This window comes from Promicromonospora sp. NPDC057138 (assembly GCF_042670845.1).
Taxonomy (GTDB): domain Bacteria; phylum Actinomycetota; class Actinomycetes; order Actinomycetales; family Cellulomonadaceae; genus Promicromonospora.
On record NZ_JBHUUX010000043.1, the window covers coordinates 1 to 48,279 of the forward strand.

Sequence of the window (48,279 nt, forward strand, 5' to 3'; positions counted from 1 at the left end):
TCCCCCGGCACGGGCCTCGTCGCCCTGGACGAACGGGTCCGCCTCGCAGCAAGCTCGGCCGCAGACCGCGCCGGGCCCGCACAACCCACACCGACAGACAGGGCGATCGTGCGCAGCATCTTCGACGCGAACTCACCGCTCCTGCGGTTCCTGACCAGGGTCGCGGACCTGATGATCCTCAACATGGTGTTCGTCGCCACGTCCGTCCCGGTCGTCACGCTGGGGGCGTCGCTGACCGCTCTCAACTACACCGCCATGAAGATCGTCACGGACGAGTGCGAGTCCGTGACGGGCGACTACCTCAGGTCGTTCCGGGCGAACTTCCGGCAGGCGACCCTCCTGGGGCTGGCCGTGGCGTTCCTCGCACTGGTCCTCGCGGCCTGGTACGTGGCCGTGGAGGTCCTCGACCTCTCCGCCGTCGCCCAGTTCCTCCTGCAGGCGATCTGCTACCTGGTGGCGTTCAGGGTCGTGCTGGTCGCCCTGTACGCGTTTCCCTACCTGGCGAAGTTCGACGACAGCGTGCGTGACGTGCTGAACAACTCGCGCCGGATGTCGGCCCGCCACCTGGGCACGTCGCTGACCGTCCTCGTGGTCACCGCGCTGCCGGTCGTCATCACCGTCTACTACCCGGCGGCCACGGTCTACGGCCTGCTCTGGTTCCTGATCGGTTTCGCGGGAACAGCCCTCGTGAACGGGTTCGCGTTCACGAACATCTTCGGCAAGTACATCGCGCCCCAGGCGACCGTTTCCGTGGAAAGCGCAGGAGTGAATTGACCGAGACGACCGCGACCGCCGTCGCCCTCAGCCCCTCAGGGCTCGTGCTCGACGGCGGCGAGCAGGTGCGCCTGTGTGCCTCCCTGTTCTACTTCCGTATCCCGCGCGAGTCGTGGGCCTCCCGCCTCGAGGCGGTGCGGGAGTCGGGCTACGACCTCATCGACGTCTACCTTCCGTGGAACTTCCACGAGGTGGCCCCCGGGCGGTGGGACTTCGAGGGGCGGCGCGACGTCGCGGCGTTCCTCGACCTCGCGCACGCCGCGGGTCTGCGGGTGATCGCCCGCCCGGGCCCCTACATCTGCTCGGAGTGGGACGGCGGCGCCCTGCCCGCGTGGCTCACCCTCGAGGAGGGGCTGCAGGTCCGGCAGGCCGAGCCGCGCTACCTCGCCCAGGTCGAGGCCTGGTTCGACCAGGTCCTGCCGCTGCTCGCCGCACGCGAGCACGGGCGCGGCGGCGCGGTGGTCGCGGTCCAGCTCGAGAACGAGCTGGACTTCTTCGACTGCGCGGACCGTGCCGGGTACGTCGGCCGGCTGCGCGACCTCGCCGTGCGGCACGGGATCGGTGTGCCGCTCATCGCCTGCGCGGGGCAGGGCGACCTGACCGGCGCCACGGGCGACGTCGACGGCGTCGCGCCCGCCTTCAACTTCTACCCGGACGACCGCTCGGCGTTCGTCGAGCCCGAGGTCCGGCGCTACGCGGACCTCGTCGCGGGCCGCGGCCTGCCGCTGCTCGTCACCGAGACGAACCGGCTGCACGTCACGCTGCGGCGGCTGGTCGTCAGCGGGGCCAAGGTCGTCGCGCCGTATCTCCAGGCGTCCGGGTTCGACTTCGGGTACACGCCCTCGGTAGGCAACTGGGGCGACCCGGGCGGGTTCATGTCGCACGACTACGACTTCGGCGGGTACCTCGACCCGGTCGGCGCACCCCGCCCCGAGATGGCCGACGCCCGGGTCCTCGCCCGGGTGGCGCGCACCCTCGGGCCCGCTCTCGCCCGGGCCACCACCGCGGCCGCCGACGACGCGTACCGCGCCGACGTCGCCACGAGCGCCTCGCCGTCGCGGCTCCTGCTCGACGGCGGCGGTGAGCTGGTCGGCGTCCCGAACCTGACCGACGACGCCGGGACGGCGACCCTCCCGGCGTGGCCCGGCGGCCCCGAGGTGGCGGTGCCGCTGCCCGCGGCGTCGTGCCTGCTCGTGCTGCGCGACCTGCCGCTGGACCGGTTCGGGCTGCCGGGGACCCTACGCCTGGCGAGCGCCGACCTCGTGGGCGCCGGGCCGGAAGGGCTCGAGCTGTCGGCGGCGGGCGCGAGCGTGATCGCGTTGGAGGCCCCGGACGGCGCGCCGGTGCTGGTCGAGCTCGGCGCCCCCGAGCCGGGCGCGCCGGTCCGGGCGCGGGTCGACGCCGGGGTCGCGGGCGTGGCGTGGGACGTCGTCGTCCGCCACCCGCAGGACGTGGGCGCGGCCTCGTATGCGCCGTCGGACGTGGGCACGGCGTCGGCCGCTCATCCGCCGGTCACCGCCCTGACCAGGCTCGATCTGACCACGCGCACCGGGCTCACCGCCCGGCACGACCTGCCGCCGACGTCGGAGGCGCTGGGCGTCTACCGCGGGCGCACGCACTACGCGGCAGACCTGGCCGGAGCCGACGAGCTGCTGGTCGAGGGCGCGTCCGACATCGTCGACCTGGCGTTGGACGGCGTGGCCCAGCCGACGGTCGCCCGCTTCGGGGCGACGTTCCTCCTGCCCGCGGCCGGGGCGGCGCACCTGGACGCGACGGTCGAGACCTGGGGGCACGCCAACTTCGACGACCTCCGCCTGCCCGCCCTGCGCCTGGGGTCGCTGCGGGGGCTCGGCAGGGTGTGGTCGGTCGTCGAGCGGTCGGACGTGTCCGCCCTGTGGCAGGTGAGCGGGCAGGTAAGCGGGCGCGCGGGCGCCGCGGGCGGCTGGCCCGGCGAACCGGCCCCACTGCGCACGCTCGGGGGATGGAGCAGCACCCGTGTCGGCGATCCGACCACCTACTCGCGCGGCCTTCCCGTGGACGGGACGCACCACCACGCGCTGCGCCTGGACGGGATCGCGGGCTCGGTCAGCGTGACCGTGGACGGGGTGGCGCGCACCGTGACCGACCAGGACCCGTGGCTGCACCTCGCACCCGGCGAGGGGCACGACATCGCCGTCACCGTGCCGCACCTGCCGGGATCCTCGCTGGCCGCCGAGCTGCTCCGGCTGGAACCGGTCCGCGGCTGGGACGTCGAACCGCAGCCCGACGAGGCGATCCTCGCCGTCGCGCACGCCGACGCCGCCGGTGAGACAGTGCACCTGCCGCTGGAGCTGAGTCCCGGCGAGGAACGCTGGTTCGACGCGGCAGTGCCGCCCGGCGGGCTCTCGCTCCGGTTCGCGGGGGCCCAGGTCCGGGTCAGTGCCTTCGCCGGCGGGGAGCTGCTGGGCCGGATATGGCTCGACGACCCCGCGCGGCCACGCTTCACGGGCGGCGACGCCGGCCGGCTGTGGCTCCCCGCCGCGTGGAACACGGGGTCGATCCGGTTCCTGGTCCGCGGCACCCAGGGGGAGGAGCCGCCGGTCCTGAGCGGCGTGCGCCTTACCGCGACCCAGGAGTGAGCACAACCTCGCGAACGCGACCTGAGTTTGGTTCTCAGGTCCGAGGGCAACACTCGGGTCGTGTTCGCGGGTCGAGGCGTCAGGCGGAGAGACAGTCCTCGATGGCCGACCCGAGCAGCGAGTCCAGCAGCGCGAAGTCGGCGTCCGTCAGGTAGTTGAGCGCGGGGACGTCCTTACCCTGGTTCGCCGCGCCGCCCCCGACGGTCGCCCGGGTGTGGATCATCGGCTCCTCGGTGAGCCCCTTGGCGGTCATGAAGTCGGCGATGACGCCGTCGACCACGTAGGTGCATTGGGGAAGCCCGATCTCCTCGGCGACCACGAACTCGCCGATATCGCTGAGCGGCTGCCATGGGGTGCCGCCCTGGCTGAGCTGCGCGTACGCGGCGTCGTTCCAGTCCTCCTTGTAACAGTGGTGTGCCGAGGCCGTGCCGGCAAGGGCGATGGTCAGTGCTGCCGTGCCGGCGAGCGTGGCGAAAAGGCGCCCCGTGGCGCGTGTGGTTCTGGACATCTTCGTCGCTTTCTGGGGGTGGCCGACCCTGTCGGCCAGAGGGGTGGGGCCCGCGGGGGGTGCGGCCGGTGAGGCCCCGGCCGCAGCGCGAGGCTGAGGTGTCAGGCGGCCGGGGACGACGTGGTCCGAGCCGTCCGGACCGCCGCGGGCTACGTCTGCGGCGAGTGGCGGAGCGCCGATGTCGGTGCCCCTCTTTGAACCGTGAGCGCGTCGCGCGCCGATGTCCACCCGGGGATCGGGTGACTTACCGCGACCGGGGAGTGACCTTGGCCTGCGCGAGGACTCCGTCGACCAGCACCCGCAGCTTCCAGGCTGCCCGCGACGCGGCGTCACCACTGGTCAGGAGGGGACCGAGCGCGCGAATCGTGGGGTAGTCCTCCCCGGAGAGCGTGCTGTGGAAGTCGTCGAGCCCTGCTGGGGCCGACGCCTCCAGGGCAGACGACGCGATGTGCTGGCCGAAGAGGTCGATGGCCCAGGCGCACGCCTCGTCCGCGAGGCCGCCGTCGCGCAGCAGCCGCAGGATCTCCTCCACGATGCGCAGGGAGCTCGGGCCCGTCGTCAGCTGAGCCCGGCCGACCGTGGCCAGGTCCCTGTGTGCGGCCAGAGCGTCCGTCGCGCGCAGCACGAGGAGCTCGAGCCTGGCCCGCCAGTCGCCGTCGGCGCTGGTCGGCAGGTCGACGTCGGCGACGGCCAGGTCGTGGGCGAGTGCCATGAGCTCCTGGCGGTCCGAGACGTAGACGTAGAGCGACGCCGGGGCGGTGTCCACGGCGTCGGCCACGCGGCGCATGGTCACGGCGTCCGACCCGAGCTGGTCGACCAGCTCGAGCGCTGCGGCGACTATCGAGTCCCGGCTCAGGGGCGGCTTCGCGGGACGAGTACGCGGGGTGGCGGTCATCCACGAAGCCTACGGTTGACGTACGTCGTTCGCCACGTACAGTGTTCGCTACGAACGGTGTTCGTTACCAGCGGTGTTCGTCAAGGACGGGAGAAATCGATGGGCCAGTTGTCGACCACCCAGCTGATCGTGTTCGGCGCGAACGGGGCCACCGGCCACGTCATCGTCGAGGAGGCGTTACGTGCCGGCCACGCCGTCACCGCCGCCGTGCGTGACCCGGCCGCGTTCCGGCCGGTTCCGCCCGAGATCCGCGGCGCGAACCTCAGCGTCGTCCGGGCCGACGTGCGCGACGTCGACAGCGTCCGCGCCGCCGTCACCGGCCAGGACGCCGTCATCTCGGCGATCGGGCCCGCGGGCGGGCGCGCGGACGGGCTCTACTCCGCCGGCGCCCGCGCGCTCGTCTCGGCCATGGTCGAGTGCGGCGTCGACCGTCTTGTCGCGCTCTCCTCGAGCGGCGTGCGCCGGGACGACCCGAACCATCCGCTGTGGTATCGCGTCGTGGCCCGCACCCTGCTCGCGGAGCTCTACGCGGACATGCGCCGGATGGAGGACATCGTCCGGAACAGCCCGCTCGACTGGACCTTCGTCCGGCCGGCGCGGATCGTGGACGAGCCGCCGACGGGAGCGTTCCGCGCCCTGGACGGCTCGAATCCCCGGGGAGGCACGAGCGTCAGCCGGGTCGACCTCGCCCGGTTCGTCGTGGCAGCGGTCGACGACGAGCGCTGGTCGCGCAGCCGGCCGACCCTCGCCCGCTGAAGCGCGCGGTCAGGCGTGCGATCAGGCGAACAGGCGCCGGAACACGTTCGTGTCGGCGAGGTCGACGAGCTCGTCGCCGCGCCCCGACAGGATCGTGCGGATCGCGTACAGCGTGAAGCCCTTGGCCTGCTGGGCGGTGATCGCCGGCGGGATCGACAGCTCCTGCCGGGCGGTGACGACGTCGACCAGCGCCGGGCCGTCGTGGGCGAACGCCGCCCGCAGTGCGTCCTCGAGGTCGTCCGGCTTCTCGACCCGCTGCCCGTGGATGCCCATCGCGTTCGCGACGTCGGCGAAGTTCGGGTTGTCGAGCTGCGTGCCGTAGTTCACGAAGCCGGCGGCCTTCATCTCCAGCTCGACGAAGTTCCCGGCCCGCAGCTGCCGGCGCAGACGGTGAGCTCGCCGGTCAGGGTGGCCTCGGCCGCCGCCGCGAACGCCGCCGCCTCCTCGTGACGCACGTGCTGCCAGGTGACCCCGTCGCTGGTGCGGATGGCGTCGGTGAACCCGTTCAGGGAGTCGCCCGGCAGACCGTAGACCCGCTCGACCCCCGCGTCCTCGATGATCTCCACGATGGTCTCGGCCACGTTCGTCATTGCCTGCGCTCCCTGGGGTTCGCCTCGGTCTCGGCACCTCTGTGCCGAGGACGTTCTCGAACGTAGACGGGGTCGGAAGTGGTCGCAACGCCGGAAACGGGCAAGGGCTGTGTGGCCTCGACCACACGGCTCACCGGGAACCGGTCACGAGACCAGGTTCACGATCGTGGCCTTCGGTTCCGTCATGGCCTCGACGGCGAACCGCACACCTTCTCGTCCGATGCCCGAGTTCTTGAAGCCGCCGAACGGCATGGAGTCCACGCGTAGGTCGCTCGTGCCGTTGACGACGACGGCCCCCGCGACCAGCCGGGCGGACACACCGAACGCCGTCTCGACCGATTGGGTGAAGACCCCGGCCTGCAGCGCGTACTCACTGTTGTTGGCCGCCGAGATCGCGGTGTCGAGGTCCTCGAAGGGGATGACCGTCACGACCGGGCCGAAGACCTCGTCGGTGAGCACCTGCGAGCCCTCGGCGACGCCGGTGAGGACCGTCGGCTCGTAGAACGCGCCGCGTCGGATCCCGCCGGCGTGGACCGTCGCGCCGTCTGCGACCGCCCCGCCGACCCACCTCTCGACGCGTTGTGCCTCGGCCTGGCTGACGAGCGGACCGACGTCCGTGGCCGAGTCATGCTTGCTGCCGACCCTGAGCCGCCTGGTCCGGGCGACCGTGTCGTGGAGGAACTCGTCGTAGACCGAGGCGTGGACATAGACGCGCTGGACCGACAGGCAGTTCTGTCCGGCGACGCCGAACGCGCCGTCGACGACCGCCTCGATGGCGTCGGACACAACCGCGTCCGCGCACACGATCGTCGGGTTGTTCCCGCCGAGCTCCATCAGCATCTTCCGCGGTCCCGCGGCGGCGGTGATCTTCGCCGCGGTCCTCGGCCCACCGGTGAACGACACGAGCGCGACCCGCTCGTCGGTGACCAGTGCCTGCCCGGCCCGGGCGCTCCCGCAGACCACGGCGACTCGTCCCGCCGGCACGCCGGCCGAGAGCAGGAGGTCGACGAACGCCAACGACGTGAGCGGCGTGTGGTCCGAGGGCTTGAGGACGACGCCGTTGCCGCCGATCAGCGCCGGCCCGAGCTTGTGCGCCACCAGGTTGAGCGGGTCGTTGAACGAGGTCAGCGCGGCAACCACGCCGACGGGCTCGCGGGTGAACCAGCCGACCCTGCCACGACCGCTCCGGCTCGCCGAGAACGGGATTGTCTCACCGGTGAGGACCGGCCCGGCTTCGGCCGAGAGCCGCAGGGTCTCCACGCAGCGGACTACCTCGCGCTCTGCTTCCGCGAGGGTCTTGACGCCTTCGGAGGCGATGAGGTGGGCGAACCGAGCCGAGTCCTGCGCCAGCAGCCGTGACGCCTGGTGGAGAGCCTCGCTGCGGGCCCACAGCGGCCAGTCCTGGTTCGCGAGCGACTCCTGGACGCCGGACACCGCGGCCGCGACGTCCGCCGGGGTGGAGTCAGCGACGTACCCCAGCAGCCGCCCGTCCTCCGGATCGGTGACCGGAAGTCTGAGGTCGTCGCGCTGCCAGGAGCCGCCGATGAAGGCCCCGCCGGGCACGGCCAGGTCGGGAACGGGATCGCCGGCGAGCCGAGGCTCGTCGGCGAGCTCCTCGGTCACCGCCGACTGGTTCGATGCGTTCATGTCCGGGCTCCTCAGCTGAACCGGTCGACGACCTTGGCGTAACCGCCGATGATCGGAAGGAACCAGGGCGGTCCGAAGTGGCCGGGCACGGCGGGGTGCGGCAGGTGCTCCCACAAGTTCCGGGACGGCTTTCCGAGCATCGACAGCGCCATCTGCTTGCCCATGTAGGTCGCCATCTGGACCCCGTGGCCGCTGTAGCCGAGCGAGTAGTGCACCCCGTTGCGCTCCCCGGCATGCACCATCTGGTCCATGGTGAGGTCGACGAGCCCGCCCCAGGTGTAGTCGATGCGCGCCGAGGAGAGAAAGGGGAACACGGCGCTCATCGCGCGCTTGAGGATCTCGGCACTCTTGAGGTCGGAGTCCGGGCTGGACAGTGCGAACCTGGCCCGGCCTCCGAAGAGCAGGCGGTTGTCCGGCGTGAGGCGGAAGTAGTAGGTGAGCATCTTGTTGTCGGCGGCCTGCCGGTTGCGGGGCAGGATCCGCTGGGCCGTCTCGATCGGCAGGGGCTCCGTCACGATGATGAAGCTGCCGACCGGGATGGTCCGCCGCTGCAGCCACGGCGTCAGCGATCCGGTGTAGCCGCTGGTCGCGACCAGGACCCGGTCGACGTCGATCACGCCGCGCGTCGTGCGGACCGAGTGGCCGCCTCCTGGACGAGCGGCCAGCTCGGTGACCTGGGCGTCCTCGCAGATCGTGACCCCTGCACGAGTGCCGGCCTCGGCGAGACCGTGCGCGAGCTTGCCGACATGGACCCCGGCTCCCAGCGGGTCCACCATGCCGCCGGCGTAGAAGTCGGTGCCGATCTCGCTGTGGAGGTCCGGCTTGTCGACGACGGTCACGGAGTAGTCCGCGAGCTTCGCCAGCGTCTCCTGCGTCTGGCGCATCTGGCCGACCTGCTTGGCGTTCATGGCCAGCGTCAGCTTGCCGGAGCGCTGGAAGTCGCAGTCGATCGAGTGCTCCTTCACCAGCTCCTCGATCGTGTCGATGGCCTGGTTGTACTCCGAGAACATCTCGAGGGCACGGGCCTGGCCGTACCGCTTGATGGCCTTGCCGAGCCCGATCGCGAGACCGGTGGTGGCCATACCGCCGTTGCGACCCGAGGCGCCCCAGCCGACCGTGTGCGAGTCGAGCACGACCACGGACGCGCCGTGCTGCGCGGCCTCGAGGGCGGCGGACAGGCCGGTGAAGCCTGCGCCGACGATGGCGATGTCGGCGCGCTCGGGCACGGGGGTCCGGCGGTAGTCACCGGACGGCGTCGCGGTGTCGAGCCAGTAGGGCGTAAGCTTCACTTTTCCTCCTGGGGTGCGCCGCGTCAGATGCCGAGGAGCGAGTTGAGCTCGTCCAGGGACTTCACGGTGGTGTAGTTGTAGGCCGGGCTCTGAACGTCGTAGCCACGGTCGAGGTAGACCTTGTTCGTGAACCCGAGGTCGTCGGCGGGCATCAGGTCGTAGCGCACGTGCGAGGAGACGTGGAGGAACTCCTCCGGCTTGGCGCCGAGCTGGTCGAGCATGTACTCGAACGCCTGGTAGCGCGGCTTGTAGAAGCCGGCCTGCTCCGCGGTGTAGACCGCGTGGAAGTTCGCCCCCAGCTTGGGGACGGAGACGTCGAGGTACTTGGTGTCGGCGTTGGACAGGATCACGAGGGCGAAGTTGTCGCCGAGCTTCTTCAGCGGCGCGGGGACGTCGTCGTGCGGCTCCCAGGTGAGCACGGCGGCGGCCAGCTGCTGGCCGGCGTCCTCGTTGACCTCGAGCCCCCACTTCTTGCAGGTCCGCGCATAGGCGTCGTGCAGGACCTGGTCGTAGGCGTAGAACTCGCCGCAGACCTGGTCGTAGCGGTACTTGCGGAAGTCGGTGAGGAAGACCTCGGTCTGGTCCTCGGTCAGCCGGTCGCCGAGCAGGCGCCGGGTGGTGCTGGCGATCTCGAAGTAGATCAGCGTGCCGTAGCAGTCGAAGGACACGTACTTCGGGCGGGGGATTGAGGTCGACATGGTTCGTTCCCATCGGTGTGCGGTGCGGTGGTGCGCGGTGCGGTGGTGCGCGGCGCCGACGTTGGCGCTCAGCGAACATAGCGCAGACGCCGACGATTGTCGACAGTCGGCAGCATGCCGTTGACAGTTGTCATCCGGTGACGGAGAATCTGGAGGCAATGCGGCGGCTGCCGACCTTCGGTGCCGGCGATGACCGAGGGGAGTCGATCGTGGCGGTGTCCGGTCTGAATGCGCTGAAGACGCTCGAACGAAAGTCGACCTCTGAGCGCATCAGCGAAGAGCTGCGGCAGATGATCATCGAGGGGCGGCTCAGGCCCGGCGAACAGCTTGCCGAGACTCGGATCGCCGAGCTGCTCGACGTGTCCAGAGCCCCAGTGCGTGAGGCGCTCCAGCAGCTCGTCCAGCAAAAGCTGCTGGTCTCCGCACGCAACCGGGGTGTCTCGGTGGCGCGCTTCACGGCCTCGGACATCTGGGAGATCTACGACGCACGAAGCGCGATCGAGAGCCATGCGGCCGGCCGGATCATCGACGGCGGGCCGGGCGCCCGGGCCCGTGCGACCGACGCCTTGCAGGCGGTGCGAGACAGGCTGCGCAGCGCGCTGAAGCAGGGCGATCACCGGAAGATATCGGCCGCTGACCTTGACTTTCATGCCACTCTGGTCGCCTCTGCGGGCAACTCGCGCCTCGTCGACGCGTACTCGATCCTCTCCGCCCAGGCCCTGGCGTGCATCAACCGGCTCGAGATCGCGATGCCGTCCGGTGACGAGCTCATCGACGAGCACGGCCTCCTCATCGACGCCCTCGCGGCGGGCGAGCGAGAGGCGTTGCTCAAGGCCATCAATGACCACCTGACCCTGGCCGCGAGCCACCTCACCGGGCCGCAGCCCTCGACCAACTGAGCTCCGACCGACCTCGCTGACCGGCGCTCGTCGCGCCCACCGATCCGCGTAGGCGCGACACTCGCGCGAGCCACTATGACGACGCCCGCCTCCAGGACCCGCAGCTGCCGGTCTCGGGGGCGGGCGTCCTGTCGTTCCGCCTGGAGTTGAGCGTGCTTCGAGTGCGGTGAGAAAAGTTGTCTACCGGCGAGTGTCGACAATCTGCGATCCGCGTGGTTGTATATGGGCCAGCCATTCCACCGCTGAAAGGGAACGACCATGAGAGTGCAAAGAAGCAGGCTCGCCGCGTCAGTCTTGGGCGCCGCGCTGCTGATGACGGCCAGCGGGTGCGGCGCCACGACCGCCACCCAGGAGGCCCCTGGCGCCGACGCCACCTCCGCCGAGGAGCTGCCGCAGGTGGAGGCCAGCCCGGAGGCGATCGAGCTGTTGCCGGCAGACCTGCAGGACGGCGGCACGATCACCATGGCCGCGGACCTGCACTACCCGCCCACCTCGTTCCTCGCCGAGGACAACAAGACGCCGGTCGGCTACAACGTCGACATCGCCCACCTGCTGGGTGAGGCGCTCGGGCTCGAGGTCGAGGTCAAGAACGTGACCTGGGACGGAGTGATCCCCGGTATCGCCGCGCACCGCTACGACTTCACCGCCACCAACATGACTCCGACCCCGGAACGGCTCGAGGTGCTGGACATGATCACCTACTGGTCGGCCGGGTCGTCGCTCCTTGCGGCCAAGGGCAACCCGCTGGGCCTGAGCCTGACCGACCAGTCCATGTGCGGGAAGAAGATCTCGGTGATGGCCGGTAGCTCGCAACAGGAGACGTACCTGCCCCAGATCTCCGAGGCGTGCGAGGCCGCCGGCGAGGACGCCGTCGAAGCCGTGGTCCTGGCGGACGTCCAGGGCGCGCTCACCCAGCTCGCCTCCAAGCGCATCGACGGTGTCTTCTCCGACACCTCGCAGCTTGCCTGGGCGGCGAAGCAGCAGCCGCAGGCGTTCGAGCTGCTCTCCCCGCAGTATCAGAAGAAGGAGGGTGACGACATCGTCGCCGTCGGTCTCCCCAACGACTCCCCGCTCACCCCGGCGTTGCATGCCGCGATGCAGGACCTGATAGACAACGGGGCCTACCAGGCCGCGCTGGACCGGTGGGGGCTGGGCGCGGGAGCGATTCCTACCTCCGAGCTCCTGAAGTAGATCGATGGCTCCGGACATCGGCGTGCTCGACAAGAGCCGCTCCGAGGAGGCGAAAGCAATGGATGCCACTGACAAGCCGCGGCTGCACCGGCGTGGGCCGCTCGAGTACGCGGCCTGGGCGGCGTGCGTGCTGGTGGCCGGCGGGCTGGCCCACACCCTGGTCACGAACGAGAACTACCAGTGGGAGGTGGTGGGCCAGTACTTCACGGCTCCGACGATCCTGGAGGGCCTTCGGCTGACGATCGTCCTGACGATCCTGGCGATGTTCTTCGGGGGCATCCTGGGCATGGTCGTCGCCGTGATGCGGGCCTCGACGGTGCGCCCGGTCCAGCTCCTGGCGTCGGGCTACATCACCTTCTTCCGGGGAACGCCGGTGCTGGTGCAGCTGATCTTCTGGTTCAACATCGCCGCGCTGTACCCGAACATCGCGGTCGGGATCCCGTTCACGGGCATCTCGCAAGCGGTCGACGTGAACGTGCTGATGAGCGCGACCACCGCGGCGATCATCGGCCTGTCGCTCAACGAGGCGGCCTATCTCGCGGAGATCATCCGCGGTGGCTTCGCGTCGGTGGACAAGGGCCAGATCGAGGCGGCCGACTCGCTCGGGATGAGCGCCCGGACGAAGCTGTTCCGGGTGATCATCCCGCAGGCGATGCCTACCGTCGTCCCCGCGACCGGCAACCAGATGATCGGGATGTTCAAGGAGACGTCGCTGGTCAGCGTGCTGGGTGTGGCCGAGCTGCTACAGAGCACCCAGCTGATCTACGCCCGCACCTACCAGACCATCCCGCTGCTGATCGTGGCCTGTCTCTGGTACCTCATCATGACGCTGGCCCTCAGCTACCCCCAGTCCTTGATCGAGAAGCGCTACTCGCTGGTGAAGTCGCGGGTGAGCAGCGAAGCCGCGGTCGACCCGGTGCCGCTGGGTGGTGAGGCGCGATGAACGGCGACGGAACCGTCTACGCCCGCGGGCTGCGCAAGTGCTACGGCGACCGGGTGGTGCTCGGCAGCATCGACCTGGACGTCGAGTGCGGCGAGATCGTGTGCATCATCGGCCCCAGCGGGTCGGGCAAGTCCACGCTGCTCCGTTGCGTCGACGGGCTCGAGGAGGCCGACCGGGGGATTCTCAGGGTGAACGGCGAGGACCTCGGGTTCGTCGAGACCGACACCGCCTACCGCGCCCGCAGCCGCAAGGAGGTGGCGATGCAGCGCACCCGGATCGGCATGGTCTTCCAGCAGTTCAACCTGTTCCCGAACATGACCGCGCGGGAGAACGTGATGGCCGGCCCGGTGCTGGTCAAGGGTGTCGCCAAGAAGGCGGCGGCCTCGCGAGCGGACTCGCTGCTGGCGGACGTCGGCCTGTCCGGACACGGCGACCACTATCCGTGGCAGCTCTCCGGCGGCCAGAAGCAGCGCGTGGCGATCGCCCGTGCGCTGGCCATGGACCCGAACGTGATGCTCTTCGACGAACCCACCAGTGCCCTGGACCCGGAGCGGGTCGGGGAGGTACTCGCGGTCATGAAAGGCCTGGCCGAGCGGGGGATGACCATGCTGGTGGCCACTCACGAGATGGGCTTCGCCAAGGAGGTGGCCGACACCGTGATGTTCATGGACGGCGGCGTGGTCGTGGAGCAGGGACCGCCCGCGGAGGTGCTGGGCAACCCCAAGGAAGCTCGGACGCAGAAGTTCCTGGAAAAGGTGCTGTGATGTCGGACGGTCCGCTTGCGGTCATCGGCGTCGGCAGTGTCGGCAGCATGGCGCTGTGGCAGGCCTCGAAGCTGGGCGTCCCCGCGGTCGGCTTCGAGGCGGTCTCCCCGGCGCACCCCCGCAGCGCCGTGGGTGGCGACACCCGGCTGTTCCGGATGACCTTCCGAGGGGAGCACAACTTCTATCCCGTGCTCCAGCTCGCCGAGCGGCTCTGGCGGAGCCTCGAGGAGGAGTCCGGGCAGGAGGTCTTCACCCAGTGCGGGGGGTTGTCGATCGGTGAGGTCGACGGGCCCTACATCCCGGCGCTGCTCGACTCGATCAAGCGTACCGGGGCACCACACGAGATCCTGGACCACGCCGAGATGGCGAGCCGTTACCCCCAGCACCGTCTGGCGCCGGGGGAGTGCGGCATCCTCGACACGCGAGCCGGGGTCCTTCGTACCGATCGCGCCGTCCTCTCTGCCGTCGACCTGGCCCGCCAGAACGGTGTGGAGATCATCAAGGACGCGCCGGTCCGCGAGGTCCGAGAGCTCTCCGACGGCGTACTCGTCTCGACGGACGACGGGAGCTGGACGTTCGACCGGGTGATCGTGGCCTCGGGCTCCGGGTCCGGGACCTTGCTGCCTGCCTACCTCCAGCGGCAGGTGCACCGAGAGCGCATGTTCCTCACGTGGTTCGCCGCCCACGACCCCAAGCAGTTCGTTCCCGATGCCTTCCCGATCTTCATCCGGATCACCGGCGACCGTTCCATGTACGGCGCACCGACGATCGACGGTTCTACGGTGAAGGCGACCCTGGACGGGCGAGGAGTGACGGTGGCGGACGGCGACCCGATCGCCCGGGAGCTCACGCCTGCCGAGGTCGCGGAGTCGCTGGACACGGTCCAGGAGTTCTTCCCCGGTCTGATCCCCGAGATCGTCCGGTCGGACGCCTACCCCGATCTCTGCACGTCCGACTCCACCGGACTCCTGGGGCCGGTTCCGGGCAGCGAGCGCATCTACTGCGCCACCGGGTTCTCCGGCGCCGGCTTCAAGATGTCGTCCGCCCTGGGCGCCATCGCCACCTCGGAAGTGCTGGCGGCGGAGCCGCTCGTGGATGGTCTGGACTTCCTTCGTCCGGAGCGGTTCGCCCCAGCCGGCTGACCGGACGGAGTCAGGGCCGCTCGCGACGTCCCGTCGGTGCGGCCGTGAGCTCAGTCGCGACCGTCCAGGATCTCGATGACCCGCCGGGCGTTGGTCTCGATGTGGCCGCGCACGTGCTGCACGGCGGTGGCGGTATCGCCGGACTCGATGGCCTCGAGGATCGTCCGGTGCTCGGCGAGGATGTCGTCTGGGTGCTCGAACTCGCGGTCCTCCAGCGACAGCACCGTCAGGTAGAAGCGGAGCTCGACCATGAGCTCGGCGTAGAACTCGTCGAGGCGGCTGCTGCGCAGCATCGCGACGATCGCGGAGTGGAATGCCAGGTCCAGGTCGACGATACGAAGCGCGTCGTGCGAGGACGCTGCCTCGACGAGCTCGTCGTACGCCGTCCTCAGTGCCGACAGCTCAGGCTCCTCCGCGGGGCTTGAGACGGCCGCCGTCTCCAGCACCTCGCGGGCGGTGTAGAGGGCGTCGACCTTCTCCGGAGTGGGTGAGATGACCACGGCGCCGCGGTTGACCTGGTACTGCACCAGGCCGCTCTGCTCGAGGATCCGGACCGCCTCCCGCACGGTGTTGCGGGCGACACCCAGCTCCGTGGCTATCGCGCTCTCCCGCAGTCGGTCGCCGGGCGCGAACGCGCCGGCGACGATCCGTGAGGCGAGGCCTGCGGCCAGAGCCTGCGCGGCCGTGGACCGCTGCACCACCAAACCTTCGAGTGCTGACATGACATGAAGGATAGCCGTCTCGAGCCTCTTGTGCATTACAGCGCAACTGTCCTACAGTTGCGCACATGGTCACGACAAGACTTCCGGGCGACGCGCTCTGGAACCCCCAGGCTCATATGCCGACCGCACGGGCCAAGCGACTCGTGCTGACGGGCGGTGAGGGTGCGTGGCTGGTGAGCTCGACGGGTCAGCGTCTCCTCGACGCCACCGCCAGCCTGTGGCACGCGAACATCGGCCACGGACGAGCTCGTCTCGCCGACGTCGCGTACCACCAGATGCGGAAGCTGGAGACTTACCACACGTTCGGTCGCTTCGCGAACGAGCCGGCCCTTCTCCTCGCCGACCGCCTCGCCGAGCTCGGGCCGGTGCCCGGCGCCAAGGTCATGCTCACCAGTGGTGGCTCCGACTCGGTCGACCTGGCGTGCAAGCTGGCCCGCCGGCACTGGCAGCTCGAGGATCGTCCCGAGAAGACGATGATCCTCAGCCGCGTCGGCGCCTACCACGGGCTCCACGCCTACGGCACCAGCGTGGCGGGCCTGCAGTACAACCGGGACGGCTACGGCACCTCCTCGCTGGTCCCGGAGACCGCGCGGGTCGCCACCAACGACATCGCGGCGGTCCGGCGGTCGGTCGCCGAGATCGGCCCGGAGAACATCGCCGCGATCATCGCCGAGCCGGTCATCGGCACGGGAGGTGTCATCGGCCCCGCCGAGGGCTACCTCCAGGGGCTGCAGGACCTCTGCCGGCGCCACGACATCCTGTTCATCGCCGACGAGGTGATCACCGGCTTCGGCCGGACCGGCCACCAGTTCGCGTCGCACCGGTGGGACATCCAGCCCGACATGGTCACGATGGCCAAGGGCATCACCTCCGGCTACGCCCCCCTGGGCGGGGTCCTCGTGTCGCCACGCATCTCAGAGCGGTTCTTCGAGGGCGCGGACGCGCCGATCTTCCGTCACGGCCTCACGTACTCCGGTCATGCCACGGCCTGCGCGGTAGCCCTCGCCAACCTGGACGTGATCGACGAGGAGGGCCTGGTCGAGCAGGCGGGCCGGCTCGAGACCGTGCTGGCGAAGGCAGTCGAGCCCCTGCGCGACCACGAGCTCGTCGAGGAAGTGCGTTCCGGAGCGGGCTTCATGGCGGGCATCCACCTGCACGACGGCGTCAGTGGCGACGCGATCGCCGAGACCTGCACGGACGCCGGAGTCCTGATCCGGGTCATCCACGACAACACGCTGCAGATCTGCCCGCCCTTCGTCACCACCGAGGACGAGGTCGAGCTGATCGCCGGCACCATCACCCAGGCGCTCGACGCCTACCAGCACTAGGAGAAGAATCCATGCGCATCTCAGTGGTCAGGGAGATCAAGCCCGCGGAGCGCCGCGTGGCGCTGACCGACGCCGGGGCACGCGCCCTGGTCGCGGACGGCCACGACGTGCTCGTCGAGCGCGGCGCCGGCGTCGGATCGGGTATCCCGGACGAGGACTACGAACGGGCCGGGGCCAAGATCGTCAGCACCGACGACGCCTGGGCGGCAGAGCTGGTGGTCAAGGTCAAGGAGCCCGTGGCCGCCGAGTACGGCCTGCTGAGTGAGGAGAGCGTCCTCTTCACCTACCTGCACCTGGCCGCCGACCGACCGCTGACCCAGGCGCTCCTCGACAACCGCGTCACGGCCATCGCCTACGAGACGGTCGTCGACGACCGCGGCGAGCTGCCGCTCCTCAAGCCGATGAGCGAGGTCGCCGGGCGCCTTGCCGCTCACGCCGCCGGGCAGTACCTCATGCATCCGTACGGTGGACCCGGCCTGCTTCTCGGGGGCTCGCCCGGCGTCCCGCCCGCCAAGGTCACCGTGCTCGGCGGGGGAGTGGTCGGCACCCAGGCAGCCTCGCTCGCCGTGGGCATGCGGGCCGACGTCACGATCCTGGACACCTCGTCGCGCCGGGTGCGCGAGCTCGAGGAGCTCTTCGGCAGCTCCGCGCACGTCCTGCAGTCGGCAGGCGGACCGGCGATCACCGCGCTCCGCGACGCCGACGTCGTGATCGGAGCCGTGCTCGTACCCGGAGCGGCGGCGCCGAAGCTCCTCACTCGGGGCGACCTCGGCCTGCTCAAGGCAGACGCACTCCTCATCGACGTCGCCATCGACCAGGGAGGCTGCTTCGAGACGTCGCGGCCCACCACCCACGATGCGCCGACCTACGTGGTGGACGGCATCACCCACTACTGCGTGGCCAACATGCCAGGCGCCGTGCCGCGCACGTCGACCCGGGCGCTCACGAACGCGACGCTGCCCTACGTGCGCCGCCTCGCCGGGCTCGGCGTGGACGAGGCGCTCGAGCGCGACCCGGGCCTGCGGAGCGGCCTCAACACCCGAGCCGGAACCATCACCCACGACGCCGTCGCCGCGGCATTCAACTGAGCGCGGAGAAGGAGACAGAAATGACCCGGACAGAAGTCGCCGCAGAACGCGCGACCAACGACGTGACCGAGGTGCTGGCGGGCGTGCCCCGAGACCTCTTCCTCGGCGGCAGGTGGGTGCCCGCCGCGAACAGGGATCGGATGCCGGTGATCAACCCCGCCACCGAAGAGGTGCTCACGGAGGTCGCCGACGCCGGCGCGCAGGATGCACTGGCAGCCCTGGAAGCGGCCGAGCGGGCCCAGGAGTCCTGGGCCCGAACCTCCGCCCGGACGCGGTCGGAGATCCTCTACCGCGCCTTCGAGCTGACCGTCGAGCGCACCGAGCAGCTGGCGCTGCTCATGACGCTCGAGATGGGCAAGCCGCTGGCCGCTGCGCGCGGCGAGGTCGCCTACGCCGCGGAGTTCTTCCGCTGGTTCGCCGAGGAGGCGGTCCGGATCGACGGGGGCTACGCCCACCGCCCCGACGGGGCCGCGCGGAACCTGCAGGTCAGGCAGCCGGTCGGTCCCTCCCTGCTGATCATCCCGTGGAACTTCCCGCTGGCGATGGGTGCCCGAAAGCTCGGCCCGGCGATCGCAGCAGGCTGCGTCAGCATCCTGAAACCTGCTCCCCAGACGCCGCTCTGCTCGCTGGCGCTCGCGGAGATTCTCGCCGAGGCCGGCCTCCCGGACGGCGTGCTCAGCGTCGTGACCACCAGCCGCGCCGCGGACGTCGTCACGCCGATGCTGGAGAGCGGGATCATCCGCAAGCTGTCCTTCACCGGGTCCACCGAGGTCGGCAAGCTCCTGCTCGCCCAGGCGGCCCGAAGTGTCCTGCGCACCTCGATGGAGCTCGGCGGCAACGCGCCGTTCCTCGTGCTCGAGGACGCGGACCTCGACCGGGCGGTCGACGCGGCGTTCGACGCGAAGATGCGGAACATGGGCGAGGCCTGCACGGCCGCCAACCGGTTCTTCGTGCACACGACCGTCGCCGAGCAGTTTGCGGGACGGCTGGCCGAACGCATGGGCGCCCTGACCGTCGGCGACGGCACGCAGGACGGAGTCGACGTCGGACCGCTGATCGACGAGCCCAGCTGCGAGAAGGTGCGCGCGCTGGTCGACGAGGCCGTGGACCGCGGTGCGTCGGTCCTCGTCGGCGGCGGTCGCCCCGACCGACCCGGTTACTTCGCGGAGCCGACGGTCCTGACGGGCACCGACCCGGGGAGCGCGCTGGCGCGCACCGAGATCTTCGGGCCCGTCGCCGCGATCCAGACCTTCACCAGCCTCGACGACGCGATCCGCCGGGCGAACGACACCGAATGGGGCCTGGTCGGGTACGTCGCCACCCAGGACCTCGACAACGCGCTCAACGTGGCTGAACGCCTGGAGGTCGGCATGGTCGGCATCAATACCGGCGTCGTCTCGACGCCTTCGGCGCCGTTCGGCGGCGTCAAGCAGTCCGGCCTCGGGCGTGAGGGCGGCCGGATCGGGATCGACGAGTTCCTCGAGACCAAGTACATCTCGATCCCGGTGCGGCCATGAGCGGCCCGCGCGCGTACACCGTCGACGTGATCGCCGGCGACGGGATCGGCCAGGAGGTCATGCCCGCGGCGATCACCTGCATCGACGCTATCGCTCCCGCCCTGGGCTTCACGGTCACCTGGCGGGATCGGCAATGGGGCTCGGACCACTACCGTGCCAACGGCCGGATGATGCCGGTGGACGGCCTCGACCAGCTCGCCACCGGTGACGGCATCCTGCTGGGTGCGGTCGGCGCTCCCGACATCCCGGACGACGTCACGCTCTGGGGTCTGCTGATCCCGATCCGCCGGGAGTTCCAGCAGTACGTCAACCTGCGCCCGATACGGATCCTCCCGGGCGTGATCTCGCCCATCGCCGGTCTGGACGAGCTCGACCTCGTCGTCGTCCGGGAGAACGTCGAGGGGGAGTACTCGGAGATCGGTGGCCGGGTCTACCGCGGGCGCCCGGAGGAGACGGCGATCCAGGAGGCGGTGTTCAGCCGGACCGGGATCGAGCGGGTCGCGACGTACGCCGTCGACCTCGCGAGCCGGCGCCAGGGACGCCTCGTCTCCGCGACCAAGTCCAACGGCATCATCCACACGATGCCGTTCTGGGACGAGGTCGTCCGGGAGTGTGTCGACGCGAGCTCTGGCGTGACGCTGGAGAGCGTCCTGATCGACGCGCTGGCCGCGCGGGTCGTGCTCAAGCCCCGGACGCTCGACGTCATCGTCGCGTCGAACCTCTTCGGCGACATCCTCTCCGATCTGGCGGCCGCCGTCGCCGGGTCGATCGGTGTGGCCCCGAGCGCCAACCTGAACCCGCCGCGCCAGTACCCGTCGATGTTCGAGCCGGTGCACGGTTCCGCGCCCGACATCGCCGGCCGGGGCATCGCGAACCCGGTGGGTCAGATCTGGGCATCAGCCATGATGCTCGAGCACCTCGGCGAGCCCCTCGGCGCCCAGATCCTGGTCGACGGCATCGAGTCGGCACTGGCAGAGGGCGTCCGTACGGCGGACCTGGGCGGCACAGCCACGACGACCGAGGTCGCGGACGCCATCACGCGCCACTGCCTGGACGCTCTCGCGACGACAGTCGGGCGCGCATGAGTACCGGCAGTGATCTCGCCGACGAGGTTCGTCTCGAGCGCGATCTGCTCGGCGGCTACGCCGTACCCGCCTCGGCGCTCTACGGGGTCCACACCGCCCGGGCACTGGCGAACTTCGACGTCACCGGTGACACGCTCGCGCGCTACCCGCTGCTGGTCGAGGCGCTGGCGGCGGTCAAGCAGGCCGCGGCCGCGGCCAACCGCCGGTGCGGGCGGCTGGACCCGAGGATCGCGACAGCGATCATCGGCGCCTGCGAACAGGTGCGCCGGGGTGAGCACCACGACCAGTTCGTGGTCGATCCCCTCCAGGGTGGGGCCGGCACCTCGACGAACATGAACGCGAACGAGGTCATCGCCAACGTCGCCCTCGAACGACTCGGGCGGGACCGGGGCGCGTACGACGTCGTGCACCCGCTCGAGCACGTCAACCTCGGACAGAGCACGAACGATGTCTACCCCACGGCGGTCAAGCTTGCGCTGCACCGAGCCGCGGGAGACCTCCAGGAGTCGTTGGGGCTCGCGCAGCGGGCCTTCGCCGCCAAGGCGGAGGATCTCGCGACGACCGTCAAGCTCGGTCGCACCCAGCTGCAGGACGCCGTCCCGATGACGCTGGGCCAGGAGCTCGGCGCCTTCGCCGGCATGCTGGCGAAGGAGAGAGCTGCGCTGGCCGGCGCCCGCCGGCAGCTGTGCGAGCTGAACCTGGGAGGGACCGCGATCGGGACGACGCTCAACGCGCACCCCGACTTTCGGGTCTACGCCCTGGCGGAGCTGAGGAGCATCACAGGCATCGCGGAGCTGTGCTCGGCGGCCGACCTCGTCGAGGCCACCCAGGACACCGGGGCCTACGTCCACCTGTCCGGCGTCATGAGGCAGACGGCCGTCAAGCTCTCCAAGATCTGCAACGACCTGCGGCTGCTGAGCTCGGGCCCGCGTGCGGGCCTCCACGAGATCAGTCTCCCGGCGGTCCAGGCGGGGTCGAGCATGATGCCCGGCAAGGTCAACCCGGTCATCCCGGAGCTCGTCAACCAGGTTGCGTTCGAGGTCATCGGCAACGACCTGACCGTGACGCTCGCGGCGGAGGCCGGGCAGCTCCAGCTCAACGCGTTCGGGCCCGTCATCGCGCGTTCGCTGCTGGATGGTGCGGCGCACCTCGCCGCGGCCGTGCGTGCTCTCGCCACGCGCTGCGTCGGTGGCATCGCCGTCAACCGCGAGCACCTGGCGAACCTCCTGCCGGACTCCCTCGTCACCGTGACCCACCTCAGCCCGGTCCTCGGCTACGCGCGGGCAAGCGAGCTCGCCGTCGAGGTGGGCTCGGCTGGTGGGGGAGTCCTTGACCTGGCTGTGCGCAAGGGCCTGCTCGACGACGTCCAGGTTCGGCAGATCGAGGAAGACGCGGGGTTGGTCGGCCGATGAGCATCGCGCGAAGGGTGGCGGTGGTCACCGGGGGAAACCGGGGGATCGGGCTCGAGATCTGCCGGCAGCTCGCCGGCCTCGACTACCACGTGGTGCTGACGGCCCGGGACGCCGACCGCGCTGACGAGCAGGCCCGATCACTGGACGCCTCGTGCACCGGTGAGGTCAGCGGCCTGGGCCTCGACGTCGTGGACGGGCCATCGGTCGAGGCGGCGTTCCGGCACGTTCGGAAGCAGCACGGCCGGATCGACGTGCTCGTGAACAACGCTGGTATCGCGGTCGACGGCGCGGAGCACCGGCCGTCCTCGCCGGACTTCACGCGCATCCGGCGCACCCTGGAGACGAACCTCCTCGGCGCCTGGCGGTGCTGCGCCGAGGTCGTCCCGTCGATGCGGGCGCGCGGCTACGGCCGGATCGTCAACCTGAGCAGCACGATGGCATCGCTCGAGCTGACCCGATCGTCGACCTCCCCCGCCTACCGCATCTCGAAGACCGGGCTCAACATGCTCACCCGGACGCTGGCCATCGAGCTGAATGGCACCGGCATCCTGGTCAACGCCGCATCACCCGGGTACACGCGGACCGACATGAGCCCCGACGCGGAGCGACCGGTCGAAGCTGGAGCAGACACGCCGGTCTGGCTCGCCACGCTGCCGGGCACCGGACCAACCGGACAGTTCTTTCTGGACAGGCGAGCCCTCGCCTGGTGAGTGCTGTGTTCCCGATGTCTGACAATGGGTAGATGATCTCCACCGAGCTTGCCGCGAAGCTGCGTGACGCCGGCCTGGTCTGGAACCCGGTCGACGGCGACCAGTTCCGCATCGCCGCGCCCGAGCTCGCGGCCGACATCTTCACCGTGAGCACGATGACGATCGAGGCGCACGAGTTCCCGACGGGCACGATCCTCGGCTTCAACGGGACCACCGAGTGGGCGCTCGACTCCGTAGCGATCGAGGACGCCCTCTGGCTGCCGCGCGAGGACCAGCTGCGAGCCCTCCTGCGCTCCAGCTTCCGCGCCCTGCGCCGGACCGACGGCGTCTACGAGGTCGAGGTCGAGACGCTCGGGCGGTCGCATGTCTATGCCGACCCGGAGCCCGCAGACGCCTATGGCCAGGCGCTGCTCGCGCTCATCGAGCTCAGCCGCTGACGCACCGCAGACCAGGCGCCCTGGGCTGCGACCTGGACGTCGGCATTGCTGGTACGGGAGCATGGCGAGATGCGTCCAGAGGACCTGAACGATTTCTATAGTTTATCGGCTCAGGTAATACCAGTCCTTGTGTTGCTTGTCGCGATTGAAACGAGATGGTACCCAGCTTGTGAGCGCGGGGCTCGATCGAGAATATGCGATCGAGGTGTTCCGGTGGGTTGATCACGAAGGGCTGTACAGGCTCCACCTAGCTCGCTTGTACCTCAGAGCTTCCGTGAGCAGCATCCGTAGCGGGGCCTTTGGATATCTGGTGCCCTTCGCGCTGTCGTGTGAGATGTTCGCGATTATCGGGGTTCTCACGGACTGGCCTCGCGTGTTCGAGATCGTCATCGTCGTCCTCGTTTTGATTGCAGTGTTCGCTCTGGTTGCCATCGCGACTGACGCGCTGGCCTTCGCGACCCGCGGCAAGGACGACGAAAAGGATGACGGCTCGGTCCCGGAAGAGGCGACGCTCTAGTTATTCGGGGCCGCCGGCCACGTGCGCTTCGCCTCCAGGATCCAAAATGCTGAGAAGAGGCCGATCTCCCATGCTTCGAGCACGATCACCGTGTACGGCGAGTGCAGGGCCGCAAGGACCAAGGCGATCGGGACCCCTGTGAGCATCAGGAAGAATATCGTGCGATAGGTGCTGACACCTGGCCCGCTTCCGCCGAAGGGACCCGGCCAGGCGTGGCTGGCCACGGCCGCCGCCAGGCTCACGAAGAGCAGGATGGCCGCGGAAAGATGGATCCACTTGAAGCTGTCGTCCACGAATCCGTTGACAATGACGAGAACGAGAAACGCCGCGCCGAGCACGTTCGTTCCTATGAGCACCCACTTGGTTGCCTGTTGGTCCAGCAGGCCGGGGATCGTCCATTGACCAAAACGCTGTTCCACGAGTACGAAGGCTATGGTGATCAGGATGACAACGCCGATGGTGACGCGAAGCGCGTCTATCGCCGCCTTTTGATCCTGGGCCTCGAGGGAGGCAAGGGTCTCCGTGAGACCGGTCGGCACAAAGGCAACGAAGATCGCGTAGAAACCGGCGACGTTGAGGGTGTAGTCCTCGAACGGTGGAAAGCCTCGATAGACAATGAGGCAGACGGCAGTGCCCACCATGGCACCCACGAAGATGTCTCGGATCGGGCCCAGGTAGTAAGCGCTGATGGAGCCCTCGAGCTGTCCGGTGAACGAAACGATCAGGATCGAAAGAAACAGGAGCGCCGTCAGCGTCACCAACATGAGTCGCAAATGGCGATACGTCTCGCCCGCCCGCATGCCGGCTTCAGCGTCGGGCGCGGGCTGAGCTATGCCTGTCACAGCGTCGTCATTGTCGCTCATGCATTGATGCTCACCCTGCTCGGGGGTTTTGTCCAGCGTGTTCCGATTAATCACCCGACGTGACGACCGTCCCGTCCTGGATGACGGCGCTCAGCCGGGAGTCGGCGCTCGGTGCCCCGCATCGTCCGGGAGCCGTAGCAGTCCTACCTAGCTCCTGGGGGTGCATTCTCGCCGCCCGGCGCGCCATGATGTCGGGTAGACCCCATGTCGGGTAGACCCCATGTTGGGAGGCCTCATGGACGCGGCACCCACGACCCACCGGACCATCGCCGTCGTCGGCGCATCGGGCGCGGGCAAGACGACGCTCACCGAGGCGCTGCTGCTCCGCGCCGGCGCGATCCCCCGCGCGGGCCGCGTGGAGGACGGCACCACTGTGAGCGACCACGAGCCCGAGGAGGTCGCCCGGGGCATCTCGCTCGGCCTCGCGCTCGGGACGCTCACCTGGACGTGTCCCGACGGCGCCGTGCGCACGCTGACCCTGGCGGACGCGCCGGGCCACCCGGACTTCGCGGGCGCCGCTGACACGGCCCTGTCGGTGGCGGACCTCGCGCTCGTCGTCGTCAGCGCCGTCGACGGCGTGCAGCCCGGCACCCGGACCGCGTGGGCGACGGCGGAGGCGCTCGGCGTGCCGCGCGTCGTCGTCGTCACCCAGGAGGACCGGGCCCGCGCCGACTTCCGGCGCGTGCTCGCCGAGCTGCGCGAGGCGTTCGGCGAGCACCTGTGGCCCATCGAGCTGCCGCTCGGCGAGGAGCAGTCGTTCGGTGCGATCGCCGACGTGCTCGGCGATCGCGCCCTCGTGTACGACGACGCCGGCCGCCACCACGACGAGGACCTGCCGCCCGAGGCCGTCGACGAGGAGCACCGGATGCACGTCGACGTGATCGAGGAGCTCGTGTCGCACGACGACGAGCAGCTCGACGCGTACCTGTCGGGTCAGGAGCCGGCTGCCGCCGACCTCGAGCGTGACCTCGCGCGCGAGGTGGCCACGGGCGAGGCGGTGCCGGTCGCGGTCGCCTCGGGCGTGACCGCCGCCGGCGTCGACCGGCTGACGGACCTGCTGTGCGAGCTGGCGCCCGCTCCGGCGGAGCGGGACAGCCGCATAGTTGTCGGCTCGGGCGGCGGCTCGGGCGCGGCCGACGGCAGCGCCGGAAGCGCACAAGCCGGCGCCAGGTACAGCGCCAGAGACAGCGCCGACGGCGACCCGGGGCGCACCGTCGCGGTCGCCGCCGACCCGTCGGGGGAGCCGCTCGTGCACATCTTCCGCACCATGGTCGACCCCTTCGTGGGCCAGGTCTCGATGCTCAAGGTGCTCTCCGGCGTCGTGCGCACGTCCGACCGGCTGCGCAACGCGACCACCGGCACCGACGAGCGCATCCACGGCCTGTTCCGGCTGCAGGGCAAGGAGCACATCCCGGTCGGGGAGCTCGCCGCGGGCGACGTCGGCGCCGCGGCCAAGCTGGGCGGCTCGCCGTCGGGCACGCTGCTCTGGTCGCGGCCGTCGGGCCGGGCGCGGCCGTTCCTGCCGCCGCCGCGGCAGCCCGTCTACGCCGCGGCGCTCGTGCCCGCGTCGCAGTCGGACGACGAGCGCATGCCGGCGGCGCTGGCCCGGCTCGTCGCCGAGGACCCGACGCTCGTCGTCGAGCGGGTGGGCGAGGCGACGGTGCTGCGCGGCCTCGGTGACACGCAGCTCGACGTCGCGATCGAGCGGCTCGCGCGCGTGTTCGGCGTCCATGCCGAGACGGGGCCGGTGCCCGTGGAGTACCGGGAGACGATAGTGCGAGCCACGCAGGCCGAGGGCAAGGTCAAGAAGCAGTCGGGCGGGCACGGCCAGTTCGCCGTCGTGCAGCTGCGGGTGGCCCCGCTGCGCGAGGGCGGCTTCGAGTTCGTCGACTCGGTGGTGGGCGGCGCCGTGCCGCGGCAGTACATCTCGGCGGTCGAGAAGGGGGCGCACGACGCCATGGCCGCCGGAGGGCCACAGGGCCACCCCGTCGTCGACCTGCGCGTCGAGGTGTACGACGGCAAGTCGCACTCCGTGGACTCCTCCGACATGGCGTTCCGCACGGCGGCGGCCGCGGGCGTCCGGGCCGCGCTTGCCGAGGCGGGGACCGTGCTGCTGGAGCCCGTGGCGACGGTGACCGTGACCGTCCCGCCCGACCACCAGGGCGCTGTGCTCACCGACCTGTCCGGGCGGCGCGGGCGCGTCTCGGCGACCGAGCTGGCCGACGACGGCCGCGCGCGCCTGGTCGCGACGGTCCCGGAGGCGGAGCTGAGCCGCTACGTCCTCGACCTGCGGTCGCTCACCGGCGGCCGCGCGGAGCTCACGATCCAGCTCGCCGGCTACGAGCGGGCGCCGGGGAGAAGCGGGTCCCGCACGTAGTCCTGAGGCCAGAATTCCGCTACTTACGCCGAAATTATTCGTCACTCCGGCGTCATTCCGCCGAAACGGGCCGTCCCTACCTTCATGAGTGGACGCACAACGAGTGGGTTCGAATTCGCTACTAGTCAGCACAATGCTGTCCGGTGGCGCGCCCGCTCCGGGCTCTCGCGATAGGAGTCACCGTGCAACTCTCCCGACACCTGACGGCCCGGCTCGCCGTCGGCGCGGCCGCTGCCGCCGTCCTCGTGCTCGCCGGCTGCGGCCGCAGCACCGAACCCGCGTCGTCCGCCGCGTCTGCCAGCGTCGACGACGGACCCGCCACCGGCACCGTCGAGCTGTGGGCGCCCGACGGCGACGCGACGGCGCTCGACGACGTCCTCGCCTCCTTCAAGAAGGACAACCCGGACCTCGACCTGAAGGTCACGCTCATCCCGGCGGACGAGTACACGACCAAGCTGCAGTCGGCGGTCGCCGCGGGCGGCGGGCCCGACATCGCACAGCTCTACACCGAGTCCCAGGCGCAGTTCATCGGGGGCGACGCGTTCGCTCCCGTGCCCGACGGGCTCGTCGACAGCGCCTCGTTCTTCCCCGGCGCGTGGGAGTCCGGGGTCGTCGACGGGGTCGCCTACTCGATCCCCTGGTACGCCTACACCTACGCGCTGGTCTACCGCTCCGACTTCGCGGAGGCGGGCGGCGTCGAGGCCCCGACCACGTGGGACGACGTCGTCCCGTTCTTCCAGGGCCTGCAGGACGGCGGGGCCGACAAGGGCCTGGGCGCCGACGTCGGCTGGGACGTCTACAACGGTCAGGACGTCACGCAGTACCTGTGGCAGGCCGGTGGGCAGCCGATGTCGGACGACGGCGCCGAGTGGACCCTCGACACCCCGGAGATGGTCGACGCGCTGACGTACAACCAGTCCTTCTTCACCTCCGGGATCGCCGACCCCGACGCGCCCGGCTTCCTCGACGCCCAGCCGTACTTCGTCGAGGGCAAGACGGGCGCCATGATGACCGGCCCCTGGGTGATCGGGCAGCTCGACGACGTCGCCGGTAAGAAGGGCTGGACGAAGGAGCACGTGGCGACGGCCGTGCTGCCGGGCGGCGCAGGCGGCGGCGTCGGCGCGATCGCCGGCGGAAGCTGGGGCGTGCTCGCCGATAGCGACAACGCCGACGCCTCCTGGAAGCTGTTGCGGCAGCTCGCCGAGCCCGAGACGCAGGTCGCCCAGTTCGAGGCCTACTTCTCGCTTCCCGCGGTCAGCTCCGCGTGGGACGACCCCGCGATCGCGGACCAGCCGCTCCTGGACGCCTACTTCGAGCAGCTCCAGAACACGCAGACGTACCCGCAGGTGCAGACGTGGGCGCAGATCGCCACGCAGCTCGGCGTCGAGTCGGAGGCGGTGGCCAAGGGCAAGCAGACGCCGGAAGAGGCCGCGACCGCCATCCAGTCGTTCGCCGAGAGCCTGGGCACCGGCGAGTAGGGGCGCCCGTGACCACGACCATCTCGCCGGGCACGGCGGTGAGCGCACGGCCCTCGCGGCGTGCGAAGCGACTCGGCGCTCACCGCCGCACCCTGATCGCCTGGCTGTTCCTGCTGCCGTTCCTCGCGGTGTTCGTCGTCTACACGGCGGTCCCGACCGTCGCGGCGCTGGGCTTCAGCCTCACGGACCTGCGCGGGACCGACCTGCGCAACCCGTTCGCCGTGAACTTCGTGGCCTTAAGTAATTACGCCTGGCTGCTGGCCGACGACCGGTTCGTCCGCGACCTCGGGAACACGGCGATCTTCGTCCTGGTCGGGGTCCCGCTGACCATGCTGCTGGGGTTCGCGCTCGCCCTCGCGCTGAACGAGGGGGTGCGGCGGCCGCGCGGCGTCCTCCGGACGATCTTCTTCGCCCCCGTGGTGACGAATGTCGTGGCGGTAGCCCTGATCTGGCAGTACGCGTTCAACACGAACGGCACGGTCAACGAGGTGCTCGCGAACCTCGGGTTCGCCGGCCCGAACTGGCTCGGCGACCCGAACCTGGCGATGCCGGTGGTGATCCTGCTCGGCGTCTGGCGCAACTTCGGCATCGCCATGGTGCTGTTCCTGGCGGGGCTGCAGGGTGTGCCGGAGGAGGTGCACGAGGCGGCGGCCCTGGACGGCGCGGGGTGGTGGCGCCGGCTGTGGCACATCACCACGCCGCTGCTCGTCCCGACGATCCTGCTCGTCTCCGTGCTGCTGACCGTGTTCTACCTGCAGGTGTTCGACGAGCCGTACCTGCTCACCGACGGCGGCCCGCTGGGCTCCACCGAGTCGGTGGCCCTCTACACGTACCACCAGTTCGGGTTCGGCCAGTTCGGGCTCTCGTCCGCCGCGTCGTTCGTCATCCTCGTGCTGGTGGCCGTCGTGAGCATCATCCAGTTCAGATTGCTGAGGCCTCGCGCATGACCACCTCGCGCATGACCGTCGTCGCGCCCCCTGAGATGACCGGCCCGGACGTCCTCGTGGAGCGGGGCTCCCGCCTCGCTCCACGAGGGGTCCGCGTGCCGGAGGCACTGCTGTACGCCGCCCTCGTGGCGATCGCCGGCCTCACGCTGCTGCCCTTCGGCTGGGTCGTGAGCGGCTCGCTGCGCAGCCTGGACGACATCCGCGCGGACCCCGGCGCCTGGCTGCCGAGCGAGGTGACCCTCGACAACTTCGTGCGCCTGTTCGCGACGGAGGGATTCAGCACCTACCTCACCAACAGCGTGGTGGTCGCCGCGATCGTCGTCGGCGGCAACATCGTCGCGGCGTCCGCGGCGGGGTACGCGCTCGCCAAGTTCGACTTCGCGGGCAAGAAGCTTGCCTTCGGCGCCGTCATGGCCGCGCTCATGGTGCCCTACACCGCGACGTTCGTCCCGCAGTTCGTCGTCACCATGAACCTCGGTCTCGTCGACACCCTCACCGGCATCGCCCTGCCGTCCATGGCCCTGCCGATCTCGATCTTCATCATGCGGCAGTACGCGGGGGCCGTCCCGGACGAGCTGCTCGAGGCCGCGCGCATCGACGGCGCGGGAGAGTTCCGCATCTTCTTCCGCATCTTCCTGCCGCTAGCGGGCCCCGCCCTCGCTACCGTCACGATCATGTCCTTCCTCGCCGCGTGGAACAACTTCATCTGGCCGCTCGTCGTGGCCCAGAGCACCTCCACCTACACCCTGCCCGTCGGGCTGGCCGCCACCAGCCGCGCCGCGAACAACATCACCGACTACGGGCTCATGCTCGCCGGCGCCATCGTGGTGATGCTGCCCGTGCTCGTGCTGTTCCTCTTCCTGCAGCGCTACTTCGTGCAGGGCGTCGCCGCCACGGGGCTGAAATGACCGCCGCGGCCGTGGGGCTGGACCAGAGCGGCATCCGCCGGGTCAACACCTCCGCGGCGCTGCGGGCGCTCGCGGTCTCCGCCGAGGCGATGACGATGACGGCGCTTGCCGAGCGGACCGGCCTGTCGCGGCGCACCATCGAGCTGATCCTCGACGCGCTCGTGGACGCGGGCTGGGTCGCCGAGCTCGCCCGGGTGCCGGTCACCGGCGGAGCCGGCAGGCCGCCGCGGCGGTTCGAGCTGCGCGCCCAGCACGCCCTGCTCGCGGCGGTGCGGGTGAACACTCTCGAGGGTGCGGCGGTGGTGTCCGACGTCCGGGGGAACATCCTGGGCAGGGCCCGGCGCGCGCTGCGGGAGTACCACGACCCGCGGTCCACGCTCGACGACGCCGCCGACCTCGTGCGCGAGGCCCTGGTGGACGCCGGCGGGACCATCGAGCGCCTCCGCGCGGGCGCCGTCGCGAGCGGTGGCGCGATCGACGCCGACGGCGTCGTGCGGCGGCTGGTCTTCACCCAGCACTGGGAGGGCGTCGACCTGCCCGCCGAGCTCGGCAGCCGCATCCGCATCCCGTGGTTCGCGGACAACGACGCCAACCTCGGCGCCCTCGCCGAGCGCTGGCGCGGGTCGGCCCGCGACCACGACGACGTCGTCTGGGCGCAGCTCGGCAACCGCGCGGGCGTGGGCATCCTCATCCGCGGCACGGTGCACCGCGGTCACGAGGGCGCGGCGGGAGAGATCGTCGAGGCCGTGTCGATGTCGGTTGGGTCGATCGACGATCACCCCATCGCGTGGCTCACCTCCCCGGTCCAGGAGCACCGGAGGTTCGCGCTCTCGCGGGTGGACGCCGCCCGCTCCGGGGACACGGCCGCCCTGGCCGAGGTCGACGTGTTCGTCGAGCACATCGCCACGGTCCTGACCACCCTGTCCTGGACCATCGCGCCCTCGCTCATCGTGCTCGGCGGCGGCATGGAGGACGCCGCGGACGTCCTCCTGCCGCGCGTCCGGGAGCGGATGCGCGCGGCGCGCACCCCGGGGATCGAGCTGCGGGCCACCTCGCTCGGCCCCGACGGGCCGCTGATCGGGGCGCTCAAGTTCGCCCTGGACCGCATGGACACCACGCTGTTCGGCCCGATAGTGCAGCACGCATGACGACCTGTCAGACGTACGGGTCACCCGCGTGACCTGTACTTCTGACACCTACGCATCGAAAGAGGAGTAGCACTTGACGCACTCGCCTAGCGCCGACGTCCTGATCGTCGGCGGCGGCATCATGGGATCGACGGTCGCCCGGCTGCTCCGGGAGGCCGACCCCAGCGTTCGCATCCGGATGGTCGACGCCGGCACGGCGATCGGCGAAACCCCCGGCCTGCACCTGCACGACGTGCCCGACCCCGAGCTCTGGGAGCGCTACAACGAGCGCGTCGCGAGCGGCATCCAGGGCATGTACACCGGGGCCGACGTCGAGCGGGAGCCCGTCGGCGACGCCGACCAGCTGCAGCCCGGGATGTTCCACGCGCTCGCGTTCGGGGAGGACGCCGAGGCGATGCCGGGCGCCGCGATCGCGTGGAACGCTGGCGGCATGGGCGTGCACTGGACGGCGGCGACCCCGTGGCCCGCCGGCCCGGAGGTGTTCGACGGCGGCGACCCTGCCGCCTGGTCGGACGACCTGCGGACCGCGCGCCGGGTGCTGGGCGTGCATCCGTCCCCGATCGGCCCGACCAAGGCCGGGCAGGTCGTGCTCGACGTGCTGGGGGAGCACCTCGCCGGCGTCGGGCCGGACGACCGGGCGCCGCAGCCGATGCCGATGGCGGTCGCCCCGGCCGCCGAGGGGCCGCTGGCCCGCACTGGTCCCTCGGTGATCTTCCCGCCGATCGCGTCTGGGGGCGACGAGCGCTTCGAGCTCCTGACGGGCGTCCTCGTGACGGAGCTTCTGGTCGACGGTGACGGCGATGGTGACGGCGGCGGCGGCCGGGTGCGGGGCGCCCGGGTCCGCCGGGTTGCCGACGGGACGGAGGAGGAGCTGCTCGCGGACACCGTCGTGGTGTGCGCCGACGCCCTGCGGACGCCGCAGCTGCTGTTCGCCTCGGGCATCCGGCCGTCGGCGCTCGGGCGCTACCTGAACGAGCACGCGTTCATCACCGGGCGCGTCCTCATGGACGTCGACCGGTTCGGGCTCGACCTCGCCACGCTCCCGCTGCCCCGGGTCGGAGAGTTCTGCACCGACTCGCTCTGGATCCCGCAGAACGGGCCTGACCAGCCGTTCCACGGGCAGATCATGAACACGACCTACGTCGACGCCGCCGGGCGTCCCCTCGCTCACTCGGTCGGCCTGTCGTTCTACTCGCCCGTGGAGTCGCGGCCGGCCAACCGGCTCGTGTTCTCCGAGACCGAGACGGACGCGGCGGGCATGCCCCGGATCACCATCGAGTTCGGGTATTCCCCGGCCGACAGCGAGCTCATCGACCGCGCGCTGGCCCAGGTCCAGGAGATCGCTGAGCTGTTCGGGCCGTTCGACCCCGAGACCGAGCGGGCGCTGCTCGTGCCCGGGTCCTCGCTGCACCTCACCGGCACCGTCCGGGTCGGGGAGCACGACGACGGCACGAGCGTCGCGGACACCACCGGCCGGGTCTGGGGCTTCGAGAACCTCTACGTCGCCGGGACCGGGGCGGTGCCGACTCCCGTTGCGGCGAACACCACGCTCACGGGGGCGATCACCGCCGTCCGTACTGCCCGGGCCGTCGCGGGGCGGTACGCCGGCCAACTACCTCGCCAGACTGACCAGGCGAACTGACCAGAGGATGACGATCATGCTCGCGCAGGACATCTCGACCGAATACCGCATTGCCCTGCCCCCGTGGGTGCGGGACGAGCTCGCCGACGTGCCGGGCGAGATCCCGGAGGTGGACGACCGGATGCGGCTCGTGCATCGCCTGGCCGACCGCAACTGGCGCGAGGGGAACGGGGGCCCGTTCGCCGCCCTCGTCGCCGAGAGCGAGACCGGCCGCATCGTCTCCGTGGGCGTGAACGTCGTGCTCGCGAGCGGGGTGTCGAGCGGGCACGCGGAGGTCGTGGCGCTGGGGCTCGCCCAGGCGCGGCGGGCGACGTGGGACCTCGGCGGCGCAGGGCAGCCCGCGCACGAGCTCGTCGTCAACTGGCGGCCGTGCATCCAGTGCTACGGCGCGGCCATGTGGTCCGGCGTGCGCACCCTGGTCGTCGCGGGCGAGGGGCCGGAGCTCGAGGAGATCACCACGTTCGACGAGGGCCCGCTCGGCGCCGACTGGGCCGAGCAGTTCGAGCGCCGCGGCATCCGTGTGGTGCGGGACGTGCTCCGGGAGGAGGCGCTCGGCGTCTTCCGGAACTATCGCGCGGCAGTCGACGCGGAGGCGCTGACCGTGTACAACGCTCGCCAGGGCGCCGTCGCGGGAGACACAGCGGCAGGTACTGGAGCAGGTACTGGAGCAGATACTGCGGCAGATACTGCGGCAGACACGGAGGGGATCGCATGACGCTGCGCGCCGACCGGGTGGCACTGAACCCGATCCAGTGGGTCAACATCAAGGCCGACCCGTCCGACCCGGACAGCGAGGACCTCTGGCTCTTCGCCGACCCGGCCTTCCGGGCCGACTACCCCGGCGTGCTGGCCCAGGTGCGGGACGCGGGCTTCGCCGCCGTGATGATGCAGCTGCTCGACACCCAGACCCTGCAGTCGTACGAGCGGATGGCGCGCGAGGCCGGCCTGGTGCTGGCGCCCGGCTACGCGAGCGTCGCGCTGCCGGAGGACTACGGCGTGCTGCTGGCCCCGGGGAGCGCCGAGCAGGTGCGCTGGTATGACGGCATCCGCCGCATCGCGGAGGAGTCGAACTACTTCGGGCTGGGCACCGTCTTCCTCTCGCCGGAGATGAGCTGGGCGCCAGGGACCCGGCGCACGCTGGAGCAGACGGCGGTCGGGGCGGACTTCGACGGCTCCCGCCTGGACCGGCTCATCGACGTCCTCGGCACTGCCGCGGAGGTCCTTCGTGAGGAGGGCGTGCGCGCCGGGCTGCACAACCATGTGGGCACGTGGATCGAGACCGAGGAGGAGATCGAGCGCGTCCTCGCCGCGATCCCGCCGTCCCTGCTGGGCGCCTCGTTCGACATCGGGCACCTGGCGTGGGCGGGGATCGACTCGGTGCGGATGCTGCAGCGGCATGCCGACCGGCTGGTCGACCTGCACATCAAGGACCTCGACCTCACGGTGGCGGAGGCCAGCCGCGCCGCACCGACGTCGTACAACGCGGCGGTCGACCGCGGCCTCTTCCGCGAGCCGGGGCTCGGCGACATGGACCTCGACGCCGTGCTCGCGGCGCTGCCGGACGGGTGGGACGGCTGGGTGATCGTCGAGGTCGACCGGGCCTCCATGGACCCGGCGGCCAGCGCGCGGGTGAGCTGGGCCTGGATCGAGGCGCGGCTGGGGGAGTGACGGACGCGCGGAGCCGACGTCGTCCCGGCGCCGTCAGAACTGCTTGTCGAACTTCTTCGAGAGCTGCTCGTAGCCGAGCCGCTCGTAGAAGGCGTGGGCCCCGGTGCGTCGGACGGACGACGCGACGGTGACACGGCAGCAGCCCGCGGCTTTGGCCCACTCCTCGAAGGCGGCGACGAGCGCCCGGCCGGATCCAGTGCCACGGCGCCGTTCGGTGACGACGAGGGCGGTCAGCTCGGCCACCGGCGCATCGAGCTCGTAGGGCCAGAAGAGGTGTCCGGCAGCGAATCCGAGGAGGACCTCCTCGTCGTCCGGGTCGACCGCCACCCACGCGGGGTCGTTCTCGCTGTCGGCGAGGCGTGCGAACCGGGTGGCCACGGCCTCGGCCGAGGTCGGGTACCCCAGCTCGCCGAGCAGCGGTGCGAGGGCATGAGCGTGGTCAGGGACGGCGCGTCGGATGGGCACGCTTCATCGTAGGTGCCGCCTGTCCGGCCGGACGCCCGCCGACCGCTAGGCTCGGCCGGTGTCATCTGTAGCGCCCGACCGCGCGTTGTACGAGGTTATGACGGGCATCTCGCAGCGAGTCCACGCGCCCGCCAGCGACCCGTACGAGCTCGGCCTGGAGGCGATGGGCGAGATCGTGGGCGGCGTGATCGACACCGCCGAGCACGGCGCGGGGGCGTACATCCTGTGGGCCGAGCTCACCGATGTCGCCGACCATCCTCGTATCGCGAGCCCCCAGTGGTGCGCCGCGCTCACTCGGCTCGCTGCCGGCGAATGGCTCGCGGTCGACGCGACGGACCACGACGCCGTCGTCCGGTACTTCGACCGGTGGCAGGACCCGATGCTGCGGACGCAGGACCTGTTCGACGAGCCCGACGGCGGGTGGCGCACGGAGTACTTCGCGTACCTGGAGCGGACGATCCGCGACGTGCTCGGCGACGTCGGGGACCAGCTCGCGTCGGTCGATGCCGAGATCGCCGCTGGCTACCTCGACGCCGGCGACTACGGGCTCGCGCTCGACTACGTGGCCCTCGTGCTCTGCGAGTACGAGATCCCGATCCCGGATCGCACGCTGAAGCGGCTGGGCCACATCGCCGACCTCATGTCCAGCGACCAGGCCCTGCGGGACATCGCAGAGATCCCGGTCGCGAGCTAGCGATCGCGGCACGCCCGGGAGAGACCTGGCTGTCCGCCGAGCTGCGTGACCGGGGCGCCGAGATGACCGGGTTCGACGGCAGCCCCGGGATGATCGAGCTCGCCCGACGCAGGCTCGGCGACGACGTCCCGCTGACCGTCGCAGACCTCGCGCAGCCGCTGCCCTACGCGGACGACGCCTTCGACGACGTCGTCGCCTCCCTCGTCCTGCACTACCTCGAGGACTGGCAGCCGCCGCTGGCCGAGCTGCACCGGGTCCTCAGGCCCGGCGGCCGCCTCATCCTCTCCGTCAACCACCCGCTCGCGCGCCCCTTGCTCTTCCCGGACGAGGGCTACTTCGGTGTCCGGCAGTTCTCGGACGAGTTCGAGTTCGCGGGCCAGCCAGGCACGCTGACGTTCTGGCACCGCCCCCTGCACGCGATGAGCGACGACTTCACCGCCGCAGGGTTCCAGATCGCGTCGATAGCCGAGCCCCCGCCGTCCCCGGACACACCGGCCGAACTCCTTCCGCCACGCATCGCGAGCGGAGAGCGGACCGCCTTCGTGTCGTTCCTCTTCTTCGTACTCGAGGCCCGTTGAGACCCGACACCCTCCGCGAACAGGTGCGGCCGGTCGCTTGAGCCGGATCTGTATCGTCGCCGACGAGGCCTGGTAGCGTCGCCGCGATGAACCACCCCACACCGGGCGAGCGGGAGATCGTGCTCGAGACCGACCGACTGTTCCTGCGGCCCTGGCGTGTGTCGGAGGCGGCTGTCCAGCGCGAGATGTGGACCGAGCGCGATCCTCGTGTTCCTCCGCACCGTCGGATCGATGCCGAGGGGCGGCCTACAGTCGAGGACGTCGAGGACTGGATCCGCAACTGGTCGCAGTCCGATTCTCTGGGGCTGCCGGCAATGGAGCGCAAGGGGTCCGGCGACGTCATCGGCTACTGCGGGCTGATCGCCAACACGCTCGTACCGCAGGACGAGCCGGAGCTGGCGTTCGAGCTGCTGCGCAGGTACTGGGGCCAGGGATACGCGACCGAGGCGTCGCGGGCGGTCCTGAGCTGGGCGCAGGGGTCGGGATACCGGCGTCTGTGGGCGACGGTCCGTGACTGGAACGGTGCTTCTCGCCGGGTACTGACCAAGCTCGGGTTCGTCGAGACCGGCCGCGTCGAACCGGACGAGGTGCACGGGGACTCGCTGTTCACGGCGAAGCTGCTGTGACCTCTCAGCCCGGGAACGCCTTGCCCGGGTTCAGGAGCCCGCGCGGGTCCAGCGCGTCCTTGATCGCCCGGTGCATCGCCAGCGTCACGGGGCTGAGCTCCGCCGCCGCGCCCGCGAGCTTGAGCAGGCCGACGCCGTGCTCGCCGGTGACCGTGCCGCCGAGCGCCCGGCACTCGTCGACGATGCGCTCGAACGCCGTCTTCGCGCGGGCCTTGGCCGCGTCGTCGCCCTCCGGCGCGATGATGAGCGGGTGCAGGTTGCCGTCGCCGGCGTGCGCGATGTTGGCGATCACGACGCCGGCCTCCGCGGCGATGCTCTCGATGCGGCTGAGCATCTGGGGCACGGCGCCGCGCGGGACGCAGACGTCCTCCGTGAGCACGGGGCCGAGCCGTTCGAGCGCCGGGTAGGCGAGACGACGGGCGAGGAAGAGCCGGTCGACCTCGTCCGCCGCGAAGGCGCGCTCCACATGCGTGCCGCCCGCGTCCTCGAAGAGGGCGGCAACCTGCCCCGCCAAGGCCTCGCCCGCACCTCCGGGCTCGTCGACCTTGGCGAGGAGCAGGGCGGCCGCGCCCTCGGGAAGGGTCCATTCCTGCCAGTCGGCGACGGCGCGCAGGCAGGTGCTGTCGATGAGCTCCAGCGCCGCGGGCACGATGCCCGCGGCCGAGACGGCGGCCACGGCGTTGCCGGCGTCGGCCAGCGAAGGGAACCAGCCCACGATCGCCCGGTCCTCGCGGCCGCCGAGCGGGCGGAGCTTCAGCGTCACGTCGACGATGATCCCCAGCGTGCCCTCGGAACCCACCAGGAGCCCCGTCAGGTCATAGCCCGTGACGCCCTTCGCGGTGGTCCGGCCGAGCCGGGCGACCGAGCCGTCGGCGAGCACGGCCGTCATCCCGAGCACGTAGTCGCGCGTGACGCCGTACTTGACGCAGCAGAGCCCGCCCGCGTTCGTCGCGACGTTGCCGCCGATCGTCGAGATCGCCTGGCTCGCCGGGTCCGGGGGATACCAGAGCCCGTGCTCGGCCACGTGCCTGCGCAGGTCGTCGTTGAGCACTCCGGCCTCGACGACGGCGTAGCGCTCCGCGACATTGACCTCGCGGATCCGGGTCATGCGTTCCAGCGACAGGACGACGGAGCCGGCCATCGCGTTCGCCCCGCCGGACAGGCCCGTGCCGGCGCCCCGCGGCACGACGGGCGCGTCGTGCTCGGCGGCGATCCGCACCGTCGCGACGACGTCACCGAGGCTGGTGGCGAGGACGACGGCGGCGGGCGTCGCGTAGTCGGCCCACTCGGCGTCGTCGTGGGCGTAGCGCTCGACGGCCGCGTCGTCGGTCAGGACGGCACCGTCGGGCAGGGCGGTCTGCAGGGCCGCGGCCAGCGCGGAGGAATCGGTGCGGATCATGGCGTCGGGATCGTATCGCTCTCCGCCGACAGGGTTCAGTCCTCGCGCCTGGGCTTCGACGAGCGCAGCCGCTTGGTCGCGGATCGTTGCTTCTTGGCGGTCAGCCGCCGCTCCTGCGAACCGCGGGTGGCGCGCGTGGCGCGGCGGGTCCGCGGGGCAGGCGCCAGGGCGTCGGCCACGAGGGCGGCCATGCGCCGCGCTGCGGCGTCGCGGTTGCGCCGCTGCTCCCGGTGCTCCGAGGCGACGACGGTGAGGACGCCGTCGACGAGCCGCTCCGCGAGCCGGTCCGTGACGCGCTGGCGCTGCGTATCGCTCAGGACGGCGGAGCGGCCGACGTCCCAGGACAGCTCGACGCGCGAGTCCGTGGTGTTCACGCCCTGGCCCCCCGGGCCGGAAGAGCGGGAGAACCGCTCGGTGAGCTCGGCCCGGGGGATGGTCAGCGCGGGGGTGACCGGAAGGCCGGGGCGGACGGGTGAGGGCATGGGCCCATGATCTCGCGGTCGCGGGTGTGGGTCATGACATTCTTGCCGCATGAGGTGGTGGCGCGGAAAGTAGGCAGCGGCGTCCGAGGACGATGTCCCGGGCGACGCGGAGACCGCGGAGCTCATGCGCCGTGTCGCGTGCTTCGGGGGCTTCGTAAACTGGAGTGGTTGAAGGCTTGACGACCTGCACGAACAACGCCAGGGTCAGGCCATCACGCCGAGGGTGGCACGCCCCCGCGGCCTTCCCTCGACCACTCCCAGGACAGGGAAGACCCCATGGCATCACTCGCGGACCGCTTGCGTCCCCGCTGGCTCATCCTTGTCGTCGCCGGCATCGCGGCCGTGCTGGGTGCCGCCGCCGCTCTCGCGCCGACCTTCGCAGACACCATCGCCGACGGCGGTGGGTCGGCCCCGCGGCTGGACAGTTCGGCCTCGCCGGCGTCCTTGTCGTCGGAGAAGAGCCCGAGCGCCGCGGCGTCCGCCACGGCCAGCCCGAGCCCGAGTGCCTCCGAGTCGTCGTCGGCTGAAGCCGCACCAGCAAAGGCCGCTGTTGAGGCGGCGGCCGCAGCCACGCCCGTGGGCTACGCGTCGATGAACGGCGGCACGGCCGGTGGCCACGGTGCGGCCACCGCCCATGAGTACGTGCTCTCCGAGGTGGCGGGCACCTACGGCGGAGCCGGCGACGCGCTCTACGCGCTCCTCGACGAGCAGCGGGATCGCGGCACCGACGAGGGCCTCGTCATCTATGTCGACACCACGATCTCCGACGAGAACCTCTCGGAGGACGCGATCGACGTGAAGGATGTGCAGCACGTCTCGATCCTCGGCGTCGGGACGAGCGGCGAGCTGGACGGTGTCGGCATCACGGTCACGCGGTCGCACGACGTCGTGATCCGGAACCTGGCGATCCACCACGTCGACACCGGGGAGAAGGACGCCGTCAGCATCACCGACCACTCGACCAACATCTGGGTCGACCACAACGAGCTCTACAGCGACCTGGCGGCCGACGAGGACTACTACGACGGCCTCGTCGACGTGAAGCGGAACTCCGCGTACGTGACCATCTCGTGGAACTACATCCACGACCACTGGAAGACGTCCCTGGTGGGACACGACGACGAACCGTCGCTCGCGCCCGACAACATCACCTACGCGTTCAACCACTTCCGACACGTCAACACGCGCGTCCCGCTGATCCGGTATGCGCACGTGCACGTGCTGAACAACTACTTCGACACGATCGCCACCTCGGCGATCAATGCCCGCGACGGCGCCCAGGTCCTGGTCGAGGGGAACTACTTCTTCCGGACGGGCAGCGGCAACGTCGACAGCGAGACGGGCCAGATCCAGGGCCCGGTCGGCTGGTGGTACGGCTCCGACACGGGCGGATCCTGGAACCTGCGGGACAACGCCTTCGAGGAGACGGCCCACGAGCACCTGAGCTCGACCACGGACTTCACGGTCCCGTATGCGTACACCGCGCTGTCCCCAGGGAAGGCGAGGGCCGCCGTGCTGTCCGGCGCGGGCACGGGCGTGCTGAACATCCGGCCGTGACGGGAGTTGACCACAGCACTTTCTGCCAGGCAGGGTCTGCTTCTGGCAGAAGCTGCTGTGGTCAACTTGGGTCAGAGACCGGAACGGCGAGAGGTAGCAGCGTGGGTGTGGTGGACGATGCGGCACTGATTCTTGACGACTTGGTCGCCCTGCGGCGGCGCCTCCACCAGCATCCCGAGCTGGGCCTGTACCTGCCCAAGACCCAGGCCGCGGTCCTCGGGGCACTCGACGGTCTGCCGCTCGAGGTCACTGTGGGTGCCGGGCTCAGCTCCGTGGTCGCCGTCCTGCGGGGAGACCTGCCGGGGTCGACGGTGCTGCTGCGCGGCGACATGGACGGCCTGCCCATCGTCGAGGAATCGGGCGAGGAGTTCGCCTCGACCACCGGGACGATGCACGCGTGCGGGCACGACCTGCACGTGGCCGGCCTGGTCGGGGCTGCCCGGCTGCTCAGCGCCAGGAAGCGCGAGCTCGCGGGCAACGTCGTCTTCATGTTCCAGCCCGGCGAGGAGGGCCCCGGAGGGGCGCTCCCGATGATCGAGGAGGGCGTCCTGGACGCGGCCGGCGCGCCCGTCGACGCCGCGTTCGGGATCCACGTGACCGGGCTGTACAACAAGGGGCTGTTCGTCTCCAAGGCGGGGCCCGCCTGGGCCGGTAACGGCCTCCTGAACGTGACGGTCCACGGCAAGGGCGGTCATGGCTCGTCTCCGTGGCTGTCGGTCGACCCGGTGACCGTCGCGGCCGAGATCGTGCTGGCGCTGCAGTCCTATGTGACGCGGCGCATCAACGTGTTCGACCCGGTGGTGATCACGGTGGGGGAGCTGCACGCGGGAACGGCGTCCAACGTGATCCCGTCCACGGCCCGGCTCGTGGCGTCGGTGCGGACCCTGTCGAGCGCATCGCTGGAGCAGCTGTCCGTCGAGCTTCCGCGGCTCGTCCAGGGCGTGGCGGCCGCGCACGGCTGCACCGCCGACGTCGGCTTCCAGCCGGAGTACCCGGTGACCGTCAACGACGCCGGCATGTGGGGCCACGCGAAGACCGTCCTGGCCGGGATGTACGGCGCCGACCGAGTGTTCGAGCGGCCCGATCCGATCATGGGGGCGGAGGACTTCTCCTTTGTCCTGGAGCGAGTGCCGGGATGCTTCATCCAGCTCGGCGCTCGGCCGGACGACGTCCCCGCCGAGGGAGCGCCGTCCAACCACTCCGCGACCGTCCGGTTCGACGACTCAGTGCTCGGCGAGCAGGCGGCGGCGCTCGCCGAGCTGGCGGTCACGACCTTGGCGAAGCTGGCGACCTCACGAGCCCAGGCGGCTGGGATCGAGCTGCGGTAGATCGGCGGGCTTCGCGCGGGCGCTTGACCTTGTGGCTGCTGCAACCTCGATGCTGGAGCCATGCTCTCCATCAGCGACTTCAGCGAGATGTGCTACCTGTCGCCCCAGACCCTGCGCTACTACCACGCCGAAGGCCTGCTGGTCCCGGCCGACGTCGACCCGCGGACCGGGTACCGCTCGTACACCTTCGAGCAGGTCGAACAGGCGATGCTGGTCACCAGCCTGCGCGGCACGGGCATGAGCATCAAGCTCGTCCGGCGCGCCCTCGACGAGCCCGACGAGGCCCCCGCCCTGCTGCGCGAGCACGCCGCCGAGGTCGAGGCCCAGCGGCGGCTGCAGGACGAGGCGATCAGCGACGCCCGCGAGCTCGTCGGCTCGCGGCCGGAGGCGCACCTGCGGCACGTCCCCGAGGCCACCGTGGTGTCGAGGCTGGTGTCCGACTCCGCCGGGCCGGATCCGTACGACTGGTCACGTGTCGAGGCGACACTGGGGGCGGCCATCCGCGACCTGATCACGACCGTCGAGTCGTGCGGCGCCGTCGTGTCGGGCACGCCGTGGCGGAGCTGGGCACGCGGAACCCAGGGGCAGCGGCAGGACGGCGGTGACAGGCTTCCCTGGCTGGTCACCGTGCCCGTCGAGGCGGCCCCGGAGGCGCTCGCGGCCCTGCCTGACGACGTCGAGGTGCGCGCCTTCGAGGCCCGCGAGGAGCTGTCGATCTTCCTCCCGGGCAGGAGCTCGATGGCCAAGTTCGCTACCGCGCTCTCGCGGTTGACGAGGCATCCGCTCGATGGTGCTTACGTCGACTTTTCCGGGATGCGGCAGGTGGTGCGGGACGACGGCGTGGAGACGGCGCTGGCCGTACGGCAGCTCGCGGGGGACGACGCGGCCGGATGATGTGACGCCGCTTGGAAATGTCCTCGTGGGGGCGACGTTTGGGACCCCTCCCAGACGTGAGCAGGTAGAAACGCAGATGCTGTATGACCCAGGAGGATCTTGCGAACGGCCTTCACTACTCGGTCGTCGAGGTGCAGGGCGACCAGGCGGTGATCCGTCTCGGCGAGTGACGAACGACCCTGCTCAGCCCTGGAGGCGGTCGATCGCCCGGCCGAGCCACTCGGACATGAGCATCCGCTCGGCCTCGGTCAGCGCCGGAAGCTCCGGCACGGCGGCGCGCAGCGCGACGGCCAGCGTCACGGCGTCCGACGTCGGCGGCGCGGGCGTGGTCGCGAGAATGCGGGCGAGGACGGCATCCAGCAGGGCCTCGGCGAGCGCTGGGTCGCGCTCTGCTTCGGGCCGGGCCAGGAGGGTGAGTACCGCTCCGTTGCCCGCGGCGCGGAGCATGTCGACGGCGCGGGTCTCCGAGACCTGGAGGAGCCCTGCGGCCGCGACGCGGGCGACCCTGGTGAGGAAGACGTCGTTGCCTCTGGCCATCGCCGGCGACTGCTGCAGCCGCCCGGGTGTGGCGAACAGGGCGTACAGGTCCGGGTTGGCGAGGCCGAACTCGACGTTCGTGTGCCAGGCGGCGCGGAGGTGCTCCACGGGGTCGCCGTCCTCGGTGGCGACGGCGGCCGTCTTGCCGGCCACGTGCTCCGCCAGTACGTGCTCGGCGACCGCTTCGAGAAGTCCGTCCTTGTCGCCGAACAGCCGGAAGATCGTGGGCGGTTGCACCCCCGCGGCCTGCGCGACGGCGCGCGTCGTGACCGCGCTCGCCCCCTGGTCGTGCATGAGACGCGAGGCGGCTTCGATGATCGCGGAGCGGCTGTCGGTCCGAGCGGGCGTTGGTCGGCGAGGCACGGACCAACGGTATCAGCAGAGTGTTTCCGTCGGTATGAATCAGTGATAGCGTCATTACCGAATCACTGATCCAACGCAAAGGACGACCATGATCATCGTGACCGGAGCCACGGGCCGGCTCGGCGCCCGGATCGTTGCCAGACTGCTCGAGCACGTTCCTGCCGAGACGGTTGGCGTGAGCGTGCGAGATGTCGCCAAGGCCGCCCACCTCGCCGAACGAGGGGTCCGCGTCCGAGCCGGCGACTTCACCGATCGAGCCGAGCTGGACCATGCGTTCGAAGGCGCTGACCAGGTGCTCGTCGTGTCACCCAGCATCCGGGACCCGCGCGAGTTCGCCCGGGCCACGCGGGCCGGGTTGGACGCCGCCGTGCGGTCGGGCGCGCGGCGGGTGCTGTACACCAGCCACCAGATGGCCTCGCCGTCCTCCCTCTTCGCACCGGGCCGCAACCATGCCGAGTCCGAGGCCTACCTCGCCGAACGGGCGTCGGCGCACGGCGTCACCTGGACGGCGCTGCGACACGGCTTCTACGCGAGCGCGTTCGAGCTCATCGTGCCCGCCGCGCTGCAGTCGGGCGAGCTGCGCCTGCCCGCGGACGGCCCGGTCTCCTGGACGGCGCACGACGACCTGGCCGCGGCCGACGCCGCCGTGCTGGCCGACCCCGGACCGCTCGACGGCGCGACCCCGCCACTCGTGGGCGCCGAGCTGCTCGACTTCGCCGACGTCGCTCGGATCGTCGGTGAGCTGACCGGCAGCCCGGTCGAGCGCGTGGTGGTCGCCGACGACGAGTGGAAGGCCGAGGCCCTGGAAGGCGGTATGCCGGCGGGTGTCGCCGAGTTCACGCTCGGGATGTTCCGCGCCTCACGCGCAGGCGAGAACGCGGTCACCGGCCCCGCCCTCCAGGGGCTCATCGGCCGTCCCGCGACGCCGGCGCGCGCCGTCCTGGCGGGCATCCTGAACAGGTCCCTGTCGGCCGACGGCGTGACCGCCTGATCCGCCGTCCGCCACGAACGACGAGGCGGCCCGGCCTGAACGACCGGGCCGCCCGCGTCACCGCCCCCGTCAGCCGCGCCGCCAGAGCTGGGCGTTGAGGCCGTTGCAGGTGTACATCGACAGGCGCGCGCCGTTGGCGGTGTTCCACTCGTAGTTGTCGAGGCACAGCCCGCTCGTGCGGTTGCGCAGGGAGAACCAGCCGCTGCCCTGATCGATGATCGACCAGTCCTGGTTGGCGCCGCCGGTGCAGGTCCAGAGGCCGACGTCGGCGTTCAGTGCAGCCGAGCCGTTCAGGTTGTCCAGGCACTTGGCCGCGTGGAGGTTCTTGATGCGGTAGTACCCGCCGACATAGCTGAGCTCCCACTTCTGCGCCGCGGCCGTACTACACGTGTAGAGCCTGACCAGGGCGCCGTCGGCGGTGTTCCACTCGTAGTCGTCGACGCACTTGTCGCTGTGCCGCCCGCGGATACCCGGCTGCCCGGAGCCGGTCGCCTGCGGCTGGCCGAAGAACGGGGAGCCGTCCGCCGCCCAGTAGAGCTGCTGGATCCGGGTGTGCCGGTTGGGGTCCGTCAGGGCGTCCGGGGTCGGCGTCGCGTAGTTGCGGGCGTGGTAGACGAGGATGTCCGTGACGCCGTCCTCGGCGACGGTGAAGCTGCCGTGGCCGGGCCCGTAGACGCCGTTCGCCGTCTGGAAGACCGGCGTCGACCTCTTGGTCCACGAGGACGGGGACAGCAGGTCGGCCGACGCCGACGCGGAGACCATGCCGAGCTTGTACCGGGAGTCGGTGGCGGACGCCGAGTACGCGACGAAGACCCGCCCGTTCTTCACGATCGGGGACGGGCCCTCGACCACGCCGGCGACTCCCTCCATCTCCCAGGAGTAGGTCGGCCGGGCGATCTCGATGGCGGTGGCGGTGTCGATCGTGGTCGGCGACGTCATGCGCGCCAGGTACATGTGGCTGTTGTAGCTCGTGCTGGGGCTGTCCTGCGCCCATGCGAAGTACCGCGTGCCGCCCACGGTGAACGACGCCGGGTCCAGCTGGAAGGACTCCCAGCCCGTCGTCAGCCTCTGCGGCGCCGACCACGTGCCCGTCGTCGGGTCCGCGGACGTGTTGCGTATCCAGTACAGACGCTGCGCGAACTGCGACGAGCCGGGTGAGGCCGAGAAGTACATGTACCAGGCGCCGTCGACGTACTGGATGTCGGGCGCCCAGATCCAGCCGCTCAGGTCGCCGCTGGAGGGCGCGGCGAAGGCGGTGACCGGGGTGGCCGGGCCGAGGCCCGCGAGGGTCCGCGAGCGGCGCAGCTCGACGCGCTTGTAGTCCGGCACGGACGCGGTCATGTAGTAGTAGCCGTCGGTGTGCTTGTAGATCGCCGTGTCGGCGCGCTGCTCCACGAGCGGGTTCGGGACGTCGATGTACTGGGCGGACGCCGGAGCGACGGGTAGCACAGCGAGAGCCATGAGGGCGGCGGTGCCGGCTGCGAGGAGCCGACGGCGCAACCTCGGCAGCGAGGCGGCAAGGGACGAGGAGGAGGGCACGAGATGACTCCTTTGTCATCGGCGATGTGAGCGCTAACACGGCGAACACTGGCGGAGCTTGGCTGTCTGGTCAAGTCGGCTGTCACACACCACCAGGTGCAGGTCGTCCAGGCCGGAGTCGAACCCGAGAGTCCCCCGGGTCGGACCAGGGTTCCGGGTTGCGCGGACGCAGATGGGGACTGGGTCGCGGGCTACGGATTCACGGCGAGCAAACCGGTTCGCTTGACGCGGTCGCCCCAGATGCGCCATCGTTGGCGAACCGGTTCGCTGGAAGGGTGTCCCACACGGGACCGGCGCGGCACGACAGGAACATCGGTCCGACGGCGAACCATCTTCACTGATTGCAAAGGAGCTTTCGTGGTGACTACATCCAACAGGAGGAGCGGGCGCATCCGCGCCCTGCTGGCCCCGGCCCTGGTGGGCGCCCTGGCAGTGTCGATGCTGGCGGCGCCGACGGCGAGCGCGGGCGACGAGCAGATCAGCGTCGACTTCGCCGTCTCCGGCGGCGCGCCGCAGCACCTCGCCTCCGGCACCATCTACGGGATGACGGAGTCCGGCGGCCTGCCGCAGGACCACTTCTACACCGACATCAAGTGGAACTACATGCGGGCCGGCGGTGCGCAGCTCGACAACCCGGGCGGCTGGGTCGGCGGGACGTACCCGCGCCGCTGGGCCGCCACGCGGGCTCAGGCCGAGCGCACGGCCGCTCTCGGCGGCAAGTTCGTCCTGCTGGTGCACGACCTGTGGGGCGCCGACGCCGAGACGCAGGCGTCGGTCTTCCCGGGGGACAACGGCAACTGGGCCTCGTACGACGCATTCCTCGACCAGCTCATCGCCGACGTCCAGACCAGCGGCGTGCAGGTGCAGTGGGATATCTGGAACGAGCCCGACATCTCGACGTTCTGGAACCGCTCGCAGTCGCAGTACCTCGAAATGTGGAAGAGGGGGTACCAGCGCATCAGGACCACCTTCCCCAACGCGGTCATCGTGGGCCCGAGCACCAGCCGGTCGCCGCAGAGCTCTTCCCTGTGGCCCGTTTTCCTGGACTACGCCAAGGCCAACAACGTCCTGCCGAACATCTACAGCTGGCACAACCTCCCGGGCGACCCCGTGGCGAGCACACAAGCCGCGAACTCGCTGCTCGCCGCCCGCGGCATCACCAGCACGACGCGCCACCAGATCAACGAGTACGCGTCGACCAGCGAGCAGAACCCAGCCGACGGCGCGTGGTACATCTCGCGCCTCGAGCGCGCCGGCACGGTCGGACTCCGGGCCAACTGGGCCCTCGGCCAGCAGCTCAACGACCTTCAGGCCAAGCTGCTGGTCAAGACAGGTAGCCAGTACCTCCCGACCGGCGAGTGGTGGATGTACCGGTACTACGGGTCCCAGACCGGCTCGATCGTGTCGACGACGCCCAGCCCCACCTACGACGCGTTCGCGACCAAGACCACGGGCCGCGCGCAGATCCTCCTCGGCGGAGGAGGCACGACGGGCAACATGGCGGTCCGGCTCAACAACGTGACCTCGACGACGGGGATCGTGTCGAACAACCAGGTGCGGGTCGTCGTCCAGCGCGTCCCGTACAACGGCGGCGGCGCCGTCAAGGGGCCCGAGACGATCTCCAGCTCCGTCGCGACGCTGAGCAGCGGAGGGACCACCGTCAACATCCCCCGCACGAACAACGACGACGGGTACACGGTCACCCTGCTGCCGCCGGGGAACGCGGAGATCACCACCGTCGCCGTCGCGCAGCACAGCCAGATGTGCCTCGACGACACCAACCTCTCGACCGCCAACGGCACCCAGCAGCAGCAGTACCACTGCGAGGGCGGGAGCCAGCAGATCTGGCGGTTCGTTCCCGTGAGCGGTGTGGCCGACACCTACACGGCCGTCAACGAGCTGAGCGGGAAGTGCCTCGACGTGTCGGGCGCCTCCACGGTGAACGGGGCAGCGGTCGTCCAGTGGACCTGCATCGCCGGCGCGCAGAACCAGCAGTTCGCGCTCCGCAAGGTCACCTACTCCGGCAACGGCGCGCAGGACTACCAGCTCGTCGCCCGGCACAGCGGCAAGTGCGTCGACGTGAGCACGATCTCGACGTCGGCGGGCGCGGCGATCCACCAGTGGACCTGCAACCCGGTCGGCCAGAGCAGCCCCCTCAACCAGACCTGGCGTCTGCTCGGGAAGTAGGCCTGCAACAAGCCGGGCCCGTGGTCCGGTGGCCACGGGGGAGAGGGCTCCACAGGGGCGGCCGACGGCGAATCGCCG

The 48,279-nt window shown here is 70.6% G+C and carries 45 protein-coding genes and 1 pseudogene; 32 read left to right on the forward strand and 14 right to left on the reverse strand.

Annotated elements, in window-relative coordinates; genetic code table 11:
• Both ACFT2C_RS20145 and ACFT2C_RS20150 read left to right on the forward strand, forming a co-directional pair.
• On the forward strand, window positions 1–774 hold a 774-nt coding region (locus tag ACFT2C_RS20145), incomplete at its 5' end, for a YesL family protein (protein WP_377208853.1).
• Window positions 771–3,392 (forward strand): beta-galactosidase, encoded by a 2,622-nt coding sequence (locus tag ACFT2C_RS20150; RefSeq protein ID WP_377208854.1) that lies wholly within the window; start codon window positions 771–773, stop codon window positions 3,390–3,392. The genes ACFT2C_RS20145 and ACFT2C_RS20150, both read left to right, overlap by 4 nt.
• A 79-nt stretch (window positions 3,393–3,471) precedes the next feature.
• Here ACFT2C_RS20150 and ACFT2C_RS20155 read toward each other — a convergent pair whose 3' ends face one another.
• Both ACFT2C_RS20155 and ACFT2C_RS20160 read right to left on the reverse strand, forming a co-directional pair.
• Window positions 3,472–3,900, reverse strand: a complete 429-nt coding sequence (locus ACFT2C_RS20155) for a hypothetical protein (RefSeq protein ID WP_377208855.1) — start codon at window positions 3,898–3,900, stop codon at window positions 3,472–3,474.
• 244 nt (window positions 3,901–4,144) lie between these two features.
• A complete protein-coding gene (locus ACFT2C_RS20160) occupies window positions 4,145–4,795 on the reverse strand; it encodes a TetR/AcrR family transcriptional regulator (protein ID WP_377208856.1) in 651 nt (216 codons plus the stop codon).
• 99 nt (window positions 4,796–4,894) lie between these two features.
• Here ACFT2C_RS20160 and ACFT2C_RS20165 point away from each other — a divergent pair, with 99 nt between their 5' ends.
• Window positions 4,895–5,551, forward strand: coding sequence for an NAD(P)-dependent oxidoreductase (locus ACFT2C_RS20165; protein ID WP_377208857.1), 657 nt, complete (start codon window positions 4,895–4,897; stop codon window positions 5,549–5,551).
• 21 nt (window positions 5,552–5,572) lie between these two features.
• Here ACFT2C_RS20165 and ACFT2C_RS20170 read toward each other — a convergent pair.
• The 5 genes and pseudogenes from ACFT2C_RS20170 to ACFT2C_RS20190 form a co-directional block, all read right to left on the reverse strand.
• Window positions 5,573–5,914: pseudogene (locus tag ACFT2C_RS20170) on the reverse strand (thiamine pyrophosphate-dependent enzyme); the annotation flags it as partial.
• Window positions 5,893–6,141 (reverse strand): thiamine pyrophosphate-binding protein, encoded by a 249-nt coding sequence (locus ACFT2C_RS20175; RefSeq protein ID WP_377208858.1) that lies wholly within the window; start codon window positions 6,139–6,141, stop codon window positions 5,893–5,895. The gene ACFT2C_RS20175 and the pseudogene ACFT2C_RS20170, both read right to left, overlap by 22 nt.
• Before the next feature lie 144 nt (window positions 6,142–6,285).
• The gene (locus ACFT2C_RS20180; RefSeq protein ID WP_377208859.1) at window positions 6,286–7,788 is read right to left on the reverse strand and encodes an aldehyde dehydrogenase family protein; all 1,503 of its coding nucleotides are present in this window, start codon (window positions 7,786–7,788) and stop codon (window positions 6,286–6,288) included.
• A gap of 11 nt (window positions 7,789–7,799) precedes the next feature.
• Window positions 7,800–9,077 carry an NAD(P)/FAD-dependent oxidoreductase gene (locus ACFT2C_RS20185; RefSeq protein WP_377208860.1) on the reverse strand — a complete coding sequence of 426 codons (1,278 nt, stop codon included), beginning with the start codon at window positions 9,075–9,077 and terminating at the stop codon, window positions 7,800–7,802.
• 23 nt (window positions 9,078–9,100) lie between these two features.
• Window positions 9,101–9,775 carry a haloacid dehalogenase type II gene (locus tag ACFT2C_RS20190; protein WP_377208861.1) on the reverse strand — a complete coding sequence of 225 codons (675 nt, stop codon included), beginning with the start codon at window positions 9,773–9,775 and terminating at the stop codon, window positions 9,101–9,103.
• Window positions 9,776–9,912: 137 nt separating this feature from the next.
• Here ACFT2C_RS20190 and ACFT2C_RS20195 point away from each other — a divergent pair, with 137 nt between their 5' ends.
• From ACFT2C_RS20195 to ACFT2C_RS20215, 5 genes are all read left to right on the forward strand, one after another.
• Window positions 9,913–10,674: a GntR family transcriptional regulator gene (locus ACFT2C_RS20195; RefSeq protein WP_377208862.1), complete on the forward strand. Its 762-nt coding sequence runs from the start codon at window positions 9,913–9,915 to the stop codon at window positions 10,672–10,674.
• Window positions 10,675–10,932: 258 nt separating this feature from the next.
• Window positions 10,933–11,865, forward strand: a complete 933-nt coding sequence (locus ACFT2C_RS20200; RefSeq protein ID WP_377208863.1) for an ABC transporter substrate-binding protein — start codon at window positions 10,933–10,935, stop codon at window positions 11,863–11,865.
• A 4-nt stretch (window positions 11,866–11,869) separates the two neighbouring features.
• Window positions 11,870–12,808: an amino acid ABC transporter permease gene (locus tag ACFT2C_RS20205; protein ID WP_377208864.1), complete on the forward strand. Its 939-nt coding sequence runs from the start codon at window positions 11,870–11,872 to the stop codon at window positions 12,806–12,808.
• On the forward strand, window positions 12,805–13,572 hold the full coding sequence (locus ACFT2C_RS20210; RefSeq protein WP_377208865.1) for an amino acid ABC transporter ATP-binding protein: 768 nt from the start codon (window positions 12,805–12,807) through the stop codon (window positions 13,570–13,572). Before ACFT2C_RS20205 ends, ACFT2C_RS20210 begins: the two co-directional genes overlap by 4 nt.
• Window positions 13,572–14,714, forward strand: a complete 1,143-nt coding sequence (locus tag ACFT2C_RS20215; protein ID WP_377208866.1) for an FAD-dependent oxidoreductase — start codon at window positions 13,572–13,574, stop codon at window positions 14,712–14,714. The genes ACFT2C_RS20210 and ACFT2C_RS20215 overlap by 1 nt, the downstream gene beginning before the upstream one ends.
• A 50-nt stretch (window positions 14,715–14,764) precedes the next feature.
• Here the strand turns inward: ACFT2C_RS20215 and ACFT2C_RS20220 are convergent, their stop codons facing one another.
• Window positions 14,765–15,436 carry a GntR family transcriptional regulator gene (locus tag ACFT2C_RS20220; RefSeq protein ID WP_377208867.1) on the reverse strand — a complete coding sequence of 224 codons (672 nt, stop codon included), beginning with the start codon at window positions 15,434–15,436 and terminating at the stop codon, window positions 14,765–14,767.
• Window positions 15,437–15,501: 65 nt separating this feature from the next.
• Between ACFT2C_RS20220 and ACFT2C_RS20225 the strand changes: the two genes are divergently transcribed.
• From ACFT2C_RS20225 to ACFT2C_RS20260, 8 genes are all read left to right on the forward strand, one after another.
• Window positions 15,502–16,764: an aspartate aminotransferase family protein gene (locus tag ACFT2C_RS20225; protein WP_377208868.1), complete on the forward strand. Its 1,263-nt coding sequence runs from the start codon at window positions 15,502–15,504 to the stop codon at window positions 16,762–16,764.
• A gap of 11 nt (window positions 16,765–16,775) precedes the next feature.
• Window positions 16,776–17,852 carry an alanine dehydrogenase gene (gene ald, locus ACFT2C_RS20230; protein WP_377208869.1) on the forward strand — a complete coding sequence of 359 codons (1,077 nt, stop codon included), beginning with the start codon at window positions 16,776–16,778 and terminating at the stop codon, window positions 17,850–17,852.
• Between the two features lie 20 nt (window positions 17,853–17,872).
• Window positions 17,873–19,369 (forward strand): NAD-dependent succinate-semialdehyde dehydrogenase, encoded by a 1,497-nt coding sequence (locus ACFT2C_RS20235; RefSeq protein ID WP_377208870.1) that lies wholly within the window; start codon window positions 17,873–17,875, stop codon window positions 19,367–19,369.
• The gene (locus ACFT2C_RS20240) at window positions 19,366–20,454 is read left to right on the forward strand and encodes a tartrate dehydrogenase (RefSeq protein ID WP_377208871.1); all 1,089 of its coding nucleotides are present in this window, start codon (window positions 19,366–19,368) and stop codon (window positions 20,452–20,454) included. The genes ACFT2C_RS20235 and ACFT2C_RS20240 overlap by 4 nt, the downstream gene beginning before the upstream one ends.
• Window positions 20,451–21,866: an aspartate ammonia-lyase gene (locus tag ACFT2C_RS20245; RefSeq protein WP_377208872.1), complete on the forward strand. Its 1,416-nt coding sequence runs from the start codon at window positions 20,451–20,453 to the stop codon at window positions 21,864–21,866. The genes ACFT2C_RS20240 and ACFT2C_RS20245 overlap by 4 nt, the downstream gene beginning before the upstream one ends.
• Window positions 21,863–22,576 carry an SDR family oxidoreductase gene (locus ACFT2C_RS20250; protein WP_377208873.1) on the forward strand — a complete coding sequence of 238 codons (714 nt, stop codon included), beginning with the start codon at window positions 21,863–21,865 and terminating at the stop codon, window positions 22,574–22,576. Before ACFT2C_RS20245 ends, ACFT2C_RS20250 begins: the two co-directional genes overlap by 4 nt.
• A 32-nt stretch (window positions 22,577–22,608) precedes the next feature.
• Entirely contained in the window at window positions 22,609–23,013 is a 405-nt protein-coding gene (locus ACFT2C_RS20255) for a pilus assembly protein CpaE (RefSeq protein ID WP_377208874.1), read from the forward strand.
• Window positions 23,014–23,287: 274 nt separating this feature from the next.
• Window positions 23,288–23,530: a hypothetical protein gene (locus ACFT2C_RS20260; protein WP_377208875.1), complete on the forward strand. Its 243-nt coding sequence runs from the start codon at window positions 23,288–23,290 to the stop codon at window positions 23,528–23,530.
• Here the strand turns inward: ACFT2C_RS20260 and ACFT2C_RS20265 are convergent.
• Window positions 23,527–24,393, reverse strand: a complete 867-nt coding sequence (locus ACFT2C_RS20265) for a hypothetical protein (protein ID WP_377208876.1) — start codon at window positions 24,391–24,393, stop codon at window positions 23,527–23,529. The two genes, ACFT2C_RS20260 and ACFT2C_RS20265, sit on opposite strands and share 4 nt — an antisense overlap.
• Window positions 24,394–24,628: 235 nt before the next feature.
• On the opposite strand from ACFT2C_RS20265, the gene ACFT2C_RS20270 reads away from it, so the two are divergent.
• The 8 genes from ACFT2C_RS20270 to ACFT2C_RS20305 all read left to right on the forward strand — a co-directional run bounded on the left by ACFT2C_RS20270 (window position 24,629) and on the right by ACFT2C_RS20305 (window position 34,561).
• A complete protein-coding gene (locus ACFT2C_RS20270; protein ID WP_377208877.1) occupies window positions 24,629–26,770 on the forward strand; it encodes an elongation factor G in 2,142 nt (713 codons plus the stop codon).
• 182 nt (window positions 26,771–26,952) lie between these two features.
• Entirely contained in the window at window positions 26,953–28,248 is a 1,296-nt protein-coding gene (locus ACFT2C_RS20275; protein ID WP_377208878.1) for an extracellular solute-binding protein, read from the forward strand.
• Window positions 28,249–28,256: 8 nt separating this feature from the next.
• Entirely contained in the window at window positions 28,257–29,195 is a 939-nt protein-coding gene (locus ACFT2C_RS20280; RefSeq protein ID WP_377208879.1) for a carbohydrate ABC transporter permease, read from the forward strand.
• Complete coding sequence (locus ACFT2C_RS20285) at window positions 29,192–30,103, forward strand: carbohydrate ABC transporter permease (RefSeq protein ID WP_377208880.1); 912 nt, start codon at window positions 29,192–29,194, stop codon at window positions 30,101–30,103. The genes ACFT2C_RS20280 and ACFT2C_RS20285 overlap by 4 nt, the downstream gene beginning before the upstream one ends.
• A complete protein-coding gene (locus ACFT2C_RS20290; protein WP_377208881.1) occupies window positions 30,100–31,251 on the forward strand; it encodes an ROK family protein in 1,152 nt (383 codons plus the stop codon). Before ACFT2C_RS20285 ends, ACFT2C_RS20290 begins: the two co-directional genes overlap by 4 nt.
• 73 nt (window positions 31,252–31,324) lie before the next feature.
• Complete coding sequence (locus ACFT2C_RS20295) at window positions 31,325–32,893, forward strand: GMC oxidoreductase (RefSeq protein ID WP_377208882.1); 1,569 nt, start codon at window positions 31,325–31,327, stop codon at window positions 32,891–32,893.
• A gap of 16 nt (window positions 32,894–32,909) precedes the next feature.
• Window positions 32,910–33,608 carry a nucleoside deaminase gene (locus ACFT2C_RS20300; RefSeq protein ID WP_377208883.1) on the forward strand — a complete coding sequence of 233 codons (699 nt, stop codon included), beginning with the start codon at window positions 32,910–32,912 and terminating at the stop codon, window positions 33,606–33,608.
• Window positions 33,605–34,561: a sugar phosphate isomerase/epimerase family protein gene (locus tag ACFT2C_RS20305; protein ID WP_377208884.1), complete on the forward strand. Its 957-nt coding sequence runs from the start codon at window positions 33,605–33,607 to the stop codon at window positions 34,559–34,561. Before ACFT2C_RS20300 ends, ACFT2C_RS20305 begins: the two co-directional genes overlap by 4 nt.
• Window positions 34,562–34,594: 33 nt before the next feature.
• Here the strand turns inward: ACFT2C_RS20305 and ACFT2C_RS20310 are convergent, their stop codons facing one another.
• Window positions 34,595–35,026, reverse strand: coding sequence for a GNAT family N-acetyltransferase (locus ACFT2C_RS20310; RefSeq protein WP_377208885.1), 432 nt, complete (start codon window positions 35,024–35,026; stop codon window positions 34,595–34,597).
• A gap of 58 nt (window positions 35,027–35,084) precedes the next feature.
• Between ACFT2C_RS20310 and ACFT2C_RS20315 the strand changes: the two genes are divergently transcribed.
• The 3 genes from ACFT2C_RS20315 to ACFT2C_RS20325 all read left to right on the forward strand — a co-directional run bounded on the left by ACFT2C_RS20315 (window position 35,085) and on the right by ACFT2C_RS20325 (window position 36,924).
• Window positions 35,085–35,720, forward strand: coding sequence for a hypothetical protein (locus ACFT2C_RS20315; protein WP_377208886.1), 636 nt, complete (start codon window positions 35,085–35,087; stop codon window positions 35,718–35,720).
• A 29-nt stretch (window positions 35,721–35,749) separates the two neighbouring features.
• Entirely contained in the window at window positions 35,750–36,298 is a 549-nt protein-coding gene (locus tag ACFT2C_RS20320; protein WP_377208897.1) for a class I SAM-dependent methyltransferase, read from the forward strand.
• 86 nt (window positions 36,299–36,384) lie between these two features.
• Entirely contained in the window at window positions 36,385–36,924 is a 540-nt protein-coding gene (locus tag ACFT2C_RS20325) for a GNAT family N-acetyltransferase (protein ID WP_377208887.1), read from the forward strand.
• A 4-nt stretch (window positions 36,925–36,928) separates the two neighbouring features.
• On the opposite strand, the gene ACFT2C_RS20330 is transcribed toward ACFT2C_RS20325, so the two are convergent.
• Both ACFT2C_RS20330 and arfB read right to left on the reverse strand, forming a co-directional pair.
• Window positions 36,929–38,323 carry an FAD-binding oxidoreductase gene (locus ACFT2C_RS20330; RefSeq protein WP_377208888.1) on the reverse strand — a complete coding sequence of 465 codons (1,395 nt, stop codon included), beginning with the start codon at window positions 38,321–38,323 and terminating at the stop codon, window positions 36,929–36,931.
• Window positions 38,324–38,358: 35 nt separating this feature from the next.
• Window positions 38,359–38,805: an alternative ribosome rescue aminoacyl-tRNA hydrolase ArfB gene (arfB, locus tag ACFT2C_RS20335; RefSeq protein ID WP_377208889.1), complete on the reverse strand. Its 447-nt coding sequence runs from the start codon at window positions 38,803–38,805 to the stop codon at window positions 38,359–38,361.
• Between the two features lie 276 nt (window positions 38,806–39,081).
• Here arfB and ACFT2C_RS20340 point away from each other — a divergent pair, with 276 nt between their 5' ends.
• From ACFT2C_RS20340 to ACFT2C_RS20350, 3 genes are all read left to right on the forward strand, one after another.
• Complete coding sequence (locus ACFT2C_RS20340) at window positions 39,082–40,362, forward strand: polysaccharide lyase family 1 protein (RefSeq protein WP_377208890.1); 1,281 nt, start codon at window positions 39,082–39,084, stop codon at window positions 40,360–40,362.
• A gap of 110 nt (window positions 40,363–40,472) precedes the next feature.
• Window positions 40,473–41,690, forward strand: a complete 1,218-nt coding sequence (locus tag ACFT2C_RS20345; protein ID WP_377208891.1) for a M20 family metallopeptidase — start codon at window positions 40,473–40,475, stop codon at window positions 41,688–41,690.
• Between the two features lie 60 nt (window positions 41,691–41,750).
• Window positions 41,751–42,584 carry a MerR family transcriptional regulator gene (locus ACFT2C_RS20350; protein ID WP_377208892.1) on the forward strand — a complete coding sequence of 278 codons (834 nt, stop codon included), beginning with the start codon at window positions 41,751–41,753 and terminating at the stop codon, window positions 42,582–42,584.
• Window positions 42,585–42,767: 183 nt separating this feature from the next.
• Here the strand turns inward: ACFT2C_RS20350 and ACFT2C_RS20355 are convergent, their stop codons facing one another.
• Window positions 42,768–43,484 carry a TetR/AcrR family transcriptional regulator gene (locus ACFT2C_RS20355; protein WP_377208893.1) on the reverse strand — a complete coding sequence of 239 codons (717 nt, stop codon included), beginning with the start codon at window positions 43,482–43,484 and terminating at the stop codon, window positions 42,768–42,770.
• An 88-nt stretch (window positions 43,485–43,572) separates the two neighbouring features.
• On the opposite strand from ACFT2C_RS20355, the gene ACFT2C_RS20360 reads away from it, so the two are divergent.
• A complete protein-coding gene (locus tag ACFT2C_RS20360; protein WP_377208894.1) occupies window positions 43,573–44,475 on the forward strand; it encodes an NAD(P)H-binding protein in 903 nt (300 codons plus the stop codon).
• Window positions 44,476–44,544: 69 nt separating this feature from the next.
• On the opposite strand, the gene ACFT2C_RS20365 is transcribed toward ACFT2C_RS20360, so the two are convergent.
• Entirely contained in the window at window positions 44,545–46,014 is a 1,470-nt protein-coding gene (locus ACFT2C_RS20365; RefSeq protein WP_377208895.1) for a family 43 glycosylhydrolase, read from the reverse strand.
• A 360-nt stretch (window positions 46,015–46,374) separates the two neighbouring features.
• On the opposite strand from ACFT2C_RS20365, the gene ACFT2C_RS20370 reads away from it, so the two are divergent.
• Complete coding sequence (locus tag ACFT2C_RS20370; RefSeq protein WP_377208896.1) at window positions 46,375–48,201, forward strand: RICIN domain-containing protein; 1,827 nt, start codon at window positions 46,375–46,377, stop codon at window positions 48,199–48,201.
• Window positions 48,202–48,279 lie beyond the last annotated feature (78 nt).

Coding starts and splice junctions, on each gene's coding strand:
- ACFT2C_RS20240 (WP_377208871.1), top strand. CDS start 19,366: ATGAGCGGCCCGCGCGCGTACACCGTCGACGTGATCGCCGGCGACGGG.
- ACFT2C_RS20225 (WP_377208868.1), top strand. CDS start 15,502: ATGGTCACGACAAGACTTCCGGGCGACGCGCTCTGGAACCCCCAGGCT.
- ACFT2C_RS20285 (WP_377208880.1), top strand. CDS start 29,192: ATGACCACCTCGCGCATGACCGTCGTCGCGCCCCCTGAGATGACCGGC.
- ACFT2C_RS20180 (WP_377208859.1), bottom strand. CDS start 7,788: ATGAACGCATCGAACCAGTCGGCGGTGACCGAGGAGCTCGCCGACGAG.
- ACFT2C_RS20215 (WP_377208866.1), top strand. CDS start 13,572: ATGTCGGACGGTCCGCTTGCGGTCATCGGCGTCGGCAGTGTCGGCAGC.
- ACFT2C_RS20265 (WP_377208876.1), bottom strand. CDS start 24,393: ATGAGCGACAATGACGACGCTGTGACAGGCATAGCTCAGCCCGCGCCC.
- ACFT2C_RS20360 (WP_377208894.1), top strand. CDS start 43,573: ATGATCATCGTGACCGGAGCCACGGGCCGGCTCGGCGCCCGGATCGTT.
- ACFT2C_RS20270 (WP_377208877.1), top strand. CDS start 24,629: ATGGACGCGGCACCCACGACCCACCGGACCATCGCCGTCGTCGGCGCA.
- ACFT2C_RS20325 (WP_377208887.1), top strand. CDS start 36,385: ATGAACCACCCCACACCGGGCGAGCGGGAGATCGTGCTCGAGACCGAC.
- ACFT2C_RS20250 (WP_377208873.1), top strand. CDS start 21,863: ATGAGCATCGCGCGAAGGGTGGCGGTGGTCACCGGGGGAAACCGGGGG.
- arfB (WP_377208889.1), bottom strand. CDS start 38,805: ATGCCCTCACCCGTCCGCCCCGGCCTTCCGGTCACCCCCGCGCTGACC.
- ACFT2C_RS20205 (WP_377208864.1), top strand. CDS start 11,870: ATGGCTCCGGACATCGGCGTGCTCGACAAGAGCCGCTCCGAGGAGGCG.
- ACFT2C_RS20160 (WP_377208856.1), bottom strand. CDS start 4,795: ATGACCGCCACCCCGCGTACTCGTCCCGCGAAGCCGCCCCTGAGCCGG.
- ACFT2C_RS20330 (WP_377208888.1), bottom strand. CDS start 38,323: ATGATCCGCACCGATTCCTCCGCGCTGGCCGCGGCCCTGCAGACCGCC.
- ACFT2C_RS20290 (WP_377208881.1), top strand. CDS start 30,100: ATGACCGCCGCGGCCGTGGGGCTGGACCAGAGCGGCATCCGCCGGGTC.
- ACFT2C_RS20235 (WP_377208870.1), top strand. CDS start 17,873: ATGACCCGGACAGAAGTCGCCGCAGAACGCGCGACCAACGACGTGACC.
- ACFT2C_RS20210 (WP_377208865.1), top strand. CDS start 12,805: ATGAACGGCGACGGAACCGTCTACGCCCGCGGGCTGCGCAAGTGCTAC.
- ACFT2C_RS20340 (WP_377208890.1), top strand. CDS start 39,082: ATGGCATCACTCGCGGACCGCTTGCGTCCCCGCTGGCTCATCCTTGTC.
- ald (WP_377208869.1), top strand. CDS start 16,776: ATGCGCATCTCAGTGGTCAGGGAGATCAAGCCCGCGGAGCGCCGCGTG.
- ACFT2C_RS20245 (WP_377208872.1), top strand. CDS start 20,451: ATGAGTACCGGCAGTGATCTCGCCGACGAGGTTCGTCTCGAGCGCGAT.
- ACFT2C_RS20220 (WP_377208867.1), bottom strand. CDS start 15,436: ATGTCAGCACTCGAAGGTTTGGTGGTGCAGCGGTCCACGGCCGCGCAG.
- ACFT2C_RS20300 (WP_377208883.1), top strand. CDS start 32,910: ATGCTCGCGCAGGACATCTCGACCGAATACCGCATTGCCCTGCCCCCG.
- ACFT2C_RS20350 (WP_377208892.1), top strand. CDS start 41,751: ATGCTCTCCATCAGCGACTTCAGCGAGATGTGCTACCTGTCGCCCCAG.
- ACFT2C_RS20255 (WP_377208874.1), top strand. CDS start 22,609: ATGATCTCCACCGAGCTTGCCGCGAAGCTGCGTGACGCCGGCCTGGTC.
- ACFT2C_RS20200 (WP_377208863.1), top strand. CDS start 10,933: ATGAGAGTGCAAAGAAGCAGGCTCGCCGCGTCAGTCTTGGGCGCCGCG.
- ACFT2C_RS20305 (WP_377208884.1), top strand. CDS start 33,605: ATGACGCTGCGCGCCGACCGGGTGGCACTGAACCCGATCCAGTGGGTC.
- ACFT2C_RS20165 (WP_377208857.1), top strand. CDS start 4,895: ATGGGCCAGTTGTCGACCACCCAGCTGATCGTGTTCGGCGCGAACGGG.
- ACFT2C_RS20190 (WP_377208861.1), bottom strand. CDS start 9,775: ATGTCGACCTCAATCCCCCGCCCGAAGTACGTGTCCTTCGACTGCTAC.
- ACFT2C_RS20175 (WP_377208858.1), bottom strand. CDS start 6,141: ATGACGAACGTGGCCGAGACCATCGTGGAGATCATCGAGGACGCGGGG.
- ACFT2C_RS20155 (WP_377208855.1), bottom strand. CDS start 3,900: ATGTCCAGAACCACACGCGCCACGGGGCGCCTTTTCGCCACGCTCGCC.